This is a genomic window from Blautia sp. SF-50 (assembly GCF_900101315.1).
GTDB lineage: Bacteria > Bacillota > Clostridia > Lachnospirales > Lachnospiraceae > Blautia_A > Blautia_A fusiformis.
In genome coordinates, this window is sequence record NZ_FMUW01000017.1 from 1 (window position 1) to 57671 (window position 57671).

Consider the following 57671-nt stretch of genomic DNA (forward strand, 5'->3'; position numbering starts at 1 on the left):
ATGGCCCAGTGGCTCAGTTGGTTAGAGCGCCGCCCTGTCACGGCGGAGGTCGAGAGTTCGAGTCTCTTCTGGGTCGTTACAGCTTAGCTGTAATGAATTAAATATGGGATCTTAGCTCAGCTGGGAGAGCATCTGCCTTACAAGCAGAGGGTCATAGGTTCGAGCCCTATAGGTCCCATAGATTATGGATGGATTCCCGAGTGGCCAAAGGGGGCAGACTGTAAATCTGTTGGCACCGCCTTCGAAGGTTCGAATCCTTCTCCATCCACTTAAATGCCGATGTGGCTCAATTGGCAGAGCAGCTGATTTGTAATCAGCAGGTTATCGGTTCGAGTCCGATCATCGGCTTTTAACATTTAATAACGCGGGGTGGAGCAGTCTGGAAGCTCGTCGGGCTCATAACCCGAAGGTCATAGGTTCAAATCCTGTCCCCGCTACTTATGCCCAGATAGCTCAGTTGGTAGAGCAGAGGACTGAAAATCCTCGTGTCGCTGGTTCGATTCCGGCTCTGGGCATGTTTTAATGTAAAACATGCGAACGGCTGGTTAGAAAAAGCCTGAGTATTAATTAATTTAATATGGGGTATTAGCTCAGTCGGTAGAGCACTTGACTTTTAATCAAGTTGTCCGGGGTTCGAATCCCCGATGCCTCACTTTTTAAGTGGATCAGATAAATTCCCATTTATTGCTCAAGGCAGTAGGTGGGAATTTTGTTTTATATCTGTGCGAGTATAGTATAAAGGAAGACGGTTACGTTGTGATTCAGCGTAACCGTCTTTTTTATATCATAGAAAATTACGTACTGACGAACGAATCAGCAGAGCCATCGAGTAGGATTTCAATGGTAGGAGTATGTCAATGCGATAAAAAAAATATTATGGACATTTTCGACAAAATTAGAGCATAGCTGTACAGTATTAAGACTTTATCATAAGAATGAGCAGGAAATCTGTTATGATCAGGATTACTAGGAAGACAATAGAGATGGTCATAGAATAGATATTCTGGATCTGGTTTGGATTCTGCGGATCACATTTGATCTGAACATGCTTTCCGGGGGCTTTGCCAAGGCGTAAAAACTCGATTCGGTCAGCTGTGTAATTTTGTTCCTTGTAGGTGTAAGAGTACTTCACATAGTTATGATAATTGGAACTATGAGGCTTGTTAGGATTATTTGAGCGGCTGACAGATGATATAACAGCATCTACAGGTACGTAATCATGATATTTTATGGCGGAACAGATAGTTATTGCCAGAAAAAAAACAGTTCCAATTACGCAGCAGCCCAGAATAACCGGTAAAATTTGTCGGGCTTTTGGATTTACGGTGACACTCATGATTTTTCTCCTTTCTTGGTTGATAGTCTGATAATTTACGGGGGATTAATTATAAATGATTTCGAATGATCTCGAAAATTTATAATTGATGAACATTATAGCATAGTACAGCAGAAGGGAAAAGTGCTTATGAAGAGAAAAAGTGCGTCAAAAAAATTGCTGCCGCTGATGCTGATCCTGATGTTGATCTTAGGAATCAGCATGCCAGCAAATGTAGTTGAAGTCAAAGATACTTCCCAAAATATATACAATGTTGTCCAGAACAGTGACGGAACTTATACGATCACAGTAAAAGACGGAAATGCTTATAAAAATCTGGAAACCGGAAAGGTTGCACTGTTTTCTGCAAAGGAAATGGGAACAGATACAGATATTGCATTAAAAGTCCAGAATATCACAAAGGTGAAGCTGTCCGGTTCTGTTGCTGTTACGATTCCGGATGTAAGCTGTAAGCTGGATGCCGGATTTAGCTGGGGAAAGATAGAGGTAAAGCATTTTATTGCGTCAGTTACAGGAAAAGCTGATTTCGAAGGCGGACTTTATATAAGTGGCGTGAATTCAGAGCAGCAGATCAAACATGCAAGTGGAACTATGGAAACAGTCAGCGATGTACTTGAACTGGGACGAGTTCCTATAAAGCTTGGTACAACTGGTCTTTCTGCAGATCTGGTGGTTTCTCTGTTTTATGATGTGTCCGGGCAGTTTGTTGTGAAATATTCCGTTGAAGCAACTGGCGGATATGAATTCAAAGATGGAAATGGAAGATTTATCCATGATTTCAGTCAGACTTTGACACCGGTCACAATAGAAGGATCTGCGAAATGCGGTCTTCAGTTTGGATTAAATTTGACTGCATTGGAGACATGGGATCTGGCAGGAATTGATATTAAGGTAGGACCTGCGGCAAAGGCAAGCGTATCCTATACAGTTCGTGATGCCGGAAATGTGCTTTGTTCTGATGTAAGAACCTATATTTACGCAGCGGGTGAGTTGAATCCGGATACGGTGGTCGGAAAGTTCCTGAAAACGGTATGGCATTATACGTTGTCCAAGGATTTTCTGTCTGATGATGACGATAATCCACTAAAATTGAAGGTTCATTTTGAAAATGGAACACTGGTAGATAAATGTACAGTCGGAGCCGGAAGCATTGAGGGAAGCGTTTTGGATTCAAACAGTAAAGCTCCTGTAAAAAATGCCAGCGTGGAAGCATATTCCGGAACAGTCAAGGTTGAAAAAACTTTCACGAAAGAAGATGGAACTTATTCATTTAATGATCTTGATGAAGGAACCTACAAAATTGTTGTCACAGCAACCGGTTACCAGAAATATGAGAGCAGTTCCATGGAAGTATCAGCGAACCAGATCACATACGCAGAATCTTTCCTGATGGTATCCAGAGCAGAAGCCGGAGATGGTGAGCTGAGTGGAAGATTTATTCATTCCATGACCGGTGGAAATATAGAAAATGTAACTTATGAATTACGTAAGGGCTGGGATAATGTGATCGGAGAGACTGTGAAAGAAGGCGTATCAGCAGATGGAACCTATACGTTGACCGTGCCAGCCGGAAACTATACGCTGAATGCAAGCAATGAAGATTTTGTTTCTGCCCATATCAATGTTGTAGTTCAGGCAAATGCATGCAGTGAACGTGATGTAACAATGTCACCGACCAATATCAGTGCAGGAGATGAGGGACTTCTTCAGATCGTGCTTACATGGGGAGAAACTCCGCGAGACCTGGATTCTCATCTGCTGGGACCTGCTGATGAAAACGGAGATGACTACTTCCATGTATACTACAGGGATAAAAATGCATATTCAGAGGATGGAGATGTAATAGCAAATCTGGATCTGGATGATACAAGCAGCTATGGACCGGAAACAACAACCATATACAAAGGCTTCACCGGAAGAAAATATAGCTTTTATGTATACGATTATACAAACGGTGAAGATGATGCGAGTACAGAATTATCTGCTTCGTCAGCCAAAGTAACCGTTTACCGGGGTGGAAAACAGATCTACCAGGCAAATGTACCGGTTAACAGGGAAGGATACCTGTGGCATGTATTTGATTATGATGTGCAGTCAAACAAGCTTATGCCAGTCAATACCTTTGTATATGATTATGAAGTGCCGGAAGCAAATGCAATGGAAGATAATTCAGGCATTATTTCAGAAACAGAAGCCCTTGAGATCATCCGAAACAGTGAAAAGAAAGCTGAAGAAGAGAGCAGCGAGGAACTCAATATGAGTTCTGAAGAAGGAAAGACGGACGATAATACTGAGGAAGAGATATTTGATGATTCCAGTGAAGAGCCGGAGATATCAGAAAGTGGTGATACGGCTGAAGTAATTGAGTTTCCGAAGGACTCTGAAACGGAAGAAGAAAATGACGGAACAGAAATAACAGAAGAGGATAGTGAGAGTGCGGAGGAGCTGCCGGTGGAAGATATTTATGAGGGATCAGAGGAGTTAGGTCTGGCAGGATAAAAATGTACTGTGATCGAACAGATCTCGCTGTTTGTGGCAGTACGCATATTCGGGCCCCATATGCCGGCACCGGAGGTAACGATGTTGTGCATAGTCCCCTTTTTCAGGTAGCCGCAGGAATTTTCCCAGACCAGGCCGGTGATGATGTTCAGAGGGAACAGCTGGCCGTCATGAGTATGGCCGCAGAGATCAAGGTCTGCGCCTGCGGCTGCCACTTCATCCAGCTGACCGGGCTGATGATCCATAAAAATAATCGGGAGTGTTTTGTCAAGGTAGGCTGTAAGCTGGTCAGGATCCTTACGGGTGTCGGACATTTTTCGGCAGCGTGAAGGATCCTTACGGCCTGTCAGATAAAACCGTTTATCTATGAGGACGGTTTCGTCATCGAGAAGCCGGATGTTGGCAGATTCCAGAAAATTCCGCATTCTGGGATCATCATAATCTTTTTTTGCATTGCGGAAGGTAAAACCGGCCAGAATCGGTTCGCTGAGATCATGGTTGCCCCAACAGGCATAAACGCCGTATCTGGATTTCAGCGAACGGAGAATGGCCGCTGTTTTTTTCGGGTTTTTGATCCCTTCATATTCGTTATCAAAAATATCGCCGGCAATACAGATCAGATCCGGATCTTCGGCGTTGATCTTTTTTACAAGAAGCCCGGCATGTTTTTCTCCGATACTGTAACCGAAATGAATGTCTGCGAGCAGGACAATCTTCAGGGAGTCCATTCCCTTCACCTGCTTGTCTATTTTCACATCATAAGTTTTTGTCTTAATATTCCACTGATTAAAAATCCCATAGAGACTGACACCAATGATCAGAAGGGTGCAGACAGCGCCTGTGACTACGAAGGCTTTCCGGGAATACATCCAGGCCGGATGAAGCGTATGCTTCAGGATCAGTCTGCAGAGATCTGTAGTTACGATTACGATCAGGATGTAAAGAAATGTTCCCTGAAAATAATTTGCCGTATTTTTCAGGAAGCGGTGGAGCGCAGGTGGCTTCCGGATGAGAAAACAGGTCAGAAGAGAAGTGGACAGAAAAATATAAACACCTGCAAAGCATGCCCGGAACGCAAAGGTCTGGAAAAAATGAGTGCAGGCACCCATCCATAAAATCATCCAACGGACGATATAAATATTAATGAGAATATATAATGGTGCGAGAAAGATGGCAAGCATGGTGTGTGATACCTCCATTCGTGGCAAGCAATAAGCGGTGAGCAGGACTGATCACTGCAGATACTTTTTGGATTGATACATAGCATTTCCATAAATTACTGCAGCATGTTCGGAATAACTTTTTTTGATGCATTGATTCATAGAACTGCTATAGTATACAGCAAATAATAATTTTTGGCAAAAGAACATATATTAGGAAAAAGAACGCTTATGGTGTTTTTATGAAAAAATATGCGCTTCTTCGATATTGTCTGGTGTTTTTAGCAATTGTTCTTCCTTATTTTTCGGCGGCAACCATTAATGGACCGGAGAGGGTCCTGGCAGAGAGGGTGCCGGATATGGAAGAATATCTCCCGGTCATTGTTTTTTCGCAGATTTCCCCGGATATGAAAAAAGAAACCATAAAAGCGCAGACTGTGATCGCACGGTCGAATATTCAAAGGTGGCTGGGTGAGGGGAAAAATCTGGCAGAGATCCTGAGGGAAAACGGAAGTACAGAGGAAGTCTGGAGATATTTTTTTGCAGAAAAAAGGCAGATCTATGAACAGGCAGCAAAAGAGACGGATGGACAGGTACTTACATATGAAGGAAAAGTGAGGCTGACTCCCTGGCATAAGAGAAGCGCAGGGAAAACCCGCAGCGGGGAAGAAGCTTTTCATGATGAGGCGTATACATATCTGAAATCGGCAGATAGCAGTGAGGATAAAAAATCTCCGGATCATATAAAAATCGTGGAAATTCCTGCGGGGCAGCTTTCCGGGGAGCTGAAGATCAAAAAACGGGACAGTGCCGGTTATGTGACAGAGCTTACGATTGGGGAAACACTTCTGGAGGGAGAAAGCTTTGCAGCGGGAATGGGACTGGAATCCGCGAATTTCAGTTTGAAGAAAAAGGATGATATTTATTATCTGCGAGTGCGTGGCAGCGGTCATGGTGTGGGATTTTCCCAGTTTGGTGGAAATGAGATGGCAAAAAACGGAAGCAGTGCGGAGGAGATCCTGAAAAAATATTTTCCGGAGATGGAGCTGAAAGCTGAGGATTAAAGAAAGTCAGGCATCCGAAGCAACGTCTGATAAAAAAATATTCAAAAAATGAATAGACAGCCATATTCTGGACACTCTATAGATATAGAAATGGTGACCGAAACGGCAGCTTTACTGCTTTTTCTGTTACTGAAAATGAACATATCAGACAGAGGTGGAAAGAATATGAAAAGTAAAATTGTGAGAGGTATTATCAACGGAGGTGTTCTGGCAGCAGTGGCGGCACTTGGGATTACTGTTTATCAGCTTGGAACAAAGCCCATCGCAGAAAATCCCCAGGAGGAAAATTCTGTACAGGTAGAAGAGACCGGGCTGGAAGAGGAGCTTTCGGACGGGGAAAACGCAGAGGATGCGGCAGCTGCCGGAGATGGCTGGCAGGATGCAGCACAGGATGAGAACTCTGATGGAGAAACCGGAGATGAAGCAGGTCTGTCAGGAGCTTCAGAAGCCGGAGCAGATGGAGTGACAGGAAGCATCCGTGAGACTGCAGGAAGTGGTACAGCCGAAAATGCAGCGGCAGATGCAGATAATGGAAGTGGTACGGAGGATAGGAGTGTGTCTGCGGCAGCAGGTGCAGACAGAAGCCGCACAGATGGCACTGGAAATACAGCAGATAATGCCGGAAATACATCGGCAGAGGGAGCGGTGAATAACGGAGCTGGAGCTTCCACAGATACCGCAGAGACCTCAGCTGTCGGAATTGCGGCACAGGCTTTGGATTTTACGGAGGATTCCATTATGGAATGGCCGGTCAGAGGAACGGTTCTTGTGGATTACAATATGGATGAAACCGTATATTATCCGACTTTGGATCAGTATCGTGTAAGCTCTGCCATTGCTTTGCAGGCAGTGGAGGATGCGCCGGTGTATGCGGCGGCAGATGGTCAGGTGCTTTCTGTTGTACAGGATGCTTGCACGGGAACGACTGTCACTATGGAGCTGGGAAATGGTTATCAGGCAGTATACGGGCAGCTGAAGGACCTTACTGTGGCAGAAGGTGACACAGTAAAGGAGGGTGAAGTGATCGGAAATATCAGTGCACCTACCAAATATTATTCTGTAGAAGGCCCGAATCTTTATTTTGCAATGAAAAAGGATGGCGTGCCGGTAGATCCGTTTGAATATCTGGAATGACAGGGAAAACCGAAAAACAGATATGCCGGGGAGATTTTTAGAAACAGAGTATGGAGGATACGGGATGGGAGGTATATGCATCCCGTATCCTCTGCCTTGTGAAGCGTATTAGTGAGAACGGAGTGAGCAGTAATAAAAATTTCCATTTACATAGGAAAAGAATCTTTTTTACCGGAAAGAAACCGTGTATAATCTATATTATAAATATGCATACAAGGACAGATATAACAGGACAAAAGAAGAGGTACATAAGTTATGAACATTAATGAAATAGCCAGGCTTGCCGGAGTTTCCAGAGCTACGGTATCCAGATATCTGAATAATGGATATGTCAGCAGTGAAAAAAAGGAAGTCATCCGCAGGGTGATCCAGGAGACAGGATATCAGCCATCCTCCCAGGCACAGACACTGCGGACCAAAAAAACCAGTCTCATCGGTGTCATCCTTCCAAAGATCAATTCAGATACCATAAGCCGTGAGGTGACAGGAATCAGTGATATTCTTACACGGAGAGGATATCAGCTTATTCTGGCCAATACCAATAATGATGTGGAAGAAGAGCTGAAATACCTTTCTCTGTTTAAAGAACGTCAGGTGGACGGAGTGGTTTTTATTGCTACCATGTTTACCAGAAAGCATAAACAGATGCTGAAGGATTATAAGGTACCGATCGTGATCCTGGGACAGCATCTGGACGGATATCCATGTATTTATCAGGATGATCATAAAGCAGCTTTTCAGGTCACGGAGAAGCTGGCGGAGAAGGGGAAAAAGTTTGCCTATATCGGCGTTACAGATAAGGACGAGGCAGTTGGTGCCTGCAGGAAAAAGGGTTTTATGGATGCTATCCATAAAGCTAAGCTGGAGGTCGTGCCGGAGAGGATGAAGATCGGAAGCTTTACCATGGATTCCGGGTATGAGATGGCGAAGGAGCTTTTTGAGGAGGAGCCTTCCATAGATTCTCTTGTGTGTGCTACGGATACTATGGCGGTGGGAGCCATGACTTATTTGAAGGAGATCGGGCTTCGCATTCCCGAGGATGTTCAGATCGCAGGGATTGGGGATGGAGTTCCGGGTAAGATCGTGGAACCGAAGCTGACAACGGTACATTTTTATTATAAGACCAGCGGAATGGAGGCAGCAGCCATGCTGGCTGATCTTATTGAGAACGATACCGGGATCAGCAAGGAAATAAAAATGGGATGTGAGCTTGTGGAACGGGAATCTCACAGGTAACAGAGAATATCCTCGCAGACAGAGGAAGAAATTATAAGTTATTGTGGAACAGGAGCAGATCTTTTGGGAGAAAAAGACCTGCTTCTTTTTTGTGTGGTGCTGTGTTATGGCTGAGCAAACACAGAAAAATGCCAGATTTTTTCTGCGATGTCCTGACTGGTTTGTCTGTCTTGCATCTGTTCTTATGGAATATGTACAATTTTGACCGAAGAAATTTGTGAGATGTTGCGGATTTACAAATAATAATGCAGTAGTTATAATACAAGTAAGATATGAGAACGATTCCACATAATAACGCAAGCAACAACATAAAACAAACCATTGAAAAGTGTTAAAATCATCAAAAAACTTAAAAAAATGGAAAGATTATCGTTCCTTGTATGAATGGATATATGAAATCAATCTCATAAATAAATGAAAAACAATGGATCAGAGATAATAAATCCCGGGAAGCTGAAGAAAGAACAGACAGATCTGATCCGAAGAAAGGGAAAGAAGAAAGAGATGACTGTCCGGGAACAGTAGCAGAAAAGGAGGAAGGACATGGATTACAGAAAGACAGCACAGGAAATCTATGATCATGTAGGAAAGAAAGAAAACATCATTTCCGCGGCGCACTGTGCAACAAGGCTTCGTCTGGTCATTGCGGATAATGACAAGGCGGATAAGGAATATGTAGAGAATATCGACGGTGTGAAGGGCGTGTTTTTTGCACAGGGACAGATGCAGATCATCCTGGGAACAGGAGTTGTAAACAAGGTTTATGATGAATTTATCCAGATCGCCGGAATATCAGAGAGTAGTAAGGATGAGCTTAAGAAGGTGGCAGCATCCAAGGCTAATCCGATACAGAGACTGATCAAGACACTGGGAGACATTTTTGTCCCGATCATCCCAGCTATCGTAGCCAGCGGATTTTTGATGGGAATCATGGAAGCCCTGAACTTCATGGTAAACAACGGCTTCCTGAATATTAACACCAATGGTTCCATTTATGTATTTGCACAGCTTTTCAGTAACACAGCGTATACATTCCTGCCGATTCTTATCGCTTACAGTGGTGCGAAGGTATTTGGTGCCAACCCTTATCTGGGTGCGGTTATCGGTATGATCATGATCCATCCAAATCTGCAGAATGCCTGGACTGTTGCAACAGAGGGTGTGCAGGCAACGCAGAAGGTATGGTTTGGACTTTACTCCATTGACATGGTGGGATATCAGGGACATGTGATCCCGGTTATCATTGCAGTATGGGTACTGGCACAGATCGAGAAAAGACTTCATAAGATCGTACCTGCAATGTTCGATCTTTTTGTAACACCACTTGTCAGTGTTTTTGTAACCGGTTATCTTACACTTTCCATTATCGGACCGATCTTCGTAGCTGTTGAGAACGGACTTCTGGATGGGATCCAGTGGCTGATCGCACTGCCATTTGGAATCGGAAGCTTTATCATGGGTGCCTTTTATGCACCGACTGTTGTTGCCGGTGTTCATCACATGTACACTATCATTGACCTTGGACAGCTGGCCAAATTCGGCGTTACCTACTGGCTGCCACTTGCATCTGCAGCTAACATTGCACAGGGTGGTGCAGCTCTTGCTGTAGGCCTGAAATCCAGAAATCAGAAGATCAAATCCATGGCTGTTCCTTCTGCCTTAAGCGCATGCATGGGAATCACAGAGCCGGCAATCTTCGGTGTAAACCTCCGCTTCGGAAAGCCGTTTATCATGGGCTGCCTGGGTGGTGCATGCGGAGCACTTTTTGCCTCCATTAGCAGTCTTGGTGCCACAGGAACAGGTGTTACCGGTATCTTCGGAATCCTGCTGTGCCTGAATAATCCAGTTGGTTATATCCTGATGTTTGCCATCGCATTTGGTGTGGCTTTTGTGCTTACTTGGATGTTCGGATATAAGGATGAGGTACAGGAAACAGCTGAAAAAAATATTGAAGCAGAGAAAAAATCAGATGCTCCGGCAGAAATTGCCCAGGAGAAAACTTCAGAGACAGGTGCACAGACCCTCTACAGCCCGCTTGAGGGAACTGCGATCCCGCTTTCAGAAGTAAAGGATGCAACCTTTGCATCTGAAGTCCTTGGAAGGGGCATGGCAGTGATTCCGTCCAAAGGTGAAGTAAAAGCACCCTGTGACGCTACGGTTTCTACAATTTTTGACACAAAGCATGCCATCGGGCTTGCAACAGAAAGTGGTCTGGAGCTGCTGATCCATATCGGCGTTGACACCGTTGAGCTTGGCGGTAAATTCTACACCGCTCATGTAAAGGACGGTGACGTGGTCAAAAAAGGCCAGACACTGATCACCTTTGATATGGATGCTATTAAGGCAGCCGGCTATGATGTGACCACACCGCTGATCGTAACCAATACCGATGATTATGAAGAAGTAAAAATGCTTGCAGAAGGAACAGTAAATAATGGTTCTGAAGTACTGGAGGTAAAATAAAATGAGTTCTCTGACCAAGGTCCTTGCAGAGGAAGTGCGAAAAATCGAGGAAACGGCAGCAGTTGCCAGGACGATGCAGACAAACCGTTTGACCCATCATCTGATGCCGCCTGTGGGATGGCTCAATGACCCGAACGGATTATGCTGGTACAAGGGAAGATATCATGTGTTTTTCCAGTATTCTCCGTTTGAGGCCAACGGTGGACTGAAATTCTGGGGACATTACTCCAGTGAAGATATGATCAGCTGGAGATATGAAGGGGTTCCGCTTCTGCCGGACAGCATTTATGACTGTCATGGTGTTTACTCAGGCTCTGCCATTGCGGAGAAAGATAAGCTTCATCTTTTCTACACAGGAAACATCAAGATGGATGGAGATTATGATTATATCAATAACGGAAGACAGTCCAGCACTCTTCATGTGGAGAGTGCGGACGGCCTTCATTTCGGAACAAAGGAGGTTGCAGTTTCCTGTGAGGATTATCCGGAGAATTACACCTGCCACATCCGTGACCCGAAGGTCTGGAAGGAGGGGGAAGAGTACCGGATGATCCTTGGCGGCCGTCAGAAAAGCGACCAGGGTGCCGTACTTTTTTACAGATCCGAAGATCTGAAGAACTGGAAATTTGACAGTGAGCTTACTACAGAGAAGGCATTCGGATACATGTGGGAGTGCCCGGATTTTTTCACTCTTGAGGGACAGGAGGTGCTTTCTGTATCTCCCCAGGGACTGACCAGAGAAGAGTTCCGTTTTCAGAACATCTATCAGTCCGGATACTTTATCCTGAAGGATGGAAAGCCGGAGGAAAAAGCTTTCCGGGAATGGGACCACGGCTTTGATTTCTATGCACCCCAGACATTCCAGGATGGAAAGGGCAGACGGATCCTGATCGGCTGGATGGGAATGCCGGATGCAGATGAGGAGTATGTGAATCCTACAGCAGAGAGCGAAGGCTGGCAGCATTGCCTGACTGTTCCAAGGGAAGTTACGTATAAAAACGGAATGCTTTATCAGTATCCGGTGGAAGAACTGAACGGGCTGAGAAAGACTGGCGTTTCTGCCAGCGGTTCCAGCGCGGAGATTCCGGTGAATGGACCGTTTGATCTGGATGTTCAGGTAAAAGGTGAGCAGGGTAAAGTAAGCCTTGGGGAAAATCTCTTCCTGGAATATCAGGACGGAGATGTGATCTTAACTCTCTCCGAGAAGGCCGGTGCCGGACGAAAGGTACGTAAGGCGCATGTTCCGTCCGGTGTGATCGAAAGCATCAGAGTTCTTGCGGATACTACAGCTGTGGAGATTTATGTGAATGGCGGAGAGGTTGTTTTTGCTACCAGATATTATCCGGAAACGCAGGAGCAGGCTGTGAAGTTGGAGGCTGTGGAGTGTGATGGGAAGATTTATGTGCTGAAGAATTATGTGATGGAGTAGGCAGAGCTTATTGATCGTGAAATACAGCAAGATCAGAATATGAATACCTATAGAGCAGCTATGCAGTGAATTCCATATTCACAGAAATAAGAAATGACCGTATAATAAAGCAGGTGGGAAAATCCGCAGCCGGAATCCCGACCTGCTTTTATTTTTTTGATGTAAGTGAAATACATGAATTGTGCCGGCTGCTTGAGGATAGAAGGACGGCTGCTGAAGAAATGCTGGTGGCTGTCTTTACATAGAAAGAATGCGGCCGACTGGATGTTTGTTTTACAGGAGAGGAAATATCACGGAAGACAGATCACACTGTCCAGAAAAGTGTTCAGATATTTGTTTTACAGGAAGGCAAATATCAGGGTTGATGTTACTGAAGATGTACTGGCATTTGGCATTGTATTGCATAAATTTTTTACAGAAGAGGAGACTGCTATGAACTATACATACATCGTGCAGTGTGCGGACGGCACGCTCTACACCGGCTGGACAAACTGCCTTGCCAGGCGGATGAAAGCCCATAATGAAGGCAAAGCAGGCGCCAAATATACCCGGGCCAAAAGGCCGGTGAAGCTGGTGTATTATGAAGGCTTTGCCACAAAGGAGGAGGCCATGAGCCGGGAGTACCGGATCAAGCAGCTGACCAGGGAGAAGAAGCTGGAGCTGATGAAGTTTTGAAACTGTCGGAAATCTTTTCAATTCCGGATGCAGACCCGTCACTGGAGCTGAAGGCAGTCATGCTGAATATCAATAAGAGTAGTTCAATAAGAGCGAAAAGTTCTGCACGATACCAATACCAGAGCTTTTCGCTCTTTTTGTGTATACACGGCAGGTGGACAGCTGCAACGGAGGCAGAAAAAGACGCTTTATGATAATAAAAATCAAATATTTGGAATTGTGTGAATATTGTGAATATGGTAGAATAAACACAAAAATCAAAGAACTCAGTCAGCTGAGAAGAGGAAAGGAAAGAGGATGAAAAAGACAAAAGATTTTTGTCTCCGGCTTATGTGCTGTTTTCTGTTTCTGGGGTTATTTTGTGGAACAGAGGTTTTTGCAGCAGTTCAGGAGGGTAAGCCAGGAGAAACATTTTCCGGGAAATATGCAGTTATCATTAACACAGATACCACAAATCCCGGAAATACGGGAACCTTGCAGTTTGACGGGACATCGGCACAGGCGGCGGACTCTGAAGCAGAAGATTATGCAGTCGTGCAGGGTGGAAGCAATGCATCGGCGCAGGCGGCAACAGAGGGAACTGCGGGAGAGGCAGCAGATGTGGGGCAGGTACAGAGTCTGGAGGATGATCAGCTGCAGGCATACATGCAGGATGACCAACCGATGCTGACTGCTGTACAGGCTGCGGCAACCACCTATCAGGTAGGTGAAAAAAAGTACATCTATAGAACTAACGGCCATGATACATATGGAAAAACATATGTCTGCATCGGAGTTGGGGAACACTGCTATGTGTGGATGGATGAGACCCTGAAGGCAGATTACGATACCGCAGGGAAAACAGCTCTGATTGCTGCGGATATGGCAGCTGTCTACGATGGTCAGCCTTACCGTATCCTTAACCAGCTCTGTGCAGGTGATTTTCCGGCACAGGATGGCTCCGGCAAGCTGTCGATCCTGCTGGAGTCTTTAAGCAGCGCCAGCGGTATGTATATGTATGATGAAGGGATCACAGCGATCCATATCAACACACCGTCAGCATCCTCTTATGTTTCGGGGGAGATGTCAAAGCGAAATGGCCTTCTTGTTCATGAGGGACAGCATGCAATCCTCTGGCTGAAAACCGGATTTATGAGTACCGGCAGATATTCGTGGCTGAATGAGGGTCTTGCAGTGGCTGTCATGGACTATCTCTGGGGAGGAACGGACAGCAGCGGCTGGCTGAATGGTATTGGAAGTAATACGGTCATCCGTTCAGGAGCTTCGCTGATCTACGAGAATTACCGGGATGACAATGCACAGGACTATGGAATGCCGTATCTTTTTGTAAGATATGTTATCGACCGGATGGCAGGAAGCTATCAGCCTATGAAGGTGCTTCCAAAGTTTTATACGATCGATGCTTCTTCTCTCAGCTGTGAGCAATATCTGGAGAAAGTAACCGGAGTTTCTTTTAAGGAGCTTATGGCGGATTTTTATACGGCAGTTGCAGCCGGTGAGAGCTCCGGTAAATACAGCTTTTACGGGGATACCATTGCTGCGGCAAAGGCAGCGACATTTCCGGTTTATGCAGGGGACAGCAATGAAAACCATACATTGCCGGCAGCATCGGCAATCCTAGTGAAGCTGTCGAACGGTAAGTTTACCGTTCCGACGGATGGCTCCGCAGGGATTGTTTATCGTATCATTGGAAGCAGAAGCTCTTCCCTTGCACCGGCAGAGGGAGATGGTACATCTGCAAATCCATATAAGATATCTTCGATCGATGATCTTAATCTGATCCAGGCGAACCAGGGAGCATACTATCGTCTGACAAAAAATATCAGTACAGACGGAAGGACAAATTTTTCGGCATCGTATTTCAGTGGAACGCTGGACGGAGCCGGTTTCACAATAACCGGTCTCCAAAAGCCTCTGATCCAGAAGAATGCAGGAACGATAAAGGATCTGAATATTGTTGCGGATTTTGATTATGACAGTCATGATATCCATGGTGTTGTGGCACAGTATAATACCGGTAAGATCCAGGATTGCAGGGTAACCGGAACGGTAACAGGACATATGGGCTCTACCAGTTCCATGAGCCATCCGGCTTTTGGCGGGATTGTCGGAGAGAATGAGGTGGCCGGTACTATCAGCGGCTGTTCGTCCGGAGTAAATATTTCCATATCCATGACAGCTACAGACAGCTATGTTGGTGGTATCGCAGGAGTAAACATTGGTACTATTGAAAAATGTGTTGCAGGAGGAAATCTTTCTGTCACACAGGCTAACGGAAATTCTTATCAGGTTTACCTTGGAGGTATTGCCGGCCGGATCGAACAGTTTGGAAACATGGGCGGATATGTGAAACAGTGTGCTTTTACAGGTACGCTTCGCGTGACTGGCGGAACAGCAGTTACAGGTCAGATCTGTGCACAGGTAAATGCAAATGTACTCAATTCTGCTATCGGTCTGAATGGACATGTTTCGGACTGTTATGGTAAAAACGGCCAGGGAGCGCTCATCGGGACAAACACGGAACAGACGCTTACAACAGGCGGTGTTCTTACAGCAGAGCAGATGAAGGATCCGAACTCATATAAAGGCTGGAGCTTTGACGGAGACTGGCAGATTTCCAAGGATGGACTGCCGGAACGTGCAGATGCATCGGCGATCAGATCGCTTTCTGTTTCCGGTGTACCGACAAAATGTTACGTGGGAGAAGTTCCGGCGTACTGGGGAAGGCTTATTGTTAATAATTCTACATCAGTAACGATCACGAAGGATATGATCGCCGGATTTGAAAATTCGGAAACGGGGACAAGGGAACTGACGATCAATTATAAGGGAAAACAGATCAGCTGGTCTATGACAGTCGAAAAACCATCTGCCAGTGATATTACAAGTATTGTGCTTTCCGGGCGTCCGAAGACGACATACAGTGAAAACCAGAAGTTTGATCCTTCAGGCGCCAGCTTTTTTGCTACAATAGGTGGACGTTATGTATATATTTACAGTGGCTTTTCCTATGATAAAACAGGTCCGCTGAAGTCTGCGGATACATCCGTGGTATTTAATTATTTTGGAAAAGAAATTCCGGTAAGTATTACGGTAACAGCCAGAAAAGCAACGAAGCTTTCCGTGCTTGCAGCACCGGCAAAAACTCAGTTTATAGTTGGGAATACGCTGGATCTGTCCGGTGTAAAACTGCAGATCACATATAATGATGGGACGCAGACCCCGATATTTAAAGCGGATGAGCTGGAGAAATATGGTGTTCATGTTGCTTTTGGAAAGAATGGATCTTTTACAACAGTTGCAGCAGATAAAGTTCTGGAAAGTGATGACAGTGGAAGTACGATCGTATTTTATGCGACGGATAAACTGCCGTCAGAGTATGGCTCGGTAGTTGTGGCGTCATCGACGATCACGGTGCGGAGTCCGCTGACTGTACCGGCACTGGATTTGTATGTCAGTGCAGGAAAAAGTGCGGTGCAGTATCCGTGCACAGATAATGTGACTGGTGGAAGTGGAACGTATGCGACTACAGTAATTGAGGAAAAGCTGCCGGCAGGATTGACACGCACGAATCTGCCCGGAGAAAAATATAATGCTTTTGGCTATACGGGTGTTGTTACGGCGTCAGCCGGAGATTACAGTTCACAGTATAAGATCAGCGATACAGAGACACAGGAGAGTATTCAGGTGACTGTGACGATCCATGTGGTTCCTTCTGATCAGGCTGCATTTTACAGTTTTGTGCTTAAGAAGGTGGAAAATCCTGGACTGAAGCAGGATGTTATCGGTGCGATCGGTGAGGATACGATCGTTCTTCGGGTGCCGAAGGGGACGAATGTTACAAAATTGAAGCCTTCGATTGATTATGGCTCAGGTATGGGAACTGGACTTTCTTCAGACTTCTGGAATGGTTCGACGCATGATTTTACCAGCCCGGTTGTATATACGCTTACAGCGCCGGATGGGGTTACAAAGAAGTCTTATACGGTAAGTGTGGAATTTTATGATGATACTTCGGAGGAAGTACAGTCTGGTGACGAGATTCTTTCACCGGCTGATAATACGAAGATCAGCTGTAAGGACAGTGAGGAGGTTATCTTTAAAGGATGGGCCGGAGACAGTTCAAAAGAGATTTCACTTTTTAAATATGTGGTAAATGGAATCAGTTATACTACATCCGCGAATGCCACTACACAGACAATCCCGAATGCCAGGGCATATGAAGTGAAGATTTCTGGAAGTAGCTTGAAGGAAGGAAATAATACTCTGGAAATCTGGGTGATGTATGTTGATAATTCAGGCACCGGAAGCGGCGGCACTTTAAAGAAACTCGGCACAAGAACTGTTGTTAAGGAAGGCCACAAAGCAGTGAAAGACGCAGCGGTAGCAGCTACCTGTGAGACCACAGGAAAGACAGAAGGAAGCCATTGCAGCGTCTGCAATACAGTAATAAAGGCTCAGACTACAGTGGCGGCATTAGGTCACAACTGGGACAGCGGAAAAGTGACAAAGGCAGCGACCTGCACTGCAACCGGAACAAAAACTTACACCTGCAGCCGATGTAAGAAGACCCGAACAGAAACAATCGCGGCAACCGGCCACAAAGAAGTGAAAGATGCAGCAGTAGCGGCCACCTGCGAAACAACCGGAAAGACAGAAGGAAGTCACTGTAGTGTCTGCAACACAGTGATCAAAGCTCAGACTACAGTAGCAGCATTAGGTCACAGCTGGGACGGCGGAAAAGTGGCAAAAGCAGCCACCTGTACCGCCGCTGGAACGAAGACCTACACCTGCACTCGGTGCAAGAAAACACGCACAGAAACGATCGCAGCCACAGGCCACAAGGTAGTAAAAGACACAGCGGTAGCAGCCACCTGTGAGACAACCGGAAAAACAGAAGGAAGCCACTGTAGCGTATGCGGAACTGTACTCAAAGCCCAGACCACAGTGGCAGCGTTAGGTCACAGCTGGGACGGCGGAAAGATAACAAAAGCAGCAACCTGTACCGCAGCCGGAACGAAGACCTACACCTGTACTCGGTGCAAGAAAACACGAACAGAAACAATCGCAGCTACAGGTCATAAAGCAGTAAAGGATGCAGCCGTAGCAGCCACTTGCGAGACAACCGGAAAGACAGAAGGAAGCCACTGCAGTGTCTGCGGAACTGTACTCAAGGCTCAGACCACAGTGGCAGCATTAGGCCACAGTTGGGACAATGGAAAAGTAACAAAGGCAGTGACCTGTACCGCAGCCGGAACAAAGACCTACACCTGTACCCGCTGCAAGAAAACACGAACAGAAACAATCGCAGCCACCGGCCACAAGGCAGTAAAAGACGCAGCGGTAGCAGCCACCTGTGAGACAGCAGGAAAAACAGAAGGAAGTCACTGCAGCGTCTGCAACACAGTACTCAAAGCGCAGACTACAGTGGCAGCGTTAGGCCACAGCTGGGACGGCGGAAAGATAACAAAAGCAGCAACCTGCACCGCAGCCGGAACGAAGACTTACACCTGTACCCGCTGCAAGAAAACACGCACAGAAACCATAGTAGCCACAGGCCACAAGGTAGTAAAAGACGCCGCGGTAGCAGCCACCTGCGAGACAACCGGAAAGACGGAAGGAAGCCATTGCAGCGTATGCGGAACTGTACTCAAGGCCCAGACCACAGTAGCAGCGTTAGGCCATGATTACGGAGAGTGGAAAACAATAAAGGCTGCAACTTATACAGAACCGGGACAGGCAGAAAGAGTTTGCAGGAGAAATGCATCACACAAAGAATACAGACAGCTTCCGATACTGGAAAAAGCGAAGATCGATCTGTCAGCCTGCAGCATTCAGTTGTCAGAACAGACCTATGTATATGATGGAACCGAAAAAACACCGACAGTAACCATCACTTACAACGAAAAAACACTGACAGAAGGAAAAGACTACCAGGTATATTTCGCAGATAATGTAAATCCAGGAACAGCAAAGATCACTGCGATCGCCAAAACCGACAGCGATTATACAGGAACAGCCACAATAACCTTTGAGATCCGAAAATCACTTCCGGAAAATGCAACTGTGATCGAACCGGGCGCATTCAGTAACTGTACAAACCTGGTGGATCTGAATATCAAAGAAAACGTAACAGAAATAGGCGACAACGCATTTGCAGACAGCAAAAATCTGCAGAATATCTATTTCTACGGCAACAGCCCGAAACTCGGAAATAACATCTTCAAAAATGTAACTGCAACCGTATACTATCCATACACAGACAAAACCTGGTCTCTGGATATTCTCCAGGATTACGGTGGAAACATTACCTGGGTGCCATGGGATCCAAAAACAAACAGTCCGGCAAAACGAAGCCTTGCGCTGTGTGATATCAAGATCACAGAGCAGAAATACACCTATGACGGAACCGAAAAAACACCGGAAATGGTCATCATGGATGGAAACTATACACTGCAGAAAAATACAGATTACACCGTAAAATGCAGCAATAACACCAATGCGGGAAATGCAGAACTGGAGATCACAGGAGCCGGAAATTACAGCGGAACCTATAAAGCAGGATTCCTCATCGAACAGACAGAGCCGAGCCTGAAATTTGACAAAAAAACAATAACTGTAAAATACGGCACAAAACCATTCCTCTGTGTGCTGTCTGAAAAAACAACAGATGGAACCATAACCTACAGTTCCAGCAACCCGAAAGTTGCAGCTGTCGATCCATCCACCGGTAAAGTAACCATCAAAGGCGGAGGAACCGCGGCGATCATGGCATACGCTGCAAAGGGAACCAATTATACCTCCGGTTCCACATTCTGCACCATCAAAGTAACGAAACGCAGCAATACCATCAAAGCATCCAATATCCGGCGGACCTGGTATGCAAAAGCCAGAAAGATCAGCATCAATGCAAAAGCTTCCGGAAAAGCTCAGCTGAAATATTCTTCCAGCAGTAAATCTGTAAAAGTAGACAAACAAGGAAGGATCACCATTGCGGCAAAATTCACCGGCAGTGCAAGGATCACGATCCGTTCTTCTGCCACAGCAGGATATAATGCCGCCACAAAGAGTATTACAGTCACAGTGAATCCGGCAGGAACCACCCTGACGACAGCAAAGAACCTGTCCGGCAGAAAAGCGCAGATCACATGGAAGAAAAACCGATACGTGACCGGATATGAGATCCAGTATTCCGTAAACAAAAATTTCAGATCCGGCAGCAAAAAAACAGTGGCCGGAGTATCCAAAACGAAATACACGCTGACAAAGCTTCAGAAAAACAAAACGTATTATGTAAGGATCCGCACATACAAAAAATCAGGAACAAAGAAATACTATTCTTCCTGGAGCAAGGTAAAAGCAGTAAGGATCAGAAAGTAGAGGCATGGAAATGAGGATAAATAAAAAAATACTTGCAGGGCTTACAGCAGTCAGTATGCTGACCTGCGGGATATGGATGGAAAGTGTTTTTGCGGCGGATACATTCAGTGCGGAGGAGTCAGCAGAAGCTGTATCGGATACTGTGACGGATCTGTCGGCAGAATCCATTACAGGGATTGAAACAGGAGAAGCTCCGGCAATGGATGCAGCAGAAATTTCCGAAGCAGAACCGGAAAATAAATCTGAGATCTCAGAGACACCAGACATGTCAGAGGAACCGGCAGTACCGGATGATACGGAAACAGCGGACGTTTCAGAGGCACCGGATAATCCGGAGACACAAGATACATCGGAAATACCGGAAGAAATAGAGCTTCCGGAAAATGAAGAAGCGGACATTCCGCAGGAAATGCTCCCGGATGATCAGGAAGATCAGCCGGAAGCAGCATTTGAGGAGAGCGCAGCATCGGAAGATATGGAAACAGAAATCGATCCGGCAGGAGAAAAGAGTGGTTTTTGCGGAGCGGAGGAGAATACCGTATCCTGGAGCCTTGATGAAAACGGAGTTCTCGAGATCACAGGACAGGGAGCTATGAATGAATGGCAAAATGAGGAAGAAGTCCCCTGGAATGGATACCGCGACCAGATAACAGAGGTCCGGATCGAGGAAGGCGTTACCAGCATCGGACCTTATGCATTTGCAGACTGCGAAAATCTTGTAAAGCTTGACATTGCGGACAGCGTTCAGACTATAGGTGCATTTGCATATTTTAACTGCAGTGGCCTTTCCACACTGACCATCGGCTGAGATCATCGGGATCACAGGCCGGATCAGGTATAATAAGAAGCCCCGGAACACGAGGCAACTTCAGAGAAGTCATAACTTCAACTTCCTGAGGTCTGCCCGTATTCCGGGGCTTTAAGTTTTGCAGATATTCGAGGAGGCTTTTATCCATCTGACTACAGAGTAACTCAGTGGATTGCCATACCGGCTACGAAGAAATACATTACAACAAAATGGCACACACTTCCCAGCATCACAAAAACATGAAATACTTCGTGGGAACCGAAATTCTTATGCTTCGCATTGAAGATCGGAAGCTTCAAAGCATAGATCACACCGCCGATGGTATAGATGATACCGCCGGCAAGGAGCCATCCGAAGCCTGCGCGGGGCAGATTGTGGAAGATCGGAACAAAAGCAAGTACACACAGCCAGCCCATTCCAATGTAGATCACAGAGGAAAGCCATTTCGGGCAGTTGATCCAGCAGCCCTTGAGGATCATTCCGATGATGGCAACGGTCCATACGAGGGCACAGAGGATATAGCCGGTGCGTCCGTGGAGAACGATCAGGCATACAGGAGTGTAGCTGCCGGCGATCATCACAAAGATCATCATGTGATCCATTTTTTTCAGACGGCGGTTCACCTTGACTGTAGAGTTTACGGAATGGTAAAGTGTGCTTGCCAGGTAAAGAAGGATCATGGTAAGGATAAAAACACTTACTGCAAAAACATGGAGAACGTCTGCGCTTCTGGCCGCCTTCACGATCAGCGGAGTGGCTCCGGCCACGGCAAGAAGCATGCCGATTCCGTGGGTTATGGCACTTCCCGGATCTTTTAATTTAAATTTCATATAAAAACACCTCCTGCAAAAAAACTGCTGTTTATATCATATGGACAACTTCATGATCAGTTCATCAATGATGGATCATAGTGACGTTTCACGATATAGCAATGTAGAAATTGATAAAATAACATGTAGTATTCAAAACTACATATCAAGTATATGAATACTATACCACTATTATTCAAAAATGCAACCCCTAATTTCAAAAAAAATTTTATCAGGATTTTACAAAGTCTTGTTATTGAATAAACATTCGATCAGTATACTTGTATGCAAACCGTGAAGCAAAGGCATTCATGAACCTGCAGTCAGGCAAAATCTGGATGCCTGCTTGATATGATACGGATAAATACAGACAAAGTCGGCCGAAAAAGAAAAATACATGGCGACGCAGGAGGAAAAAATGGCAGATACAATATACATGAACAGGGAATTATCCTGGCTGAAGTTTAATGAAAGGGTACTTGAGGAGGCTGAGAATCCGGAAAATCCGCTGTGTGAACGCCTCACATTTGCGTCTATCTATCAGAGCAACCTGGATGAATTTTACATGGTACGTGTGGGATCTCTGGTGGATCAGATGCTTCTGGCAAAGGATATCCGTGAAAATAAAACCAATATGACGCCGGAGGAACAGCTGGACGCGATCCTTGCCAGAACAAAAAAGCTGAACCGGAAAAGAGATGTTGTTTATGAAGAGATCATGGAAAATCTGGAACAATACGGCGTACATATGCTGAATTTCCATAAGATCGAAAAAGAGGACCGCAATTATCTGGAACGCTATTTTGAAGCAGAGGTTGCTCCGGTTATTTCTCCGTCTATCGTCGGAAAAAGACAGCCGTTTCCATTTCTCCGGAATAAGGAGATCTATGCAGTAGTAGTTCTGGAAACAAAAAAAGGAAAAGAAAAGCTGGGTATCATTCCGTGCAGCAGTACAGGTATCCAGCGACTGATCCCGGTTCCGGGAAAAACCGGCACCTACATGCTGTCTGAAGAACTGATCCTTCACTTTGTTTCAAAAATCTTCAAGGGCTACCACATCAAAGCGAAGTCCCTGCTTCGTATTACCAGAAATGCAGATATTGACGCAGATGCTCTTTATGATGAAGATCTGGATTACCGTGAGTTTATGGTAGAGCTGATCAAGGCAAGAAAGAAACTGGCACCGATCCGCCTGGAGCTGTCAAGAGAAATGGACGGAGATGTTGTTGAAACACTTTGCGAGTATCTGGAAGTGGACAAGAATTATGTATTCCGGGGAGATATACCGCTGGATCTTTCTTTTGTATTCCAGATCCAGGATGGCCTGAGAAAAAGAACAGAGCTTTTTTATGAAAAAAGAATTCCTCAGAAATCTCCTCTGTTTAACAGCCACGAACCGATTCTTGACCAGATCGCAAAAAAGGACCGTTTTCTTTCCTATCCATATGAAAGCATCAAGCCGTTTCTTACAATGCTCCATGAGGCTGCCAATGATGAGGATGTAGTTTCCATTAAGATGACACTTTACCGTGTGGCAAAACAGAGTAAGGTTGTGGAGGCTCTGATCGAAGCAGCAGAAAACGGAAAGGAAGTTTTCGTTCTGGTGGAGCTGAAGGCACGTTTTGATGAGGAGAACAATATCGGATGGTCACGGCTTCTGGAGGATGCGGGTTGTCATGTGATCTACGGTCTGGACGGCTATAAGGTACACTCCAAGCTTTGCCAGATCATGAAGAAAAAAGACGGAAATGTGGAATATTATACACAGATCGGAACAGGAAACTATAATGAAAAAACAGCCCGTCTGTATACAGACCTTTCTCTTATGACTGCGGATCCGAAGATCGGAACGGAAGCGGCCAGAGTATTCCAGGCACTGGCAATGGGAGAAACCGTTGAAGATATGGAGCATCTTCTTGTGGCACCAAGATGTCTTCAGAACAAAGTGCTTGCCATGATCGATGAGGAGATCAAGCATGCGAAGGCCGGAGAACAGGCATATATCGGTCTGAAAATGAATTCTCTGACAGATAAACGTATTATGAACAAGCTTGTAGAAGCATCCTGTGCAGGAGTACACATTGATATGGTGATCCGTGGTATCTGCTGTCTGATCCCGGGAGTGAAGGGGCAGACAGAAAATATCCACATTATCAGTATTGTAGGACGTTTTCTGGAGCATTCCCGTATTTATATTTTCGGAACACAGGAGAGAGCAAGGATCTATATTTCCTCTGCAGACTTTATGACAAGAAATACTCTTCGTCGTGTAGAAGTTGCGGCGCCTATCGAGGATCCGGATATCCGTATGCAGATCCAGGAAATGTTTGTGACAATGCTCAGTGATAATCGAAAAGCAAGGAGCATGAACAATAAGGGAATTTATAAGATCGAACCATCCGATAATGCTCCGCTTAATTCTCAGGAAGTATTTTTGCAGCAGGCATACGACAATGCGGCTCCTGCGACAGATAAATAAGAGATTTTTATGCATATTTCTCCCAGTTTTTCGCATAATAACCATATGAAAAACAAATAGTTAACATAACATTGACGTACAATGAATAGAAAATACAGGAGGAATTCAGGAAGATGAAAGCAACGGGAATTGTTCGCAGGATCGATGATCTGGGCAGGGTTGTGATTCCAAAAGAGATACGAAAGACACTGCGGATCAAGGAAGGAACGCCACTGGAGATTTTTACAGACAGGGAAGGACAGATCATTCTGAAAAAATATTCGCCCATAGGAGAGCTGAATACGTTTGCTGCGGAATATGCGGAAGCGCTGGTACAGACCACCGGATTGACTGCCTGTATTACAGATCGTGATCAGGTCGTGGCGGCATGCGGCAGCGGAAGCCGGGAACTGGAAGGAAAAGAGATCAGTTCTGATCTGGATGCAGTCATTGCCGGCAGGAAAGGCAGAATGGTCAGTCAGGACAGCAGGGAAAATATATCAGTCATTTCCGACGCTATGGATTCATTTTGCCAGAAAATGATACAGCCGATCCTGTGTGCGAGTGACGCCATTGGAGCAGTGATCCTTCTGACTAAAAGTGAAAAAACAGCACTGGGAGACACAGAACGTGCCCTTATCCGCACAGCAGCCGGTTTTCTTGGCAGACAGATGGAGCAGTAAAAGTGCATCAGATGTACAGAAAAATGTGTGCAGATCAAGATATAAACATCAGATGCAGATGCCAGGAGCAGCAGATCAGGGAGGGTGCGGACACCGGGAAGGAAAGCAGTGGTATTCTTCCAGAGTCAGATTTGTGATAGTGAGCCAGGAAGCCAGAGGTTTTGTCACATAGCGGATGTGCCATGGCTCGTAAGGGATGCCGGTGATCTCCTCTTTGCTTTTGGGATACCGGAGGATAAAACCATAGAGCGGAGCGTTCTTTTTCAGCCAGCGGCCTTCTCCTGTTGCGGAAAACCTTTCGGAGAGCTCCATATGGATGGAAGGGCAGGATACATCCAGAGCAAGTCCGCTCTGGTGCTCACTTGTTCCTGGCTCTGCAACGAAAGGACTTCCTGTAAAAAGCTCCTTCTGTCGCTGGTAGGAACGATATCCGGAAACTGCCCACAGGTTCAGACCGCATCTGTGACAGGCATGGAAAAGCTGGGAAGCGGCTTTTGCAGCCTGATACTCCAGAAGCCGCTTCGGATCTCCCGGTGCTGCTTCAAATGGAAGTCCGATATCGATAAGATGTTCCGGCACAAAGGCTTCCGGCAGAGGATGCTCCCTGCTGATCAGCCGGGTATAAAATTCTCTGTGCAATAAAAACCCTCCTTTCCTTATCCATAAGCTTATGATAAGAAAGGAGGGTTTATGAATGCTTATTTCTGTTTATCAGAGCTCTTTTTCACTCATTTCTTCCAGGAGAGCCTTCTTCATGTCATAGAGTGACTGGGAGAGATCTACATAAACCTTCTGCGGATTAACGAAACGTCTGGATTCATCCCACAGTGTGTTCTGCTCCTGTTTGCAGTAGTCGCGGAGTTCCATGACAGATGGAGACTTGTAAACGCTCTTACCATCTTTAATTACCGGAACAAGGAGCTCACGGAGTTCGTAGGTTCCGCCAAGAACCTTGGTCTTTTTCCAGGTGTCAACCGGGTCGAAGATCACCATAGTTTCTTCCGGATCGAATTTCTCATCTGCAAGGCAGATCAGATCGGCCTTGATCTTGCCGGTCTTCTTGCTGTAGATACGGTATACAGTCTTGTTGCCCGGGTTGGTAACCTTTTCTGTGTTTTCGGAAAGCTTGATCTTCGGCTGGAAGGCATCGCTGTCAGCGTCCTTTACAGCGGCAAGTTTGTATACGCCGCCGAATGCCGGATTGTTATCGGCTGTGATCAGCTTGGTTCCGACGCCCCAGGAATTGATCTTGGCATCCTGGGCCTTCAGGCTTTCGATAAGATATTCATCAAGATCGCTGGATGCGGAAATAGTAGCATCATCGAAACCGGCAGCAGCCAGCATCTTGTAAGCTTTTTTGGAAAGATATGCAAGATCACCGCTGTCGATACGGATTCCATAATTCTTCAGCTGGATACCTTCCTCACGCATCTCCTCAAATACACGGATCGCATTGGGAACACCGGATTTCAGGACATCGTAGGTGTCAACCAGAAGAGTACAGGAATTCGGGTAAAGTCTCGCATAGGTCTTAAAGGCTGTGTACTCATCCGGGAAACTCATGATCCAGGAATGAGCATGTGTTCCGAGAACCGGAACGTTAAACATCTGGCCGGTCAGTACGTTGGAAGTACCGGCACATCCGCCGATCACTGCAGCTCTGGCACCGAAGATTCCGGCGTCCGGACCCTGGGCACGGCGAAGACCGAATTCCATGATGGGATCGCCCTTGGCTGCGTGGCATACACGTGCTGCCTTAGTGGCAATAAGACTCTGATGGTTCATAATGTTCAGGATGGCCGTCTCTACAAGCTGAGCTTCCATGATCGGTGCGATAACCTTGACCATTGGCTCTCTCGGGAAGATCACGGTTCCCTCCGGAATTGCGTAGATATCACCGGTGAATCTGAAGTTGCTCAAATACTCAAGGAAATCATCCTCAAAGATGCCAAGACTTCTCAGATAGGTAATGTCTTCTTCTGAGAAACGGAGATTTTCGATGTATTCGATCATCTGCTCCAGTCCTGCACAGATGGCAAAACCGCCATCGCACGGATTGTTGCGGTAGAACATGTCAAAGACAACAGTCTGGTTGGTAGGGTTTTTGAAATATCCCTGCATCATGGTAAGCTCATAGAGGTCCGTGAGCAGAGTAAGGTTATTTGCTCGCATAGCGTTCTCCTTTGGATGCCTCCGGATATTGTGACCGGAGGGAAATACACGGTTGTTTCCGCTCTTTTTATTATACGGCTTATTATAACACAAAGGAGTGGATTGTAAAATTTTTTTTACTGCGTAAACCCGCATATAATAAGGAGTTTTAACAGCAGTTTAAGAAATTTTGAAAAAAAATAAAAAAAATTAAAAAAAGGGGTTGCAATTTCAAAAAAGCTGTTATATAATAACATCCGTCGCAAGCGATAAGGCAAGCGAAAAACAAAACACATAGGGCTATCGCCAAACGGTAAGGCAACGGACTCTGACTCCGTCAGTTCAAGGTTCGAATCCTTGTAGCCCTGCTTCTTAAGTACCTCAGTTGCGAGGTACTTTTTTTGTACTCAAAAATAAGAAGATATTCGCAATCCGCTGCGCCCCAAAAAAAACAAGTGCGTTTCTTCCTGCCAAGTGTTACAATAAAGTATAGACAGTATGACAGGAGGCATGAATGAGTTACAGTTTTGAGAGTCGAGTAAGATTCAGTGAGATCGGAGAAGATGGATGTCTGACGTTGCCGGGAATTCTGGATTATTTTCAGGATTGCTGTACCTTTGAATCCGAGCAGACAGGAGTCGGTATGGAAGTATTAAAGGAACAGAAAAGAGCCTGGGTACTTTCTGCATGGCAGGTGATCGTGAAGCGGTATCCGAAGCTTGGTGAAAATATAAAAGTAACAACAATTCCTTATGGATTCCGTGGATTTATCGGAATGCGTAATTTTATTCTTGAGACAATGGATGGTGAGAAGCTGGCATGGGCCAATTCCTACTGGTCCTTTATCAATACAGAAACCGGTCTTCCGGAAAAGCTGACACCGGCAGATACAGATCCCTATGATCTGGGCGAAAAAATAGAGATGGATTATGCACCAAGAAAGATTGCGCTTCCGAAGGAACGGGAAGTGCAGAATGCTTTTTCCGTACAGAAGCATCATCTGGACACCAATCATCATGTGAACAACTGTCAGTATATCCGGATGGCAGCGGATCATCTGCCTGAGGATTTTAAAGTTGGTCAGCTTCGTGTTGAATATAAACGTCAGGCAGTACTGGATAATGTTATCATTCCGGAAGTATATATGACAGAAAATAAAGAAGCTGTAGTTCTCAACGCGGAGGATAAAGAACCTTACGCAGTAGTTGAGTTTACAAAATAAATACAGGCGGTAGAGATTAGTACATCGTTTTTGAAACAACTATACCGTAAAAGGAGGGCGCGCTATGCTTGAAAAATTAAAAGAAGAAGTTTACAGAGCAAATATGGATCTGCCAAAATATGGTCTTGTTACCTTTACATGGGGAAATGTCAGCGGGATCGACAGGGAGCAGGGACTTTTTGTGATCAAGCCAAGTGGTGTGGATTATGACAAGCTGACACCGGAAGACATGGTAGTGGTAGATCTTGATGGAAATAAAGTAGAAGGAAGATACAATCCATCCTCTGATACACCGACACATGCAGTTCTTTACAGAGCGTTTCCGAATATCGGCGGTATCGTACATACCCACTCATCCTGGGCAACAAGCTGGGCGCAGGCAGGCAGATCGATCCCGTGTTATGGAACCACACATGCAGATTACATTTACGGAGAAGTACCATGTGTACGTAATCTGACCAAAAGAGAGATCGAAGAGGCATATGAGAAGAACACGGGAGTTCTTATTGCTGATTATTTCAAAAACAAAGATTATGAAGCAGTACCGGCTGTGCTGTGTAAGAACCACGGACCTTTTACCTGGGGTAAGGATGCTCATGAGGCAGTTCATAACGCAGTTGTTCTTGAGGAGGTTGCCAAGATGGCATCTCGCTGCGAGCTGATCAATCCGGATGTAAAACCGGCACCGCAGGAGCTTCAGGATAAGCATTACTACAGAAAACATGGTGCAAATGCATATTATGGTCAGGTAGGACAGGAAGACTGATCAGAAGAAAAAACAGTTTGACCCGATGGTGGATTGTCAATATCCGCTTGAGTGGAAATGCCGCGGAACAGTACCGCGGCATTTTTTGTCGAAAAATGCAGAAAATGTCAGATTTGCTGACCTTTAACACAGGTGCCGCCGAAATATATGCTAATGTCAAGAAAAATGCAGAACATTAACACATTTATTAAAATAGGTGGCAGGATGAAAATATACACTTATCAGGGAAAAAAGAACGTTTCCGGAGAAAAAATACGCCAGATGAGGAATATGAAACGGATGTCGCAATCTGCGCTGGCAGCAAAAATGCAGGTGGAAGGAGTGATGCTGGAGCGTGACAGTATCAGCCGGATCGAAGGAGGAGAACGTTTTGTAGCAGATTATGAACTGCGGGTGTTTGCAAAGGTGCTGGGAGTGGATGTGAAGTGGCTGCTGAATGAGCAGTAAATAAGGCAATATTGGATTACAGTTCGCTGGTAATATTCCGCGAAGCGTGTTACTGAAAACGGAGTGAAAAGTAACAATATTGGTCTGAATGGCAGGAATCTGTGTAAACTACTTGATATTTATGTCGGAAACTGCTACAGTATAAAGAAAAAAAGATGGCCGGGAAGTCCTGCGGAGGACAAACGGTCACGGATAAGAAGATAGAGGCGCGGATTTTATCAGTATTTATGGACGGAAGGCCCTGGCAGGCTGTTCATAAAGAAAGGAAAATCTGCCGAAGTGCTCTGGAAGGCCAGATGACAGGGTGCTGGGATAACGCAGAATATGCGTTGTACTGTCACGGATGTGGAGCGCTATCGGTAGCACTTCGGGAGATCTGCATTTAATATGCTGAATGGAGATTTTCTGACAGGCTATTAGTTAAATAAGGATTATTTAACCGGAGGTGTTCTTAAGAAGAGACAGCCTCCGTTTTTTTGTCCCCGAAAAGGGAGGAGAAAAATGAGTAAAAAAGCAGGAACAGCATTGTCTGTTATGGCAATGGTATTCATGGGCGCACTGGCAAGTCCCCTGACTGTGCTGGCTGCGGATGCGGAGGAGACTTACCAGCCTGCTCTGTATGCAACGATCTGGGCACTGCTTCCACCTCTTGTTGCGATCGTCCTTGCACTGATCACAAAAGAAGTATACAGTTCTCTGTTTGTGGGAATTGTAGTAGGAGCACTGATCTATTCCGGATTTAAATTTGAAGGAACGGTAACACAGATTTTTGAGGGAGGAATCATCAAGGTTCTTGCTGACAGCTATAACGTAGGTATCCTGATCTTCCTGGTTATCCTGGGATCTGTGGTATGTATGATGAACAAGGCCGGCGGCTCCGCCGCATTCGGACGATGGGCCAGCAAAAAGATCCACACGCGTGTGGGCGCGGAACTTGCAGCGATCATCCTTGGAATCCTGATCTTCATTGACGATTATTTTAACTGCCTGACAGTAGGAAGCGTTATGCGTCCGGTAACTGACAGACATCACGTATCCAGAGCGAAATTTGCATACCTGATCGATGCAACAGCTGCTCCGGTATGTATCATCGCACCGATCTCATCCTGGGCTGCTGCAGTCAGCGGATTCGTAGAGGGACAGGATGGACTTGCGATTTTTGTAAGAACCATCCCGTATAACTTTTACGCGATCCTTACTATTGTAATGATGGTTGGCATGGTACTGATGAAAACCGAGTTTGGTGCCATGAGAACACATGAGATCAATGCTCTGAACGGAGATCTTTATACAACATCTGCAAGACCGTATGAGAATGCAACGGATGATGAGACACCGAATCCGAGAGGAAAGGTGATCGATCTTGTGATCCCGATCGTTGTGCTTGTTATCTGCTGTGTCATCAGTATGATCTACACAGGAGGATTTTTCAGCGGAACAGATTTTGTTACCGCATTTTCACAGAGTGATGCCTCTACAGGCCTTGCAATGGGAAGTGCTTTTGGTCTGGTGTTTGCCATTATTTTCTATATGATCCGCCGTGTGGTCAATTTCAGAGACTGTATGGGATGCATCCCGGAAGGATTCAAGGCTATGGTACCGGCGATCATGATCCTGACCTTTGCATGGACACTGAAGGCTATGACAGACTCACTTGGTGCAGCGGTATTCGTAGAAGAAGCCATGCGTTCTGTTGCCGGTGGTATTGAAGTTATCCTTCCGGCCATTATTTTCCTGGTTGGATGTGGACTTGCATTTGCTACAGGTACTTCCTGGGGAACCTTTGGTATCCTGATCCCGATCGTTGTTGCGGTATTTGAGAAATCCAGTCCTGAGATGATGATCATTTCCATGTCCGCCTGCATGGCAGGTGCAGTTTGCGGAGACCACTGCTCACCGATCTCCGATACAACGATCATGGCTTCCGCAGGAGCACAGTGTGATCATGTGACTCACGTTTCCACACAGCTTCCGTATGCGATCCTGGCTGCGGCAGTATCCTTTGTAACTTATATTGTTGCAGGCTTTGTAAAAACAGCATGGATCGCTCTTCCGGTGGGAATCGTGCTGATGCTGATCGTACTTTTTGTCATTAAAATGATGAACCCGATGCCGGTTGAGAAACCAACAGAATAACAGACTGACCCAATGTGGGGGCAGATTCCCCCATGAATGTCAAATAAAAGGCAGTGACGGAAAGAAATTTCCGAAGCTGCCTTTTTTGTGCTTTCTATAATAATTCTCTTATGTTATAATGCAGGACAGACAGCAAATAGTAAATGATCATATATAGTTTTAAGGAACAGGAGTAAGAATGATAGAATTAGGTAAAAAACAGAAATTACTGGTTGTAAAAACCGTGGATTTCGGAATATATCTTGGAGAGGACCGAAACGCACCTCAGAATGAGAGGGTGCTTCTTCCGTCCAAACAGGTACCGGAAGGAACCAAAGCAGGTGATGAGATCGAAGTATTCATCTATAAGGATTCCCAGGACAGACTGATCGCAACTACCCGTGAGCCGATGCTTCAGGTAGGACAGACAGCAGTCCTTAAGGTAAAACAGGTCACCAGGATCGGTGCTTTTCTTGACTGGGGACTGGAGAAGGATCTTCTTCTTCCGTATCATGAGCAGACCAACCGGGTCCGTGAAGGCGAGGAGTGTCTGGTAGCTCTTTATGTAGATAAGAGCAGCAGACTCTGTGCAACCATGAAGGTGTATCATTATCTTTCCACCAGAACTCCTTATGTACCGGGAGATTCGGTAAAGGGGCGTGTCTATGAGATCAGTGGGAATTTCGGCGTTTTTGTTGCGGTAGATGATAAATATTCCGCCCTGATCCCGGCACGGGAGGCAACAGGCAAGTACAGACCGGGAGCTATTCTTGATCTTCGTGTCACAGAGGTGAAAGAGGATGGCAAGATGAACGTCAGTGACCGCCAGAAGGCTTACATCCAGATCAATGAGGATGCAGAGAGCGTATTCAGCGTGATCGAGGAATTTGCAGGGGTGCTGCCATTTGATGATCATGCCTCACCGGAAGTCATCAAGAGAGAGTTTGGCCTCAGTAAGAACGCATTCAAGCGTGCAGTCGGTCATCTGATGAAGGAAGGAAAAGTAGAGATCCGTGACAAAAGGATCTACATTAAAAAATAACAAGGTGTTGACCGGCTCCGGATCAGACACGCTCCGGCACGTTCAGAGAAAAGTGCAGAGCGGGGAGGATCTGGAGCCCTGTTTTTTACGATAAGGAGAATAAATTTGGAGTTTACACATTTACATGTCCATACAGAATACAGCCTTCTGGATGGCTCCAATAAGATCAAAGAATATGTAGCCAGAGTAAAAGAGCTGGGTATGGACAGTGCGGCGATCACCGATCATGGCGTTATGTATGGTGTGATCGATTTTTACAGAGCTGCAAGAGAAGCCGGGATCAATCCGATCCTCGGATGTGAGGTTTATGTGGCTCCGGGCTCCCGTTTTGACAGAGAAGTGGGAAGTGGGGATGACCGTTATTATCATCTGGTCCTGCTGGCTGAGAATAATCAGGGATACAGCAACCTGATGAAAATTGTATCCAAGGCATTTGTGGAAGGGTTTTATTATAAGCCACGTGTGGATCTGGAGCTTCTGGAAAAATATCACGAGGGTATCATTGCCTTAAGTGCCTGCCTGGCGGGAGAGGTTGCCAGATATCTTGCACGTGGAATGTATGAGGATGCCAAGATCGCGGCATTACGTTATCAGGATATTTTCGGAAAAGGAAATTTCTTTCTGGAGCTTCAGGATCATGGGATCCCGGAGCAGCAGACTGTAAACCAGCAGCTTCTCCGTATGCACAGAGAGACGGGGATCGATCTGGTTGCCACCAATGATGTGCATTACACTATGGCAGAGGATGCGGAACCACATGATGTTCTTCTTTGTCTGCAGACTCAGAAAAAACTCAGCGATGAGAACAGAATGCGCTATGAGGGCGGCCAGTATTATGTGAAATCGCCGGAGGAGATGGCGAGGCTTTTTCCATATGCGCTGGAAGCGCTGGAAAACACGCACAGGATCGCGGAGAGATGTCATGTGGAGATTGAATTTGGTGTGACCAAGCTGCCGAAATATGATGTGCCGGACGGATTTACCTCCTGGGAATATCTGAACAAGCTTTGTCATGAGGGACTTGAGCAGCGTTATCATCCGGTAACAGAGGAGCTGAAAAAGCGCCTGGATTATGAGCTGTCTACGATCAAAAACATGGGATATGTAGATTACTTTCTCATTGTATGGGATTTTATCAAATATGCCAGGGACAACGATATCATGGTCGGTCCGGGACGAGGCTCTGCCGCAGGAAGCCTGGTTGCCTATACACTTGGGATCACCCAGCTGGACCCGATCCGGTATGATCTGCTCTTTGAACGTTTCCTGAATCCGGAGCGAGTATCCATGCCGGATATCGATGTGGATTTCTGCTTCGAACGGAGACAGGAGGTTATTGATTATGTAAGAAGAAAATATGGTGATGACTGCGTGGTTCAGATCGTTACCTTCGGTACACTGGCAGCTCGCGGTGTCATTCGTGATGTAGGCCGTGTTCTGGATATGCCTTATGCCCAGGTGGACACCATCGCCAAGATGATTCCACAGGAGCTGAATATCACCATTGACAAGGCACTGGGAATGAATCCGGAGTTTCGCAAGGCTTACGAGGAACAGGACGATATCCATCGTCTGATCGATCTGGCAAAACGTCTGGAGGGGCTTCCGAGGCATACCTCCATGCATGCGGCAGGTGTTGTGATCAGCCAGAAGGATGTATCGGAATACGTACCCCTTTCCAGAGCACAGGATGGTTCCATTGTCACGCAGTTTACCATGACAACACTGGAAGAGCTGGGACTTCTGAAAATGGATTTCCTGGGTCTCCGTACTCTGACGGTTATCCAGAATGCTGTGAAAATGGTGGAAAAAAGTACCGGTATGCTTCTGGATATGCAAAAGATCGACTACAACGACAAAAAGGTACTGGATTCTCTCGGAACAGGACGTACTGACGGCGTGTTCCAGCTGGAGAGTGCCGGAATGAAAAGCTTCATGAAGGAGCTGAAGCCTCAGAGCCTTGAGGACGTGATCGCGGGAATTTCGCTTTACCGTCCGGGCCCCATGGATTTCATTCCGCAGTACATCCGCGGAAAAAACCGTCCGGATACCATCCGTTATGACTGTCCGCAGATGGAGCCGATTCTGAAGCCGACCTATGGCTGTATCGTATACCAGGAGCAGGTTATGCAGATCGTCCGTGAGCTTGCAGGCTACACCCTTGGACGAAGTGACCTGGTGCGCCGTGCCATGTCCAAGAAAAAAGCTTCTGTTATGGCAAAAGAACGCCAGAATTTTGTTTACGGAAACGTGGAAGAGGGAGTACCGGGATGTATCGCCAACGGTATTTCCGAGGAGATCGCAAACAAGATCTACGATGAGATGACAGATTTTGCAAAGTATGCCTTCAATAAGTCTCACGCTGCCGCTTATGCAGTGGTTTCCTACCAGACGGCATATCTCAAATATTACTATCCGGTAGAATTTATGGCTGCACTGATGACATCCGTTGTGGAAATGCCGAACAAGGTTGCCGAGTATATTTCGGTATGCCGCCAGATGGGGATCCGGATCCTTCCGCCGGATATCAATCATGGTGTTTATGGCTTTTCTGTTGACAATGGTTCCATTCGTTATGCACTTTCTGCCATCAAGAGTATCGGCCGTCCGGTAATCGAGGGGATTGTGCGGGAGCGTGAGGAGCACGGAGAATATACCTCCCTGAAAACATTTATTGAGCGAAATATCGACCAGATCAACAAGAGAGTTGTGGAAAATCTGATCAAGGCCGGAGCGCTGGACTGCCTGGAGGGAAACCGGAATCAGAAAATGACGGTTTATACGCAGATCATAGACAGTATCAACCAGGATAAGAAGCATACCATGGCGGGACAGCTGAGTCTTTTTGATATTGCGCCTGAAGAAGATAAAAAGGAATTTGAGATCCGTATGCCGCAGGCAGCAGAATATCCGAAGGAGACGATACTGACCTTTGAGAAGGAAGTTCTCGGCATCTATCTCAGCGGTCATCCGCTGGAGCGTTACCGGAATATGATGGAAAAAATGATCTCTGCAAAAACTTCTGATTTTCAGCCGGATGATGAAACAGGGATACCGGAGGTTTACGATAACCAGAAAGTGATCGTGGGTGGAATGATCACGGATAAAACCATAAAATATACAAAGAATAATAAGGTAATGGCGTTCCTTACAGTGGAAGATCTGGTAGGCACCGTGGAGGTTGTGGTATTTCCACGTGATTACGAAAAATGCCAGATGTTCCTGAATGAAGATGCCCGGCTCTTTATTCAGGGAAGAGTATCCGCAGAAGACGACAAAGCCAGCAAGCTGATTCTGGAAAAGGTCCGTCTTTTTGATGATATGCCAAGAGAACTGTGGCTCCAGTTTGAAAGCCGGGAAGAGTACGCAAAAGCCGAGACCGGTCTGGTAGACGATCTGATGGAATCCAGAGGAAACAGCACGGTGGTTATTTATCTCAAAGATGTCAAGGCAATGAAGAAACTTCCCCCTGCTTATCAGGTCCATATCGAGGATCCCTGGCTGGAGCGCATGTGTAAAAAATATGGAAGTTCCAATGTTAAAATTGTGGAGAGAGTATTGAAAAACTTATAAAAATGCTATAAACTATACCCGAATATGTGTATTACAATAGGTTGTTTCATAAGATGGAGGATAACAATATGGCAGAGAACAAAATCAAAACGATCGGCGTTTTGACCAGTGGCGGTGACGCACCTGGAATGAATGCTGCAATCCGTGCTGTTGTCAGAAGAGGATTAAGCAGCGGACTGAACGTAAAGGGAATCTATAAAGGATACAGCGGTCTCTTAAATGAAGAGATCAGAGATATGACAGCAAGAGACGTTTCCGATACGATTGAGCGAGGCGGAACAATTCTTTATACTGCCAGATGTGCAGAGATGAGAACAGAGGAAGGACAGCAGCAGGCTGCAGAGATCTGCAGAAAGCATGGGATCGACGGCCTTGTTGTTATCGGTGGAGACGGATCCTTCGCAGGTGCTCAGAAGCTTGCGAACCTTGGAATCAATACCATTGGCCTGCCGGGAACTATTGACCTTGATATCGCATGTACCGAGTACACCATCGGTTTCGATACTGCTGTAAATACAGCTATGGAAGCTATTGACAAGGTACGTGATACATCCACATCCCATGAGAGATGCAGTATCATCGAGGTTATGGGACGTAACGCCGGATACCTTGCAGTATGGTGCGGTATCGCAAACGGTGCTGAGGATATCCTGATCCCGGAGAAATATGATTACGACGAGCAGAAGCTTATTGACAATATCGTAGAGAGCCGTAAGAAAGGCAAGAAACACCATATCATCGTAAATGCTGAGGGTATCGGCCATTCAGAGGCTATGGCGAAGCGTATCGAGGCTGCAACAGGTATCGAGACACGTGCAACGATCCTTGGTCACATGCAGCGTGGTGGAAGCCCTACATGTAAGGACCGTGTATATGCGTCCATGATGGGTGCTCTTGCAGTAGATCTTCTTGTTGCCGGAAAACGCAGCCGTGTGGTTGGATACCGTCATGGTGAGTTTGTCGATTTCGACATCAATGAGGCTCTTGCAATGCAGAAGAATGTAGATTCCTACATGTGGGAGGTCTGCAATTCTCTTTCTCATAATTACAGAAAATAAAGATATTTATGAACTTAAAAAAAGTTTCAGACGGATTGCATAAACTGAATACGTCACAAATAATTGCCCTCGGCTTTGCGGGGGTGATTTTTGTAGGTGGACTTATTTTGTGGATGCCGTTCTGCAGTGCACCCGGGCAGGCTGTTACCTTCCCGGATGCTGTTTTTACAGCGGCGACCAGCGTATGTGTGACAGGACTTTCCACAGTTGTTATGGCAGTCCAGTGGAGCCCCATTGGAAAAGCGGTTATCCTGTGCCTGATACAGATCGGCGGGATCGGACTGATCGCACTGGCGAATATGATATTCATCAGCCTCCGGCGGAAAATTTCCCTGAAAAACCGGCGGATCATCAAGGAATCCTACAACCTGGATGAAATGGGTGGAGTCGTGGCTGTAGTCCGCAGTGTGGTGAAATGCGTGTTTCTTGCAGAAGGAATCGGTGCGGTCCTGTATGCGTTTTGCTTTGTACCGGAATTTGGAATAAAAAAAGGTCTGGTGCATGCCATATTTCTGGCGGTATCTGCATTCTGCAACGCAGGGATCGATCTTTTCGGGGAAACAAGCCTTTCGGTATATGTGAGCAATCCGCTGGTCAATATCACTACGATTGGCCTGATCATTGTGTCAGGTCTTGGATTTATCGTCTGGTGGGATCTGTGGGATAAATTCCGCAAGGTTCTGAGAAAAGAGCTCTCCCCATCCAGAGTTTTTCGTGTACTGCGGCTTCAGAGCAAGCTGGTCCTTACGATGACCGGGATCCTGGTATTTTCAGGAGCATTTCTGGTATTTATCTTTGAATCCGGAAACCCTTCCACGCTGAAGGGGGCACCACTGGGAACAAAGCTCATGGCATCCTTTTTCCAGTCAGTGACAACACGTACGGCGGGATTTTATACCATGGATCAGTCGCTTTTGTCCACACCTACCGTGATCATTTCCCTGCTGTGGATGTTTATCGGAGGATCACCCATGGGCACTGCCGGTGGTGTGAAGACTACTACCATTGCGGTTCTGATCCTTTCTATTGCAGCATATCTTCAGGGAAAAAAGGATGTAGAGGTATACGGCCGCAGGATCCGTGAGAGCTATCTCCGTTCTGCCATGGTTGTTGCAGGAACCAGTGTGCTGATCCTTTTTACCATGACGGTGCTTTTGTCCGCAGTAATGCCGGGAGTGGATCTGGCAGATGTTTTATATGAGATTACTTCTGCGGGGGCTACAGTAGGACTTTCCAGAGGACTGACACCTCAGCTGAATGTGGCAGGCAAGTGGATCGTGATCCTTACCATGTATCTGGGACGTATCGGACCGCTGACACTTGGAACAGCAGTTGTGATGCGTGTACGCAACAGGCCGGGAAGCACCACGCATCTCGGTGAAGAAGATATCATGATCGGTTAAACAGGAGAATAGAATGAAAAATAAATCTTTTGCCGTGATCGGGCTTGGACAGTTTGGAATGACTCTGGCGGTGACGCTGGCAGAGTCTGACTGTGATGTCCTTGCCATTGATGACAAAGAAGAAAATATCGAAGAGATTTCCGAAAAAGTAACCTATGCGGTAAAAGCAGATGTCCGTGAACCGGGAATCCTGAAGGCTCTGGGAGTTCAGAATGTGGATGTAGCCATTATCGCAGTTGCCGAAAATCTGGAAGCCAGTATTTCCGCAACCATGCAGGCCAAGGATCTGGGAGTGCCCTTTGTAGTTGCAAAAAGTATGAATTCTCTTCATGGACGTATACTTGACAAAATCGGTGCAGATAAGATCATTTATCCGGAACAGTCCATGGGACTGCGGGTTGCCAGAAATCTTATGTCCGGCGGGTATCTGGATGTGTTTGAGCTTTCAGCGGAGTTCAGTATGGCGGAGTTTTCCATGCCGGTATCCTGGATTGGAAAAAATCTGGCAGATCTGAATATACGGGAGCGTTTTCACATTAATATCATTGGCATCAAGCAAGGTGAAAATGTCACGGTAGATCTGGATCCTTCCGAACCGCTTCCGGACAACTGTTCCATAATCGCCATCGGAAAAAACAAGGATCTGAATGCAAGTCGTGAGGAATTACGTTAACCGAATACGGATTGCCGGAAGGAGAGAAATAAAAGTATGATAACCAGTGTATCAAATGCAAAAATAAAAAATGTCATGCAGCTGAACCAGAAGGCAAAAGCCAGAAGAGAGCAGGGACTTTTTGTGGCAGAGGGCCGGAAAATGTTTCTGGAAGCACCGGAAAGCTGGGTTTCCCAGGTATTTGTCTCCGAGACCGTTTCCCGGGATGGAGAGCTGATGTCTCAGGCAGAAAAATATCCCTGTGAGATCGTGAAGGATTCCGTATTCCGTCAGATGTGTGATACCAAGACTCCCCAGGGGATCCTGACAGTTCTGAAGCTGCCTTCCTGGAGTGAGGAGGAGGTACTGGCGGGAAAAAATCCTCTGGTCATGGTTCTGGAGGATCTTCAGGATCCGGGAAATGCGGGAACCATTCTCAGGACCGGTGAGGGCGCCGGCGTAAGCGGAGTTTTCCTCACAAAAACCTGCGTGGATATCACAAATCCCAAGGTGATCCGTTCTACCATGGGCTCCATTTACAGAATGCCTTTTCTATACGTGGAAGATGTGGTATCATTAGAAAAGAAGCTGAAAGAAAAGGGAATCCGCAGTTTTGCAGCTCATCTGAAGGGTGAGAATTCCTATGATCAGGAATCCTATAAGGGTGGTACCGCATTTTTCATCGGAAACGAGGGAAAGGGCCTGACTGATCAGGCAGCGGAGGCAGCAGACTGCCTGATCCGCATTCCCATGTGCGGAAAGGTAGAATCGCTGAATGCTGCCATGGCATCAGGAATTCTGATGTACGAAGCTGCAAGACAGAGAAGAGAATAAGAGAGGAGGGGTTTTATGACACCTTTGGCCTGGCTTGGAATACTGGCAATTTTACTGGTAATTGAAGCAATCACGGTAGGACTTACCACTGTCTGGTTTGCAGGCGGTGCTCTTGTGGCGTGCATTGCCTCGTGGCTTGGTGGGGGAATTGTTGTACAGCTCCTTTTATTTTTCGGAGTTTCCGTGGTGCTTCTGATCTTTACCAGACCTCTGGCGGTCCGCTACATGAACAAGGGCGTGGAAAAGACCAATGCAGAGAGCCTTCTGGGAAAAAGAGCCGTAGTGATACAGCCGGTCAACAACCTGGCCCAGACCGGGCAGGTGAGGATCAATGACATCGAGTGGACTGCACGGACCGCAGATGACGGGGAAGAAATTCCAACAGGTGCAGTGGTTGAGATCGAAGAGATCCGCGGAGTGAAGCTGATCGTAAAAGAAATTAGCAAGGAGGGCTAAATTATGGGTGGAGTTGTTGTTTTGCTTGTAGTCATCGTTCTTGTGCTGTGGGTACTTGCATCCTGTATCCGCATTGTACCGCAGGCCTATGCAGTGGTACTGGAACGTCTTGGCGCTTACAAGGCTACCTGGGGTACAGGAATCCATTTCAAGGTTCCGTTTATTGAGCGTGTTGCAAGAAGAGTAAACCTGAAAGAACAGGTTGTGGATTTTCCACCGCAGCCGGTAATTACCAAAGATAATGTAACCATGCAGATCGATACGGTTGTATTTTTCCAGATCACAGATCCGAAGCTTTACGCATATGGCGTTGAGAATCCGATCATGGCGATCGAGAATCTTTCTGCTACAACACTTCGTAACATCATCGGTGATATGGAGCTGGATGAGACACTGACATCCCGAGAGGTTATCAATACCAAGATGCGTGCTTCCCTTGATGTGGCTACAGATCCATGGGGAATCAAGGTTAACCGTGTGGAGCTTAAGAACATCATTCCTCCGGCAGCCATCCAGGATGCCATGGAGAAACAGATGAAGGCTGAGCGTGAGAGACGAGAAGCCATTCTGAAAGCAGAAGGAGAGAAACGTTCCACCATCCTTGTTGCAGAGGGTAAAAAACAGTCCGCTATCCTGGATGCTGAGGCTGAGAAGCAGGCGGCGATCCTTCATGCGGAGGCTCAGAAGGAGCGTATGATCAAAGAGGCTGAAGGACAGGCACAGGCAGTCCTTAAAGTACAGCAGGCAACTGCAGAAGGACTTCGTATGATCAAGGAAGCAGGAGCAGATGAATCTGTTCTTACTCTGAAGAGCCTGGAGGCTCTTACAAAGGTTGCTGACGGCAAGGCAACGAAGATCATCATTCCGTCCGAGATACAGGGCATCGCAGGGCTGGCAACATCCCTGAAGGAAATCATGACAGATAAACCGGCAGAGCAGAAATAAATCTGCAGCTATGAGGAGGACATATTATGAATCTTAAAGGAAGAAATTTCCTGACACTGAAAGACTTTACACCGGAAGAGATCACTTACATGATCGACCTTGCAGCAGATCTGAAGGCAAAGAAAAAAGCAGGAGAGCTTCATGAGTATTACAGAGGTAAGAATATTGCCCTGATTTTTGAAAAAACAAGCACAAGAACACGCTGTTCCTTCGAAGTGGCAGCTCATGATCTGGGAATGGGTTCTACCTATCTGGATCCCACAGGCTCCCAGATCGGAAAGAAGGAGAGCATCGCAGATACTGCAAGAGTTCTCGGAAGAATGTATGAGGGAATCGAGTACCGTGGCTTCGGTCAGGATATTGTTGAGGAGCTTGCGAAGCATGCAGGTGTACCGGTATGGAATGGTCTGACAAACGAGTATCATCCGACACAGATGCTTGCAGATATGCTGACAGTACGTGAACATTTCGGCAAACTGAAAGGCCTGAAGCTTGTATACATGGGCGATGCCCGTTACAACATGGGTAACTCCCTGATGGTTGTATGCTCCAAGCTTGGTCTTGATTTCGTAGCCTGCACCAATAAGAAATATTTCCCGAATGATGAGCTTGTAGCACAGTGTCAGCAGTGGGCAGAAGAGGCAGGTTCCACCATCACTCTCACAGAGGATGTGGAGGCAGGAACAAAAGATGCGGACATCATCTACACAGATGTATGGGTATCCATGGGCGAGCCTGACGAAGTATGGACAGAGCGTATCCACGACCTGACACCATACAAGGTTACCAGACATGTAATGGAGAACGCCGGTGAAAAGGCGATCTTCCTTCACTGTCTGCCGGCATTCCATGATCTTAAGACAAAGATCGGAAAAGAGATGGGCGAGCGTTTCAACCTTACAGATATGGAGGTTACAGATGAGGTATTCGAGTCTCCGCAGTCCAAGGTATTCGACGAAGCTGAGAACCGTATGCACACCATTAAGGCTGTGATCGTTGCAACATTAGGAGAGCCGGAGAAATAATGTCAGATTTATTTAATGAAGAAATAATTTCACAGGCAACACATACAAAATGGGCGGGCAAAACCGTCCATTTTGCAAGAGAAACAGATTCCACCAACCTCTGGGGAAAACGTGCCTGGAAGGAAGAAGGCGCAGGACACGGAGAGCTGTTTGTGGCAGAATATCAGTCCGCAGGACGCGGACGTTTTACAAGACGATGGAGTGCGCCGCCGGACAGTGCCATTACTATGAGTATCCTTATCTGCCCGGAATTTTCTCCGCAGAAGGCACCGATGCTGACACTTGTTATGGGACTTTCAGTTGCACAGGCAGTGGCAGAGCTCGGACTTGATGTATGGATCAAATGGCCTAACGATGTAGTTGTTTCCCGCAAAAAGATCTGCGGTATCTTAACCGAAATGACCATGAAGCAGGATAAGATCGGCTGTGCAGTTATCGGAGTCGGGATTAACGTAAATATGGAAAGCTTCCCGGAAGAAATGGCAGATAAGGCTACCTCTCTGTATCTGGAAAGCGGACATCCCTTTGACCGGGCACAGGTAGTCGGACTTGTGATGAAGCATTTTGAGGAAAATTATGGAAGATTTGTACAGACAGAGGATCTCAGCGGCCTGAAACCGGATTATGAGAAAATGCTGGCCAATCTGAACCAGCCGGTACGTGTACTGGATCAGAATGATCCATATGAGGGGATCGCAAGAGGGATCAATGCCGGCGGAGAGCTTCTGGTAGAGCGTGCAGACGGTACAGTCGAGGAAGTAAATTCCGGAGAGGTTTCTGTACGTGGTTTATACAGCTATGTGTAAAACATGCAGCACAGATCGGATAAAATTTCCGGCAGCGATTTTCCGTTGATGTTTTATTGCAGTAGTGGAAAAAACAAGAATCCCCTGCTTTAGCTGTGGGGAGTGTCAAGTTATAAATAAAGGAGATTTTATGTATCAGGATAACATTGTGCTCTGCGGAGCAAGCTCTTATGAGCAGAAATATTATTTTAACCAGGATTTTGCGTCTCTTCCTGAGACGGTAAAGCAGGAGCTGCAGATCATGTGTGTGCTTTTCACAGAGGATGTAGGCGGGATCCTGACACTGGAATTTGATGAGGACGGCAGTCTGCAGTTTAAGACTGAGGCCCTGGAGGCAGATGCCCGTTTTGACGAGATCGGAAGTGCACTGAAGATCAAGGAACTCCAGCGGGACAAAAGAGAGCTTCTGGAATCTCTGGAAATGTATTACAAGGTATTTTTCCTGGGAGATATCCCGGATGAGGAACTGCAGAAAAAAGCAGATGCCGTTGAGGAATGATCCATGAAGATGCAGTGGAAGATCGGAAATGTGGAGATACCGAACCCCTTTGTGCTTGCACCGATGGCAGGGGTTACGGATCTGGCATTTCGAAGACTTTGCAAGGAGCAGGGTGCAGGCCTGATCTGTATGGAGATGGTCAGTGCCAAGGCGATCTCTTTTCATAATAAGAATACAGAGGCGCTGATGGAAATCGATCCCGGGGAGCATCCGGTATCCATGCAGCTTTTCGGCAGCGAGCCGGACCTTATGGCAGAGGTGGCAAAAAGCATTGAGGAGCGTCCCTTTGACATTCTCGATATCAATATGGGATGTCCGGTTCCCAAGGTGGTAAATAATGGCGAGGGCTCAGCTCTTCTGAAGGATCCTCAGCTGATCGAAGAGATCGTCCGCAGTGTTTCCGGAGCAGTTTCCAAGCCGGTAACGGTGAAGGTCCGCATTGGCTTTGATGAAAATACGCTGGTGGATGTGGTGGAGATCGCAAAACGGGTGGAGGATGCCGGTGCAGCAGCCATCGCAGTTCATGGAAGGACCAGACAGCAGTATTATTCCGGTCAGGCGGACTGGGATGCTATTCGCAGGGTGAAGGAAGCGGTGACTATTCCGGTGATAGGAAACGGAGATATCGTTTCACCGGAAACTGCAGAAGCCATGTTTAAAGAGACTGGCTGCGATGCGGTGATGATCGGCCGTGCAGTACGTGGGAACCCGTGGATCTTCCGGGAGCTGAATCACTATTTCCACACCGGGGAAAAGCTTCCCAGACCAACCGCAGAGGAAGTCTGCGAGATGATCCTGCGCCATGCCGAAGATCAGATCGCGATAAAGGGTGAGTATATCGGGATCCGCGAAATGCGGAAGCATGTAGCCTGGTATACAGCCGGTATGCGGCACAGTGCGGGAATCCGGAGAGAATCTAATAATATTTCAAGCTATGAAGAGCTGAAAAAGCTTACAGACATGGTACTGGAGCGATAAAAGAAAAAAGTATGCCGGAGAAAACGAAACGTTCTATTGACAAGGAATGGGGCGCGTGCTACAGTCAGTTAGCGGAAATCCGCAGAAAGTTTTTTGTTTTACAGGAGAAAAATAATGGCAGATAAAATAGCAGTTTTAATTCCTTGCTACAACGAAAGCAAGACGGTAGCAAAGGTTATCCGCGATATGAAAAAAGCACTTCCGGAAGCTGTGATCTACGTATATGATAATAACTCTACAGATGGAACAGACGAGATCGCCAGAAAAGAAGGGGCAGTTGTCCGTTATGAGTATCAGCAGGGAAAAGGAAACGTGATCCGCAGTATGTTTCGGGATATCGATGCGCAGTGTTATCTTATGGTAGATGGCGACGATACTTATCCGGCAGAGTTTGCAGCTGAAATGTGCAGCAAGGTTCTGGAGAAAGGCACAGACATGGTAGTTGGTGACCGCCTTTCTTCTACATATTTTACAGAGAACAAGAGACCTTTCCACAACTTTGGAAACAGCATCGTAAGAGGTTCCATTAACCGTCTTTTCAAAAGCAACATCAAGGATATCATGACAGGTTACCGTGCCATGAGTTACCGCTTTGTAAAAACATTCCCGGTACTTTCCAGGAATTTTGAGATCGAGACAGAGATGACGATCCACGCCATCGATAAGAACATGCAGGTTGAGAATGTAGTCATTGAATATCGTGACAGGCCGGAGGGAAGTGAGTCCAAGCTGAATACTTATGCAGATGGATTTAAGGTCCTGAAGACTATTGTGAAAATGTTCAAGAATTACAAGCCGCTGGAGTTCTTCTCCCTTATCGCAGCAGTGCTGTTTGTGGTGGGAATGGTATTCTTTATTCCGGTGCTGGTACATTTTCTGGAGGTTGGGACAGTGGAAAAGATCCCGACACTGATCGTCAGCGGGTTTGTGATCCTGACAGCTATCATCTGCTGGTTTTCCGGGATCATCCTTTCTACACTGGTCAATCAGCATAAACAGGATTTTGAGTATCAGACACAGATGGTGACTAATCGTTATAAAGATCTTTTTCCGGAGAAGAAATAAGGAATCAGACCGGGCAGGATAATATAGAAAAGCCGTGTTGAAATCTGAGATTTCGCGCGGCTTTTTTTGCATATTTCAGGGACCCTTTTTCGACGTGGAATGCTTGACAATACTGGGGCTTTTCGGTATAATACAGGAATTGTGAATATCCTGAGATTTTTACGCCCTTTTTTAGAAAAAAGAGCTCTTGGGAATGGTAGCAACAGAAATATCCGAAGCTGTATTTTTTTCAGAAAAAACAGCACGGTTTTGAAAGGAAGTAAGGCAAAATGGAAGAAGCAAAGAAGAACTTACTCACATACGCAGGACTTAGAAAACTGGAAGACGAGCTGCACGATCTGAAAGTTGTTAAGAGAAAAGAAGTAGCAGGAAAGATCAAAGAGGCCAGAGAGCAGGGAGACCTTTCTGAGAACGCAGAGTACGATGCAGCAAAGGATGAGCAGAGAGATATCGAGGCACGTATCGAGGAGATCGAGAAGATCCTCAAGAACGCTGAGGTTGTAGTAGAGGATGAAGTCGATCTTGACAGAATCAGCGTAGGCTGCAAGGTTAAGGTTCATGATTATGAATTTGAGGAAGATATGGAGCTGAAGATCGTAGGTTCCACAGAGGCTAACAGCCTTGAGGGAAAGATCTCTAATGAGTCTCCGGTAGGTAAAGCACTGATCGGTGCACACACCAACGATATCGTTGAGGTTGAGATGCCGTCCGGAATCATGAAATATAAGGTTCTTGAGATCCAGAGAAACGTATAAAGCAGACAACGGAGCGGATCGCACAGATCCGCTTGAACGACAGATAGATTAAGGAGGCCAACAAGTGGCAGAGCAGAAGAAGCAGGATGTAAACCAGTTGCTTAAGGTACGTCGTGACAAACTGGCAGACCTTCAGGCAAATGGCAGGGACCCGTTTCAGATCACAAAATTTGATCAGACACATCATTCCCTTGAGGTAAAGAATCTCTATGAAGCACATGAGGCAGAGCTTCTCAAAGATCGCAAGGAGCTTGATGTAACAGGTCTTGATGAAGAGCAGGCAAAAGAGGCTCAGAAGAAGGATTATGAAGAAAGAAGAAGCATCATGGACGCAAGCCCGATCCATGTATCGATCGCAGGACGTATGATGTTCAAGCGTGTAATGGGAAAAGCTTCTTTCTGCAATATCCAGGATTTACAGGGTAACATTCAGGTTTATGTGGCAAGAGATGCCATTGGAACCGATTCCTACGCAGATTTCAAGAAATCTGATATCGGTGATATTTTTGGTCTGGAGGGATTTGCTTTCAGAACAAGAACAGGTGAGATCTCCATTCATGCAGAGAAGATGACTCTTCTTTCCAAGAGCTTACAGATCCTTCCTGAGAAATTCCACGGACTGACAGATACAGATACCCGTTATCGTCAGAGATATGTGGATCTTATCATGAACCAGGACAGCAAGAATGTATTTATCAAACGTTCCCAGATCCTTAAGGAGATCCGTAACTTTCTTGCAGGACGTGACTTCATGGAAGTTGAGACACCAATGCTGGTTTCCAACGCAGGCGGTGCAGCTGCAAGACCATTTGAGACACATTACAATGCACTGAACGAAGACGTTAAGCTTCGTATTTCCCTGGAGCTTTATCTTAAGAGACTGATCGTAGGCGGACTTGAGAGAGTTTACGAGATCGGCCGTGTATTCCGTAACGAGGGTGTTGATACCCGTCACAATCCGGAGTTCACTCTGATGGAGCTTTATCAGGCATATACTGATTATGAGGGAATGATGGAGCTGACAGAGTCCATGTTCCGTTACCTTGCAGAGAAGGTCTGCGGTTCCACAAAGATTTCCTACAATGGTATCGAGATCGATCTTGGAAAGCCTTTCGCACGTCTGACCATGAACGATGCCATCAAGAAATATGCAGGAATCGACTTTGACGAAGTAGCAGATGATGAGGCAGCCAAGAAGCTTGCTGACGAGCATCATATCGAGTATGAGGATCGCCATAAGAAGGGTGATATCATCAACCTCTTCTTCGAGGAGTACTGTGAAAAAGAGCTGATCCAGCCGACATTTATCATGGATCATCCGATCGAGATCTCTCCGCTGACCAAGAAGAAACCTTCCGATCCGAACAAGGTAGAGCGTTTCGAGCTCTTTATCAATACATGGGAAATGTGTAACGCATATTCCGAGCTCAACGACCCGATCGATCAGAGAGAGCGTTTCAAAGCACAGGATGCTCTTGCAGACGCAGGTGATGAGGAAGCCAACCACACAGATGAAGACTTCCTGAATGCACTGGAGATCGGTATGCCGCCAACAGGTGGTATCGGATACGGAATCGACCGTCTCGTTATGCTCCTGACAGACAGCCAGGCAATTCGTGACGTACTTCTGTTCCCCACAATGAAATCCTTAGATGGTGTAAATAAGAAAAATGATGTAAATAATACAGCTTCTGAAGCACCTGAAAAAAATGTAAAAACTGAGTCTGAAAAGATTGATTTTTCTAAAGTAAAGATTGAGCCTTTGTTTGAGGAAATGGTAGACTTTGATACATTCAGCAAGTCAGATTTCCGTGCAGTAAAGGTTAAAGAGTGTGTTGCAGTACCGAAGTCAAAGAAACTGTTACAGTTTACTCTTGATGACGGAACAGGCACAGACAGAACCATTTTAAGCGGTATTCATAGCTTTTATGAGCCGGAGGAACTGGTTGGAAAGACTCTTATCGCTATCACAAATCTTCCACCGAGAGCGATGATGGGCATTGACTCTTGCGGTATGCTCCTCAGTGCTATTCATGAAGAAGAAGGCGAAGAAAAGCTTCATCTTCTGATGGTAGATGACCACATTCCGGCAGGTGCAAAGCTCTATTAAGATGATGTAAAGATGTACCGTTTTACCAAATAGACGGGACGTACTTCATTTGATAAAAAACTAAAAAAACAGCGATTTACATCAAACTTACATCAATTGATGCAGAAATCGGTGCAAGCAAGAAAAAATCGCATAATTAGTACAAAGAGTGGGCAATTCCAATCGGGATTGCCCATTTTTAAAACAAACAGAAATACAAATCGGAAGTTTTAAAGGAGGAATACCATGGGATTATTTGGTAAAAGCAAAAAAGAACGAGAAACAGAATACATGAGCAGATTAGATGTTCCATCGTGTTTAAAAGAAGATTTTGAATTGATTATTGATGATATATTTACAATTATGGGAGTTGGAACAGTTGCCACAGGAAACATATTAACAGGGATGTGCAGAGAAGGGGAAAATGCATGTATTTATAAAGCAAATGGAGATATCTTAGAAACCAGAATTACTACTGTCGATGTACATACAAAAGAACGAAAAGCAAATGGTTGTGGATATAAAACAGAGCATGTTGGACTTGGGTTACGAGGAATTTCCAAGGAACAATTAGAAAAGGGTGATAAAGTACTTGTAAAGAATGCCAATATGTATGGAATGTAATTACAAATTCAAGTTTGTCAATTTGCCCTTTGAGAGAGGAGAAATCCTTTTCTCAAAGGGCTTTTTCTATTTATACGGATATTCGCAAACTACAAGATAAAGCTAAAACTTCATATACTCTAAGCACAAGGAGGTTGAGGTTTGGCTATGAATAACAGTTTAGCAGAAGTACGCCCGGAACTTGTTCCTGAGTGGTCAGAGAAGAACTTACCGCTTAAACCTGATGAGATTACTTTCGGTTCAAATAAAAAAGTATGGTGGAGAGGTGCTTGCGGTCACGAATGGCAGACAAGCGTTAAGGCTCGTTCTAATGGAGAAAAATGCCCGATATGTTCCGGTGCGAGAGTGATTGCAGGGATTAACGATTTGGCGACATTAGAGCCGCTACTGGTAAAGCAGTGGTCGAAAAAGAATAAGATAAAACCGACAGAAGTTTCTATTGGTTCTCATAAGAAAGTGATATGGAGATGTGAAAAGGGACACGAATGGGAAGCTGCCGTTAAGAGCAGGACAATAAATAAAACGGGTTGCCCGTACTGCTCCCATAATAAAGTGTTGGCAGGCTTTAATGACCTTGCAACACTTCTGCCGGATATAGCAGCCGAGTGGTCGGACAGAAATTGTCCGACACTTCCAACTCAGGTTACGGTCTTTGCCAATCGTAAGGCTTGGTGGAAGTGTAAGGACTGTGGCAGAGAGTGGAACACCCTTATTTCTACCCGTTCCGGTGGGAGTAAATGCCCATATTGCAGTGGGTACATATTCCTGAAAGGGTTTAACGATTTGCAGACAACACACCCTGAAATTGCTTCGGAGTGGTCGGAGAAGAACTTGCCATTGAAGCCTGATGAAGTAAATGCAAAGTCGAGGAAAAATGTCTGGTGGAGATGCAGTAAATGCGGTAACGAGTGGAAATCTGTTATCAATGCCCGTGTGAAAGGTACGGTATGCCCCGTTTGTGCAGAGAGAGAAGTACTTGCCGGATATAATGATTTGGCGACAACAGACGGTCAGCTTCTTAGCGAATGGGATTATGAACAGAATAAACTGAAACCTACAGAGGTATCACGAACTTCGGCAAAGAGAGCGTGGTGGAAATGCAGACACGGTCATTCGTGGAGTATGAAGATAAATGAAAGAACGATATTGAAGAAAGGCTGCCGAATTTGTGAGCAGGAGTATTTGTCTCTATTTCCTGCTTTGGCTGTCAGTTATTATTCTAATAAGAAGGGCTTGAAAGCAGAACTTGGTTCTGACCGATTGCTTGGAGTTCCGCTTGAAACATACATAGCTTCAGAAAAGTTGGCTATTGAGTCGAGAAGTTCTGACGAGAATATAGAAATAATGAAAGCATATATGTGTAAGCAACGAGGAATAAGGCTGATTAAGCTGCCGATGAAAGGTACAGAACTGAATTATGCAGACAGTTTAAAGAAAATTTTTCAGAGCGTACATATATTTATTTCTTCTGATACAGAGGAAGATGTGGAGATAATCAAAAATACATTTGAAAGATGGAGGGATAGCCAATGAGAGAGAAAACCTATCATCTATACTTAAATGAAGAAGAACGAAGTCGAGTGATACAATCACTCATTGAACTGAAGAACAATTTAGCAGCTCAGGGACGATACACCGATGCAGTAGATGATGTCCTTTGTAAAGTGCTTGGAGCAAAGAAAAAGAAATTGAAAATTGAATACATTTAGAACGTGTTTTGCCGTCTGTTTCCTAACCGGAGCAGGCGGCTTTTTTAATTTCAAAAATTTTTTTGAAATATTTTCGGAAAAGCGGCGATTTTGGGTGTGCATTTCATACCCCTTTGTCCAAATGAGTGAAGGGGTTCATTCCGGATAGCAAAAACGGAAGCCTTTTCGCTTGAAAATTGAATAAGTCATTCACTAAGACTTTATTTCTGATGATAGCCACTTTAGCAGGTACGCCGTGATTTCTGTATTTCAGAATAGCGAGAACTCCGGCTATGAGTATCAGGTTGCCCCTGATATGGCGATGACAGTCAGAATGATAATGATACTTCTCTACGGAGCTGGCGGAGTACCCGGCAGAGGTTAGAACCCTATGATACAGATAAGCAGTCTGTTCCTTAGTGACTTCCCATAAGCATTTTGCTTGGCAAGGGGTGTTGAGAACAAATATTGCTATGACCGATTAGGAAATGAGTCGGTCAGGTACATAGCCATAATGCGGTGGCTATGAATTTTCAGAAAGGAGGGCAAAAAGAAGTGTCAAACTGCAAAACGATTTCCGTATGTAACCAGAAAGGCGGAGTCGGAAAGACCACCACAACAGTTAATCTCGGAGTCGGGCTTGCAATGCAGGGCAAGAAAGTATTGCTCATAGACGCAGACCCGCAGGGCGATTTAACGACTTGTCTTGGTTGGCAGGATACAGACGGCTTGGGTATCACGCTTGCAACGAAACTCACAGATGTAATCAATGAAACGATGACAGACCCTATGGTTGGTATCCTGCACCACGAAGAAGGTGTTGACCTTGTTCCGGCAAACCTTGAGCTTTCAGCAATGGAATTTAACCTTGTAAACGCAATGAGCAGAGAAACTACCCTCAAGAATTATCTGAATCAAGTGAAGAACAGATATGATTATGTAATTATAGACTGTATGCCTTCACTTGGTATGGTTACGCTCAATGCTTTATCGGCGGCAGACAGTGTTATTATTCCGGTTCAGGCTCAGTATTTGCCTGCAAAGGGTATGACACAGCTTGTGCAGACCATTTCAAAAGTAAAGAAGTATATCAATCCGGATATTAAGATAGACGGTATGCTGCTTACTTTGGTGGATAGCCGAACAAACCTTGCAAAGAGTACGGTGGAAGCACTCAGGGCAAACTTCGGCAATCAGATAAGAATGTATCGAACACAAATCCCGATTGCCGTAAAAGCTGCTGAAACTTCTTCCAAAGGCAAAAGCATTTATGCTTATGAGCCAAACAGCACAGTGTCTAAGGCATACGCTGAATTTACAAAGGAGGTGTTAGCCGATGGCAGGAAGAAAGAGCGACTTCACTCTCACGAAGCTCGATGATTTATTTACCACGCAGGCACAGAGAGATGAAGAACAGCTTTCAAAAATCCGAGATATTCCGTTGGAGCTGATTGATGATTTCCCAGACCACCCGTTTAAGGTCAGGGACGATGAAGATATGATGCAACTTGTGGAGAGTGTCAAGGAAAGAGGAGTGATTACTCCGGCAACGGTAAGGCAGAAAGAGGACGGCAGATACGAACTTGTTTCAGGACACAGACGAAAGCGAGCGTGTGAACTGGCAGGATTTGAAACACTGAGAAGTGAGATTGTAGACCTGAACAGAGATGAAGCGACCATTTTAATGGTTGAGAGTAATTTCCAGAGGTCAGAGATATTGCCGAGTGAAAAAGCCTTTGCCTATAAAATGCGTTTGGAAGCAATGAAAAGGCAAGTAGGCAGACCGAGCAAAGAAAATGCATCCCCAGTGGGGATTGATTTACGAGGAAAGCAAAGTCTTGATTTAATGAGCGAGGAATGTGGCGACAGTAGAAATCAGATACACCGTTATGTACGCCTTACAAACCTTGTTCCTGAACTGCTTGAATTTGTTGACGAGGGGCGTATTAAAATGCGTCCTGCCGTAGAACTTTCCTATCTTGATGAAGATTGCCAGCGTGATGTGGTTGATGAAATAGACCTGAATGACGCAACTCCGTCACACGACCAGACAATCCGTATGCGAAAGTTATTCAACGAGGGCAACCTTACAACAGAAGCAATCCACGCTGTTATGTCTGAGGAAAAGCCGAACCAAAAGGAAAAAATCGTGTTGAGGGGTGACAGAGTAAGACAGCTTATCCCGAAAAACATTCCCGTCAGTCAGACGGAGGATTTTGTCTGCAAGGCATTGGAACATTATAACAAGTTCTTGCGTAACCGTGCAGAGCGTGACAGCAGATAGCCTGTTTTACAGTTCCCCTTTCTCACACTCTAACCCCTTAGTTATACTTTTACCTACCGAAAATGATATATACTATCTCACTTGAATATAACTATCTCAAAGTATATGTCTATCTCTAAGGGGCAATCGCACAATAGGAACGGACTGGAGGTGTATGGTAAAATGAAAAATTAACGAAAAAACCGCATTTGTTTTTCGGCAGGTTATTCTGCTGTAAAAAATCAGTTAAGGCACATCGTAGAGATACGGTGTGTTTTTCAGTTTTAAGGAGGAAATTTAGCAATGATTAAGTCAAAATTCAAAAGAGTCACTTCGCTTGTGATGGCGGCACTTATGTGTGTGACAACTTTTGCAGGCATTGGCTCGACCACGGCATTTGCTGCTTCGGGCGAGAAAACCAATGTCTATATGGTTGATTTTCCCCGTGATGGCGACGCTAATTACGACGGTGTATGGGGACACAATAATCTGTCATTTGTAAATGGTTGGCACAGTGGAAAAGCACCTCGCACGAATTTGAAGGTACTTGGTTCGTATAGCGGAAATATTGCGTATTGTATTGAGCCGGGAGTTCCTTTGAAAGATGGACAGTCGATGACAAAGTATGATGAGAATTACTTCAATAACATCACATCAAACGGTGTTATCTCCGGCGATGAAATCCGTATGTTTATCGGACGTATTATGCAGTATGGTTATCGTGGAGGAGTTTCTTTGAGTTGGAAATCTCAGAATGCGGACGCTGCAAACAGCATTGCACACGCATACGCAACGCAGCTTCTTATCTGGGAAACAGTCATCGGAGAACGTGACGCAAACTTCAACCACAAATCTACAAGCGGATACAGCAATGTAAAAGATGTGGTAAGTACAAGTCACCCACTCCGCAGTAAGATTTTCAGCTATTATGACAGTATGGTACAGAGTGTTCAGAATCATAGCTTAGTACCAAGTTTCTGTAATAAATCTTCAGGTTCGGCAAAGACAATAGAGCTTGAATGGAACGGAAGCAAATACACAACTACTCTGACAGATTCCAACAATGTGCTTTCAAAGTATGATTTTAAGGCAAGCATTAGTGGAGTGAGTTTTTCGGTAGATGGCAACAAACTTACGGTTTCTATGGACACTGCACCGAGTAAGGAATTTACCATTACCGCAACCAAGAAAAATGCAGTCCGCAGAGGTGTGGTTGTATGGTCAGAGGGTAAACACAACCAAAATTCCAGTGTGCAAGATGTTGTCAGCTATGCTCAGGAAGTAAGCGACAGTATCAACGGCTATGTGAAGATGAAAGTCAGCTATGGTTCTTGTCAGATTGTAAAGACCAGTGAGGACGGCAAGGTTGACGGTATTAACTTTACGATTACCGGAAACGGTATCAATCAGACAGTTACAACAGCCAATGGCGGTAAGTTCCAGATTGATAACCTTATGCCGGGTATCTATACCGTAACCGAGCAGGCATACGATAAGTACGAGCCGCAGGAAACACATAGAGTTACCGTTGTGGCAGGACAGGTTGCAAAGGTCACTTTCAATAACAAATTGAAGCGTGGCGACCTTCAGGTGGTTAAGTCCTCAGAAGATAATCTTGTAGAAGGTGTGAAGTTCCATCTTTTCGGTACTTCTCTTTCCGGTGCTGCCGTTGACCAGTATGCAGTTACAGACAAAAACGGTGTGGCAACTTTCAAAGATGTGCTTATCAGTGGTTCTGAACCATATACCCTTGAAGAAGTAGACACAGCTATCCGTTATGTTGTGCCGAAAAATCAGACTGCACCAGTGAAGTGGAAGGAAGTAACCACAAGAAACTTCAATAATATTTTGAAGAAATTTACTGTAACAGTAACAAAGAGTGACGCTGAAAAGGGCGAAGCACAGGGCAATGCTAAACTTTCAGGAGCAGTTTACGGTATCTATAAGGGAGAAACGCTTGTTGATAAGTATGTTACTGATGAAAACGGTCAGTTCACTACCAAAGAATATGTTTGTGATACTGACTGGACAATCCGAGAAATTACACCGAGTGAAGGCTATCTCCTTGATAAGACCATTCACAAGGTTGGTGCAGACCCGAAACTTTATGAGGTGGAACACAACCTTACTTCCAATGATGTAACCGAGCAGGTAATCAAAGGTAATGTGGCTATCATTAAACATACCGATGACGGAGAAACAAAAATCGAAACTCCTGAAAAGGGTGCTTCCTTTGAGATTTATCTGAAATCTGCCGGAAGCTATGACGCAGCCGATAAAGACGAGAGAGATACTATCGTTTGCGATGAAAATGGCTTCGGTCAGACAAAAGATATGCCGTATGGTATTTATACCGTACACCAGACTTCCGGTTGGGAAGGTAGAGAGATGATGGACGATTTTGATGTGTTCATTTCACAGAATGCACAGACCTACCGTTACCTCATCAATAACCGTAACTTTGAAAGCTTTGTCAATGTAGTCAAGGTGGACGCAGAAAGCGGAAAGAGTATTCCGTATGCAGGAGCAGGATTTAAGATTTACGACCCGCAGGGCAATCAGGTCAAAATGACCTTTACTTATCCGACACCGACCACGATTGATGTGTTCTATACTGACGCAAATGGTTCTCTTGTAACACCTGAGAAATTGGATTACGGCAAGGGATATTCTATCGTAGAGGTACAAGCTCCATACGGATATGTACTTGATGATACTCCGGTATATTTTGATATTACGGAAGAAAATTCCACAGAGGAAGGTGGCGTAACTGTTGTGAAGGTCAATAAGCCGAATATGGCACAGAAAGGTACTATCACGGTTGAAAAGACAGGAGAAGTATTTAGCGGTGTCAATGTAAGCGGTTCTGAGGACAGTGATGTTATCTATCAGCCTGTTTATGAAGTGGCAGGACTTGAGGGTGCAGTTTATGAAGTCCGTGCTGCGGAAGATATTAGCACACCGGACGGTACACTCCGCTATTCAAAGGGCGAAGTGGTAGATACTATCACAACAAGTTCTGATGGATTTGTGAAAAGCAAAGAACTTTATCTCGGAAAATACGAGGTCAAGGAAATTACCGCACCTTACGGAATGGTAGTCAGTGGCGAAACACATACGGTGGAACTTACTTATGCAGGTCAGAATATCTCTGTTACCGAAACTTCCACATCGTTCTATAACGAAAGACAGAAAGTTCAGGTAAGCCTTGCAAAAGCCATTGAAAAGGATAAGACATTTGGTATTGGCGACAACGGAGAAATCAAAAATATCAGCTTTGGTCTTTATGCCGCAGAAGATATTGTATCTGCAAGCGGTACAGTTATTCCGGCTGATGGACTGATTGAGATTGTCAGCGTAAATGAAAATGGAACTGCTGTTATGAAGTCAGACCTTCCGTTTGGCAAATACTATGTCAAAGAGATTGCAACCGATGAGCATTATGTTCTCTCTGATATGAAGTATCCGATTGTATTTGAATATGCAGGTCAGGATACCGCAACGGTTGAAATCAAAGTGAATGACGGAAAAGAAATCAAGAATGAACTTATCTATGGTTCTGTATCAGGTAAGAAGGTTGATGAGAACGGAGAAGCACTTGAGGGTGCTGTTATCGGTATCTTCAAAGCTGAAGAAACAGAATTTACAAAGGATACTGCACTTATGACAACTACCTCTGCAAAAGACGGTAGTTTTTCTTTTGCAAAAGTTCCTTATGGCAAATGGATTGTAAGAGAAATCGAGCAGCCAAAGGGATTTGTTCTTGATGAAAAAGCGTATGAAGTCAATATCAGCGAAGCCGAGCAGGTAGTTGAAATCGAGATTGTCAATGAGTATGTTCGCGGTAATATCAGACTCACGAAGGTGGACGCTGAATATCCGGATAACAAACTTACGGGTGCAACCTTTGAGGTGTATAAGGACACCAATGAGAACGGAAAGATTGATGATGGCGATGAACTTATCGGAAATCTTGAAGAAACCGAAACCGGAATTTATGAGATGAAAGAGTTGCTTTACGGAAAATATATTGTCCGTGAAACAAAAGCACCGGAGGGCTTCCTGCTTGATAAGGGAGAAT

Annotated in this window: 41 protein-coding genes, 8 tRNA genes and 1 riboswitch (1 of these 50 running past the window's edge); of the genes, 44 read left to right on the forward strand and 5 right to left on the reverse strand. The window is 45.6% G+C overall.

All coding sequences use genetic code 11. From position 1 onward, the window contains the following. Positions 1-2 precede the first annotated feature (2 nt). From BLP57_RS11245 to BLP57_RS11275, 7 genes are all read left to right on the forward strand, one after another. Positions 3-76 (forward strand) — tRNA-Asp (locus tag BLP57_RS11245). 29 nt (positions 77-105) lie between these two features. Beyond that, positions 106-178, forward strand: a tRNA-Val gene (locus BLP57_RS11250). 8 nt (positions 179-186) lie between these two features. Beyond that, positions 187-268: transfer RNA gene (locus tag BLP57_RS11255), tRNA-Tyr, on the forward strand. Positions 269-275: 7 nt separating this feature from the next. Further along, positions 276-348: transfer RNA gene (locus BLP57_RS11260), tRNA-Thr, on the forward strand. A 15-nt stretch (positions 349-363) separates the two neighbouring features. Next, positions 364-437, forward strand: a tRNA-Met gene (locus BLP57_RS11265). Positions 438-442: 5 nt separating this feature from the next. After that, a tRNA-Phe gene (locus BLP57_RS11270) sits at positions 443-515 on the forward strand. A gap of 64 nt (positions 516-579) precedes the next feature. Beyond that, positions 580-652, forward strand: a tRNA-Lys gene (locus BLP57_RS11275). 264 nt (positions 653-916) lie between these two features. Here BLP57_RS11275 and BLP57_RS11280 read toward each other — a convergent pair. Beyond that, positions 917-1336 carry a DUF3592 domain-containing protein gene (locus BLP57_RS11280; protein ID WP_092071782.1) on the reverse strand — a complete coding sequence of 140 codons (420 nt, stop codon included), beginning with the start codon at positions 1334-1336 and terminating at the stop codon, positions 917-919. Between the two features lie 129 nt (positions 1337-1465). On the opposite strand from BLP57_RS11280, the gene BLP57_RS11285 reads away from it, so the two are divergent. Beyond that, on the forward strand, positions 1466-3835 hold the full coding sequence (locus BLP57_RS11285) for a carboxypeptidase regulatory-like domain-containing protein (RefSeq protein WP_092071824.1): 2370 nt from the start codon (positions 1466-1468) through the stop codon (positions 3833-3835). Here BLP57_RS11285 and BLP57_RS11290 read toward each other — a convergent pair. After that, positions 3799-4956 (reverse strand): metallophosphoesterase, encoded by a 1158-nt coding sequence (locus BLP57_RS11290; protein ID WP_242872618.1) that lies wholly within the window; start codon positions 4954-4956, stop codon positions 3799-3801. The genes BLP57_RS11285 and BLP57_RS11290 overlap by 37 nt on opposite strands. Positions 4957-5237: 281 nt before the next feature. Between BLP57_RS11290 and BLP57_RS11295 the strand changes: the two genes are divergently transcribed. From BLP57_RS11295 to BLP57_RS11345, 8 genes are all read left to right on the forward strand, one after another. Further along, positions 5238-6059, forward strand: a complete 822-nt coding sequence (locus BLP57_RS11295; RefSeq protein WP_092071828.1) for a SpoIID/LytB domain-containing protein — start codon at positions 5238-5240, stop codon at positions 6057-6059. Between the two features lie 165 nt (positions 6060-6224). Then, a complete protein-coding gene (locus BLP57_RS11300; protein ID WP_092071894.1) occupies positions 6225-7193 on the forward strand; it encodes a M23 family metallopeptidase in 969 nt (322 codons plus the stop codon). Positions 7194-7448: 255 nt separating this feature from the next. Next, positions 7449-8429, forward strand: a complete 981-nt coding sequence (locus BLP57_RS11310) for a LacI family DNA-binding transcriptional regulator (protein ID WP_021652887.1) — start codon at positions 7449-7451, stop codon at positions 8427-8429. Between the two features lie 543 nt (positions 8430-8972). After that, the gene (locus BLP57_RS11315) at positions 8973-10892 is read left to right on the forward strand and encodes a PTS beta-glucoside transporter subunit IIBCA (RefSeq protein WP_092071836.1); all 1920 of its coding nucleotides are present in this window, start codon (positions 8973-8975) and stop codon (positions 10890-10892) included. 1 nt (position 10893) lies between these two features. Then, a complete protein-coding gene (locus BLP57_RS11320) occupies positions 10894-12321 on the forward strand; it encodes a glycoside hydrolase family 32 protein (RefSeq protein WP_092071839.1) in 1428 nt (475 codons plus the stop codon). Positions 12322-12753: 432 nt separating this feature from the next. Then, a complete protein-coding gene (locus tag BLP57_RS18745; RefSeq protein ID WP_022426137.1) occupies positions 12754-12996 on the forward strand; it encodes a GIY-YIG nuclease family protein in 243 nt (80 codons plus the stop codon). 297 nt (positions 12997-13293) lie between these two features. After that, positions 13294-20376, forward strand: coding sequence for a leucine-rich repeat protein (locus BLP57_RS11340; RefSeq protein ID WP_092071849.1), 7083 nt, complete (start codon positions 13294-13296; stop codon positions 20374-20376). Between the two features lie 10 nt (positions 20377-20386). Further along, positions 20387-21184, forward strand: a complete 798-nt coding sequence (locus BLP57_RS11345) for a leucine-rich repeat protein (protein ID WP_173739825.1) — start codon at positions 20387-20389, stop codon at positions 21182-21184. A 164-nt stretch (positions 21185-21348) separates the two neighbouring features. Here the strand turns inward: BLP57_RS11345 and trhA are convergent, their stop codons facing one another. Further along, a complete protein-coding gene (gene trhA / locus BLP57_RS11350; protein ID WP_022426134.1) occupies positions 21349-22014 on the reverse strand; it encodes a PAQR family membrane homeostasis protein TrhA in 666 nt (221 codons plus the stop codon). A 343-nt stretch (positions 22015-22357) separates the two neighbouring features. On the opposite strand from trhA, the gene ppk1 reads away from it, so the two are divergent. Beyond that, positions 22358-24472, forward strand: coding sequence for a polyphosphate kinase 1 (ppk1, locus tag BLP57_RS11355; RefSeq protein WP_255363780.1), 2115 nt, complete (start codon positions 22358-22360; stop codon positions 24470-24472). Between the two features lie 113 nt (positions 24473-24585). Continuing rightward, the gene (locus tag BLP57_RS11360) at positions 24586-25134 is read left to right on the forward strand and encodes a stage V sporulation T C-terminal domain-containing protein (RefSeq protein WP_015526740.1); all 549 of its coding nucleotides are present in this window, start codon (positions 24586-24588) and stop codon (positions 25132-25134) included. Between the two features lie 75 nt (positions 25135-25209). Here the strand turns inward: BLP57_RS11360 and BLP57_RS11365 are convergent, their stop codons facing one another. Continuing rightward, positions 25210-25773 carry a M15 family metallopeptidase gene (locus tag BLP57_RS11365; protein ID WP_092071858.1) on the reverse strand — a complete coding sequence of 188 codons (564 nt, stop codon included), beginning with the start codon at positions 25771-25773 and terminating at the stop codon, positions 25210-25212. Between the two features lie 72 nt (positions 25774-25845). Further along, on the reverse strand, positions 25846-27306 hold the full coding sequence (locus BLP57_RS11370; RefSeq protein WP_015526739.1) for a nicotinate phosphoribosyltransferase: 1461 nt from the start codon (positions 27304-27306) through the stop codon (positions 25846-25848). A 275-nt stretch (positions 27307-27581) separates the two neighbouring features. Between BLP57_RS11370 and BLP57_RS11375 the strand changes: the two genes are divergently transcribed. The 26 genes from BLP57_RS11375 to BLP57_RS11505 all read left to right on the forward strand — a co-directional run. Beyond that, positions 27582-27653: transfer RNA gene (locus BLP57_RS11375), tRNA-Gln, on the forward strand. 146 nt (positions 27654-27799) lie between these two features. Continuing rightward, positions 27800-28507, forward strand: a complete 708-nt coding sequence (locus BLP57_RS11380; RefSeq protein WP_059086457.1) for an acyl-[acyl-carrier-protein] thioesterase — start codon at positions 27800-27802, stop codon at positions 28505-28507. A gap of 64 nt (positions 28508-28571) precedes the next feature. Further along, complete coding sequence (gene araD, locus BLP57_RS11385) at positions 28572-29273, forward strand: L-ribulose-5-phosphate 4-epimerase (RefSeq protein WP_015526737.1); 702 nt, start codon at positions 28572-28574, stop codon at positions 29271-29273. A gap of 204 nt (positions 29274-29477) precedes the next feature. Further along, positions 29478-29720, forward strand: a complete 243-nt coding sequence (locus BLP57_RS11390) for a helix-turn-helix domain-containing protein (RefSeq protein ID WP_015526736.1) — start codon at positions 29478-29480, stop codon at positions 29718-29720. A gap of 193 nt (positions 29721-29913) precedes the next feature. Next, a riboswitch (Lysine riboswitch) is annotated at positions 29914-30084 on the forward strand. Between the two features lie 185 nt (positions 30085-30269). Beyond that, positions 30270-31856 carry a Na+/H+ antiporter NhaC family protein gene (locus tag BLP57_RS11400; protein ID WP_227945657.1) on the forward strand — a complete coding sequence of 529 codons (1587 nt, stop codon included), beginning with the start codon at positions 30270-30272 and terminating at the stop codon, positions 31854-31856. A gap of 178 nt (positions 31857-32034) precedes the next feature. Further along, a complete protein-coding gene (locus tag BLP57_RS11405; protein ID WP_021652585.1) occupies positions 32035-32877 on the forward strand; it encodes a CvfB family protein in 843 nt (280 codons plus the stop codon). A 105-nt stretch (positions 32878-32982) separates the two neighbouring features. Continuing rightward, the gene (locus BLP57_RS11410) at positions 32983-36450 is read left to right on the forward strand and encodes a DNA polymerase III subunit alpha (protein ID WP_092071861.1); all 3468 of its coding nucleotides are present in this window, start codon (positions 32983-32985) and stop codon (positions 36448-36450) included. A gap of 68 nt (positions 36451-36518) precedes the next feature. After that, positions 36519-37508 (forward strand): 6-phosphofructokinase, encoded by a 990-nt coding sequence (gene pfkA / locus BLP57_RS11415; RefSeq protein WP_015526732.1) that lies wholly within the window; start codon positions 36519-36521, stop codon positions 37506-37508. Between the two features lie 8 nt (positions 37509-37516). After that, positions 37517-38911, forward strand: a complete 1395-nt coding sequence (locus tag BLP57_RS11420) for a TrkH family potassium uptake protein (RefSeq protein ID WP_021652589.1) — start codon at positions 37517-37519, stop codon at positions 38909-38911. Between the two features lie 13 nt (positions 38912-38924). Next, complete coding sequence (locus tag BLP57_RS11425) at positions 38925-39584, forward strand: potassium channel family protein (RefSeq protein ID WP_092071864.1); 660 nt, start codon at positions 38925-38927, stop codon at positions 39582-39584. A gap of 36 nt (positions 39585-39620) precedes the next feature. Beyond that, entirely contained in the window at positions 39621-40397 is a 777-nt protein-coding gene (locus BLP57_RS11430; RefSeq protein WP_015526729.1) for a TrmH family RNA methyltransferase, read from the forward strand. Between the two features lie 15 nt (positions 40398-40412). Beyond that, positions 40413-40853 carry an NfeD family protein gene (locus BLP57_RS11435; protein ID WP_021652591.1) on the forward strand — a complete coding sequence of 147 codons (441 nt, stop codon included), beginning with the start codon at positions 40413-40415 and terminating at the stop codon, positions 40851-40853. 3 nt (positions 40854-40856) lie between these two features. Then, a complete protein-coding gene (locus tag BLP57_RS11440; protein ID WP_092071867.1) occupies positions 40857-41798 on the forward strand; it encodes an SPFH domain-containing protein in 942 nt (313 codons plus the stop codon). 26 nt (positions 41799-41824) lie between these two features. After that, positions 41825-42823 (forward strand): ornithine carbamoyltransferase, encoded by a 999-nt coding sequence (gene argF, locus BLP57_RS11445; protein ID WP_015526726.1) that lies wholly within the window; start codon positions 41825-41827, stop codon positions 42821-42823. Then, entirely contained in the window at positions 42823-43629 is an 807-nt protein-coding gene (locus tag BLP57_RS11450; protein ID WP_092071870.1) for a biotin--[acetyl-CoA-carboxylase] ligase, read from the forward strand. Before argF ends, BLP57_RS11450 begins: the two co-directional genes overlap by 1 nt. A 130-nt stretch (positions 43630-43759) precedes the next feature. Then, on the forward strand, positions 43760-44128 hold the full coding sequence (locus BLP57_RS11455) for a DUF6145 family protein (RefSeq protein WP_015526724.1): 369 nt from the start codon (positions 43760-43762) through the stop codon (positions 44126-44128). A gap of 9 nt (positions 44129-44137) precedes the next feature. Next, positions 44138-45106: a tRNA dihydrouridine synthase DusB gene (gene dusB, locus BLP57_RS11460; RefSeq protein ID WP_092071896.1), complete on the forward strand. Its 969-nt coding sequence runs from the start codon at positions 44138-44140 to the stop codon at positions 45104-45106. A gap of 114 nt (positions 45107-45220) precedes the next feature. Beyond that, positions 45221-46171, forward strand: coding sequence for a glycosyltransferase family 2 protein (locus tag BLP57_RS11465; protein WP_015526721.1), 951 nt, complete (start codon positions 45221-45223; stop codon positions 46169-46171). A gap of 269 nt (positions 46172-46440) precedes the next feature. Continuing rightward, on the forward strand, positions 46441-46926 hold the full coding sequence (gene greA / locus BLP57_RS11470; protein WP_015526720.1) for a transcription elongation factor GreA: 486 nt from the start codon (positions 46441-46443) through the stop codon (positions 46924-46926). Positions 46927-47251: 325 nt separating this feature from the next. Further along, positions 47252-49036 (forward strand): lysine--tRNA ligase, encoded by a 1785-nt coding sequence (gene lysS, locus BLP57_RS11475; RefSeq protein WP_442855622.1) that lies wholly within the window; start codon positions 47252-47254, stop codon positions 49034-49036. 225 nt (positions 49037-49261) lie between these two features. Next, complete coding sequence (locus BLP57_RS11480) at positions 49262-49639, forward strand: hypothetical protein (protein ID WP_008374225.1); 378 nt, start codon at positions 49262-49264, stop codon at positions 49637-49639. 147 nt (positions 49640-49786) lie between these two features. Beyond that, entirely contained in the window at positions 49787-51172 is a 1386-nt protein-coding gene (locus tag BLP57_RS11485) for a zinc-ribbon domain-containing protein (protein ID WP_092071899.1), read from the forward strand. Then, positions 51169-51348 (forward strand): hypothetical protein, encoded by a 180-nt coding sequence (locus BLP57_RS11490; protein WP_055182540.1) that lies wholly within the window; start codon positions 51169-51171, stop codon positions 51346-51348. The genes BLP57_RS11485 and BLP57_RS11490 overlap by 4 nt, the downstream gene beginning before the upstream one ends. Positions 51349-51882: 534 nt before the next feature. After that, the gene (locus tag BLP57_RS11495) at positions 51883-52707 is read left to right on the forward strand and encodes a ParA family protein (RefSeq protein WP_092071876.1); all 825 of its coding nucleotides are present in this window, start codon (positions 51883-51885) and stop codon (positions 52705-52707) included. Continuing rightward, a complete protein-coding gene (locus tag BLP57_RS11500) occupies positions 52664-53611 on the forward strand; it encodes a ParB/RepB/Spo0J family partition protein (RefSeq protein ID WP_092071879.1) in 948 nt (315 codons plus the stop codon). The genes BLP57_RS11495 and BLP57_RS11500 overlap by 44 nt, the downstream gene beginning before the upstream one ends. A 282-nt stretch (positions 53612-53893) precedes the next feature. Next, positions 53894-57671, forward strand: the 5' portion of a protein-coding gene (locus BLP57_RS11505) for a SpaA isopeptide-forming pilin-related protein (RefSeq protein ID WP_092071882.1). It continues 473 nt past the right edge of the window; only the first 3778 of its 4251 coding nucleotides appear in the window; its start codon is at positions 53894-53896; the stop codon falls past the right edge of the window.

Bases quoted from the DNA above. Each gene is read 5' to 3' on its own strand.
- BLP57_RS11280 (WP_092071782.1), bottom strand. From the start codon at position 1,336: ATGAGTGTCACCGTAAATCCAAAAGCCCGACAAATTTTACCGGTTATT.
- BLP57_RS11285 (WP_092071824.1), top strand. From the start codon at position 1,466: ATGAAGAGAAAAAGTGCGTCAAAAAAATTGCTGCCGCTGATGCTGATC.
- BLP57_RS11290 (WP_242872618.1), bottom strand. From the start codon at position 4,956: ATGATTTTATGGATGGGTGCCTGCACTCATTTTTTCCAGACCTTTGCG.
- BLP57_RS11295 (WP_092071828.1), top strand. From the start codon at position 5,238: ATGAAAAAATATGCGCTTCTTCGATATTGTCTGGTGTTTTTAGCAATT.
- BLP57_RS11300 (WP_092071894.1), top strand. From the start codon at position 6,225: ATGAAAAGTAAAATTGTGAGAGGTATTATCAACGGAGGTGTTCTGGCA.
- BLP57_RS11310 (WP_021652887.1), top strand. From the start codon at position 7,449: ATGAACATTAATGAAATAGCCAGGCTTGCCGGAGTTTCCAGAGCTACG.
- BLP57_RS11315 (WP_092071836.1), top strand. From the start codon at position 8,973: ATGGATTACAGAAAGACAGCACAGGAAATCTATGATCATGTAGGAAAG.
- BLP57_RS11320 (WP_092071839.1), top strand. From the start codon at position 10,894: ATGAGTTCTCTGACCAAGGTCCTTGCAGAGGAAGTGCGAAAAATCGAG.
- BLP57_RS18745 (WP_022426137.1), top strand. From the start codon at position 12,754: ATGAACTATACATACATCGTGCAGTGTGCGGACGGCACGCTCTACACC.
- BLP57_RS11340 (WP_092071849.1), top strand. From the start codon at position 13,294: ATGAAAAAGACAAAAGATTTTTGTCTCCGGCTTATGTGCTGTTTTCTG.
- BLP57_RS11345 (WP_173739825.1), top strand. From the start codon at position 20,387: ATGAGGATAAATAAAAAAATACTTGCAGGGCTTACAGCAGTCAGTATG.
- trhA (WP_022426134.1), bottom strand. From the start codon at position 22,014: ATGAAATTTAAATTAAAAGATCCGGGAAGTGCCATAACCCACGGAATC.
- BLP57_RS11360 (WP_015526740.1), top strand. From the start codon at position 24,586: ATGAAAGCAACGGGAATTGTTCGCAGGATCGATGATCTGGGCAGGGTT.
- BLP57_RS11370 (WP_015526739.1), bottom strand. From the start codon at position 27,306: ATGCGAGCAAATAACCTTACTCTGCTCACGGACCTCTATGAGCTTACC.
- BLP57_RS11380 (WP_059086457.1), top strand. From the start codon at position 27,800: ATGAGTTACAGTTTTGAGAGTCGAGTAAGATTCAGTGAGATCGGAGAA.
- araD (WP_015526737.1), top strand. From the start codon at position 28,572: ATGCTTGAAAAATTAAAAGAAGAAGTTTACAGAGCAAATATGGATCTG.
- BLP57_RS11390 (WP_015526736.1), top strand. From the start codon at position 29,478: ATGAAAATATACACTTATCAGGGAAAAAAGAACGTTTCCGGAGAAAAA.
- BLP57_RS11400 (WP_227945657.1), top strand. From the start codon at position 30,270: ATGGGCGCACTGGCAAGTCCCCTGACTGTGCTGGCTGCGGATGCGGAG.
- BLP57_RS11405 (WP_021652585.1), top strand. From the start codon at position 32,035: ATGATAGAATTAGGTAAAAAACAGAAATTACTGGTTGTAAAAACCGTG.
- pfkA (WP_015526732.1), top strand. From the start codon at position 36,519: ATGGCAGAGAACAAAATCAAAACGATCGGCGTTTTGACCAGTGGCGGT.
- BLP57_RS11420 (WP_021652589.1), top strand. From the start codon at position 37,517: ATGAACTTAAAAAAAGTTTCAGACGGATTGCATAAACTGAATACGTCA.
- BLP57_RS11425 (WP_092071864.1), top strand. From the start codon at position 38,925: ATGAAAAATAAATCTTTTGCCGTGATCGGGCTTGGACAGTTTGGAATG.
- BLP57_RS11430 (WP_015526729.1), top strand. From the start codon at position 39,621: ATGATAACCAGTGTATCAAATGCAAAAATAAAAAATGTCATGCAGCTG.
- BLP57_RS11435 (WP_021652591.1), top strand. From the start codon at position 40,413: ATGACACCTTTGGCCTGGCTTGGAATACTGGCAATTTTACTGGTAATT.
- BLP57_RS11440 (WP_092071867.1), top strand. From the start codon at position 40,857: ATGGGTGGAGTTGTTGTTTTGCTTGTAGTCATCGTTCTTGTGCTGTGG.
- argF (WP_015526726.1), top strand. From the start codon at position 41,825: ATGAATCTTAAAGGAAGAAATTTCCTGACACTGAAAGACTTTACACCG.
- BLP57_RS11450 (WP_092071870.1), top strand. From the start codon at position 42,823: ATGTCAGATTTATTTAATGAAGAAATAATTTCACAGGCAACACATACA.
- BLP57_RS11455 (WP_015526724.1), top strand. From the start codon at position 43,760: ATGTATCAGGATAACATTGTGCTCTGCGGAGCAAGCTCTTATGAGCAG.
- dusB (WP_092071896.1), top strand. From the start codon at position 44,138: ATGCAGTGGAAGATCGGAAATGTGGAGATACCGAACCCCTTTGTGCTT.
- BLP57_RS11465 (WP_015526721.1), top strand. From the start codon at position 45,221: ATGGCAGATAAAATAGCAGTTTTAATTCCTTGCTACAACGAAAGCAAG.
- greA (WP_015526720.1), top strand. From the start codon at position 46,441: ATGGAAGAAGCAAAGAAGAACTTACTCACATACGCAGGACTTAGAAAA.
- lysS (WP_442855622.1), top strand. From the start codon at position 47,252: ATGGACGCAAGCCCGATCCATGTATCGATCGCAGGACGTATGATGTTC.
- BLP57_RS11480 (WP_008374225.1), top strand. From the start codon at position 49,262: ATGGGATTATTTGGTAAAAGCAAAAAAGAACGAGAAACAGAATACATG.
- BLP57_RS11485 (WP_092071899.1), top strand. From the start codon at position 49,787: ATGAATAACAGTTTAGCAGAAGTACGCCCGGAACTTGTTCCTGAGTGG.
- BLP57_RS11490 (WP_055182540.1), top strand. From the start codon at position 51,169: ATGAGAGAGAAAACCTATCATCTATACTTAAATGAAGAAGAACGAAGT.
- BLP57_RS11500 (WP_092071879.1), top strand. From the start codon at position 52,664: ATGGCAGGAAGAAAGAGCGACTTCACTCTCACGAAGCTCGATGATTTA.